Annotated in this window: 50 protein-coding genes (1 of these 50 running past the window's edge); 25 read left to right on the top strand and 25 right to left on the bottom strand. The window is 68.0% G+C overall.

The annotated features are described in order from the left end of the window. Positions 1–742 carry the 3' portion of an AraC family transcriptional regulator gene (locus F1599_RS00275; protein ID WP_150081622.1) on the top strand. The gene continues 182 nt to the left of window position 1, outside the view, so 742 of the gene's 924 nt are visible here — the last part of the coding sequence; its start codon lies beyond the left edge, outside the window; it ends in the stop codon at positions 740–742. 91 nt (positions 743–833) lie between these two features. Here the strand turns inward: F1599_RS00275 and F1599_RS00270 are convergent, their stop codons facing one another. From F1599_RS00270 to F1599_RS00260, 3 genes are all read right to left on the bottom strand, one after another. Beyond that, positions 834–1,337 carry a hypothetical protein gene (locus F1599_RS00270; RefSeq protein WP_150081552.1) on the bottom strand — a complete coding sequence of 168 codons (504 nt, stop codon included), beginning with the start codon at positions 1,335–1,337 and terminating at the stop codon, positions 834–836. 121 nt (positions 1,338–1,458) lie between these two features. Further along, on the bottom strand, positions 1,459–2,046 hold the full coding sequence (locus tag F1599_RS00265; RefSeq protein ID WP_150081550.1) for a TetR/AcrR family transcriptional regulator: 588 nt from the start codon (positions 2,044–2,046) through the stop codon (positions 1,459–1,461). A 171-nt stretch (positions 2,047–2,217) separates the two neighbouring features. Then, the gene (locus F1599_RS00260) at positions 2,218–3,159 is read right to left on the bottom strand and encodes a LysR family transcriptional regulator (RefSeq protein ID WP_150081547.1); all 942 of its coding nucleotides are present in this window, start codon (positions 3,157–3,159) and stop codon (positions 2,218–2,220) included. 111 nt (positions 3,160–3,270) lie between these two features. Here F1599_RS00260 and F1599_RS00255 point away from each other — a divergent pair, with 111 nt between their 5' ends. Continuing rightward, positions 3,271–3,591, top strand: coding sequence for a nuclear transport factor 2 family protein (locus F1599_RS00255; RefSeq protein ID WP_150081545.1), 321 nt, complete (start codon positions 3,271–3,273; stop codon positions 3,589–3,591). Here the strand turns inward: F1599_RS00255 and F1599_RS00250 are convergent. Then, positions 3,578–4,039 carry a winged helix-turn-helix transcriptional regulator gene (locus F1599_RS00250; protein WP_150081542.1) on the bottom strand — a complete coding sequence of 154 codons (462 nt, stop codon included), beginning with the start codon at positions 4,037–4,039 and terminating at the stop codon, positions 3,578–3,580. The two genes, F1599_RS00255 and F1599_RS00250, sit on opposite strands and share 14 nt — an antisense overlap. Positions 4,040–4,282: 243 nt before the next feature. Here F1599_RS00250 and F1599_RS00245 point away from each other — a divergent pair, with 243 nt between their 5' ends. Both F1599_RS00245 and F1599_RS00240 read left to right on the top strand, forming a co-directional pair. Next, positions 4,283–5,536, top strand: a complete 1,254-nt coding sequence (locus F1599_RS00245; protein WP_395894381.1) for an MFS transporter — start codon at positions 4,283–4,285, stop codon at positions 5,534–5,536. 110 nt (positions 5,537–5,646) lie between these two features. Next, positions 5,647–5,916 carry a hypothetical protein gene (locus F1599_RS00240; protein WP_150081537.1) on the top strand — a complete coding sequence of 90 codons (270 nt, stop codon included), beginning with the start codon at positions 5,647–5,649 and terminating at the stop codon, positions 5,914–5,916. 12 nt (positions 5,917–5,928) lie between these two features. Here F1599_RS00240 and F1599_RS00235 read toward each other — a convergent pair whose 3' ends face one another. The 5 genes from F1599_RS00235 to F1599_RS00215 form a co-directional block, all read right to left on the bottom strand. Next, positions 5,929–6,798, bottom strand: coding sequence for an alpha/beta fold hydrolase (locus F1599_RS00235; RefSeq protein ID WP_223819401.1), 870 nt, complete (start codon positions 6,796–6,798; stop codon positions 5,929–5,931). Next, positions 6,795–8,954: an acetate--CoA ligase family protein gene (locus F1599_RS00230; RefSeq protein WP_150081534.1), complete on the bottom strand. Its 2,160-nt coding sequence runs from the start codon at positions 8,952–8,954 to the stop codon at positions 6,795–6,797. The genes F1599_RS00235 and F1599_RS00230 overlap by 4 nt, the downstream gene beginning before the upstream one ends. A 50-nt stretch (positions 8,955–9,004) precedes the next feature. Beyond that, a complete protein-coding gene (locus F1599_RS00225; RefSeq protein WP_150081531.1) occupies positions 9,005–10,168 on the bottom strand; it encodes an acyl-CoA dehydrogenase family protein in 1,164 nt (387 codons plus the stop codon). Between the two features lie 155 nt (positions 10,169–10,323). After that, positions 10,324–11,238: a transcriptional regulator GcvA gene (gene gcvA / locus F1599_RS00220; protein WP_149318991.1), complete on the bottom strand. Its 915-nt coding sequence runs from the start codon at positions 11,236–11,238 to the stop codon at positions 10,324–10,326. A gap of 59 nt (positions 11,239–11,297) precedes the next feature. Then, positions 11,298–12,623 (bottom strand): MmgE/PrpD family protein, encoded by a 1,326-nt coding sequence (locus F1599_RS00215; RefSeq protein WP_150081528.1) that lies wholly within the window; start codon positions 12,621–12,623, stop codon positions 11,298–11,300. 329 nt (positions 12,624–12,952) lie between these two features. Here F1599_RS00215 and F1599_RS00210 point away from each other — a divergent pair, with 329 nt between their 5' ends. Both F1599_RS00210 and F1599_RS00205 read left to right on the top strand, forming a co-directional pair. Beyond that, positions 12,953–13,936 (top strand): tripartite tricarboxylate transporter substrate binding protein, encoded by a 984-nt coding sequence (locus F1599_RS00210; protein WP_223819400.1) that lies wholly within the window; start codon positions 12,953–12,955, stop codon positions 13,934–13,936. A 97-nt stretch (positions 13,937–14,033) separates the two neighbouring features. Beyond that, positions 14,034–14,468 (top strand): DUF6841 family protein, encoded by a 435-nt coding sequence (locus F1599_RS00205; protein WP_150081522.1) that lies wholly within the window; start codon positions 14,034–14,036, stop codon positions 14,466–14,468. Here the strand turns inward: F1599_RS00205 and F1599_RS00200 are convergent. The 6 genes from F1599_RS00200 to F1599_RS00175 form a co-directional block, all read right to left on the bottom strand. Further along, on the bottom strand, positions 14,463–15,161 hold the full coding sequence (locus F1599_RS00200) for an FMN-dependent NADH-azoreductase (protein WP_149318987.1): 699 nt from the start codon (positions 15,159–15,161) through the stop codon (positions 14,463–14,465). The genes F1599_RS00205 and F1599_RS00200 overlap by 6 nt on opposite strands. Before the next feature lie 28 nt (positions 15,162–15,189). Continuing rightward, complete coding sequence (locus F1599_RS00195) at positions 15,190–15,513, bottom strand: DMT family transporter (RefSeq protein WP_149318986.1); 324 nt, start codon at positions 15,511–15,513, stop codon at positions 15,190–15,192. A 3-nt stretch (positions 15,514–15,516) separates the two neighbouring features. After that, positions 15,517–16,197, bottom strand: a complete 681-nt coding sequence (locus F1599_RS00190; protein WP_053821696.1) for a glutathione S-transferase family protein — start codon at positions 16,195–16,197, stop codon at positions 15,517–15,519. A 306-nt stretch (positions 16,198–16,503) separates the two neighbouring features. After that, on the bottom strand, positions 16,504–16,965 hold the full coding sequence (locus F1599_RS00185) for a MarR family winged helix-turn-helix transcriptional regulator (RefSeq protein ID WP_149318984.1): 462 nt from the start codon (positions 16,963–16,965) through the stop codon (positions 16,504–16,506). Between the two features lie 98 nt (positions 16,966–17,063). Next, a complete protein-coding gene (locus F1599_RS00180; protein WP_150081519.1) occupies positions 17,064–19,292 on the bottom strand; it encodes a TonB-dependent receptor in 2,229 nt (742 codons plus the stop codon). A 123-nt stretch (positions 19,293–19,415) separates the two neighbouring features. After that, positions 19,416–20,327, bottom strand: coding sequence for a LysR family transcriptional regulator (locus F1599_RS00175; protein WP_150081516.1), 912 nt, complete (start codon positions 20,325–20,327; stop codon positions 19,416–19,418). A gap of 335 nt (positions 20,328–20,662) precedes the next feature. On the opposite strand from F1599_RS00175, the gene F1599_RS00170 reads away from it, so the two are divergent. Next, positions 20,663–22,126: an MFS transporter gene (locus F1599_RS00170; RefSeq protein WP_190286268.1), complete on the top strand. Its 1,464-nt coding sequence runs from the start codon at positions 20,663–20,665 to the stop codon at positions 22,124–22,126. Between the two features lie 76 nt (positions 22,127–22,202). On the opposite strand, the gene F1599_RS00165 is transcribed toward F1599_RS00170, so the two are convergent. Next, positions 22,203–22,874, bottom strand: a complete 672-nt coding sequence (locus F1599_RS00165) for a TetR/AcrR family transcriptional regulator (RefSeq protein WP_190286267.1) — start codon at positions 22,872–22,874, stop codon at positions 22,203–22,205. Positions 22,875–23,072: 198 nt separating this feature from the next. On the opposite strand from F1599_RS00165, the gene F1599_RS00160 reads away from it, so the two are divergent. The 6 genes from F1599_RS00160 (at position 23,073) to F1599_RS00135 (ending at position 29,572) form a co-directional block, all read left to right on the top strand. After that, positions 23,073–23,816 carry an SDR family NAD(P)-dependent oxidoreductase gene (locus tag F1599_RS00160; RefSeq protein ID WP_149318978.1) on the top strand — a complete coding sequence of 248 codons (744 nt, stop codon included), beginning with the start codon at positions 23,073–23,075 and terminating at the stop codon, positions 23,814–23,816. A 370-nt stretch (positions 23,817–24,186) separates the two neighbouring features. Then, entirely contained in the window at positions 24,187–25,089 is a 903-nt protein-coding gene (locus tag F1599_RS00155) for an amidohydrolase family protein (RefSeq protein WP_006578676.1), read from the top strand. 141 nt (positions 25,090–25,230) lie between these two features. Beyond that, positions 25,231–26,145: an amidohydrolase family protein gene (locus tag F1599_RS00150; protein WP_006578677.1), complete on the top strand. Its 915-nt coding sequence runs from the start codon at positions 25,231–25,233 to the stop codon at positions 26,143–26,145. An 84-nt stretch (positions 26,146–26,229) separates the two neighbouring features. After that, positions 26,230–27,702 carry a UbiD family decarboxylase gene (locus F1599_RS00145; protein WP_223819399.1) on the top strand — a complete coding sequence of 491 codons (1,473 nt, stop codon included), beginning with the start codon at positions 26,230–26,232 and terminating at the stop codon, positions 27,700–27,702. Then, positions 27,699–28,322: a UbiX family flavin prenyltransferase gene (locus F1599_RS00140; protein WP_150081511.1), complete on the top strand. Its 624-nt coding sequence runs from the start codon at positions 27,699–27,701 to the stop codon at positions 28,320–28,322. Before F1599_RS00145 ends, F1599_RS00140 begins: the two co-directional genes overlap by 4 nt. A gap of 119 nt (positions 28,323–28,441) precedes the next feature. Further along, positions 28,442–29,572 (top strand): CobW family GTP-binding protein, encoded by a 1,131-nt coding sequence (locus F1599_RS00135; RefSeq protein WP_150081610.1) that lies wholly within the window; start codon positions 28,442–28,444, stop codon positions 29,570–29,572. Between the two features lie 229 nt (positions 29,573–29,801). Here the strand turns inward: F1599_RS00135 and F1599_RS00130 are convergent, their stop codons facing one another. After that, positions 29,802–30,836 (bottom strand): AraC family transcriptional regulator, encoded by a 1,035-nt coding sequence (locus tag F1599_RS00130; RefSeq protein ID WP_150081509.1) that lies wholly within the window; start codon positions 30,834–30,836, stop codon positions 29,802–29,804. Between the two features lie 421 nt (positions 30,837–31,257). On the opposite strand from F1599_RS00130, the gene F1599_RS00125 reads away from it, so the two are divergent. Both F1599_RS00125 and F1599_RS00120 read left to right on the top strand, forming a co-directional pair. Then, positions 31,258–32,604, top strand: coding sequence for a nucleobase:cation symporter-2 family protein (locus F1599_RS00125; protein WP_149318975.1), 1,347 nt, complete (start codon positions 31,258–31,260; stop codon positions 32,602–32,604). Between the two features lie 2 nt (positions 32,605–32,606). Continuing rightward, positions 32,607–34,031, top strand: a complete 1,425-nt coding sequence (locus F1599_RS00120) for an amidohydrolase family protein (RefSeq protein WP_223819398.1) — start codon at positions 32,607–32,609, stop codon at positions 34,029–34,031. Between the two features lie 213 nt (positions 34,032–34,244). Here F1599_RS00120 and F1599_RS00115 read toward each other — a convergent pair whose 3' ends face one another. Next, positions 34,245–34,802, bottom strand: a complete 558-nt coding sequence (locus F1599_RS00115; RefSeq protein ID WP_150081507.1) for a hypothetical protein — start codon at positions 34,800–34,802, stop codon at positions 34,245–34,247. A gap of 360 nt (positions 34,803–35,162) precedes the next feature. Further along, entirely contained in the window at positions 35,163–36,368 is a 1,206-nt protein-coding gene (locus F1599_RS00110) for an MFS transporter (protein ID WP_150081505.1), read from the bottom strand. A gap of 219 nt (positions 36,369–36,587) precedes the next feature. On the opposite strand from F1599_RS00110, the gene F1599_RS00105 reads away from it, so the two are divergent. The 8 genes from F1599_RS00105 (at position 36,588) to F1599_RS00070 (ending at position 46,918) form a co-directional block, all read left to right on the top strand. Continuing rightward, the gene (locus F1599_RS00105; protein WP_150081504.1) at positions 36,588–37,526 is read left to right on the top strand and encodes a LysR family transcriptional regulator; all 939 of its coding nucleotides are present in this window, start codon (positions 36,588–36,590) and stop codon (positions 37,524–37,526) included. A 145-nt stretch (positions 37,527–37,671) separates the two neighbouring features. Then, positions 37,672–38,307, top strand: coding sequence for a 7-carboxy-7-deazaguanine synthase (gene queE, locus F1599_RS00100; RefSeq protein ID WP_150081503.1), 636 nt, complete (start codon positions 37,672–37,674; stop codon positions 38,305–38,307). 33 nt (positions 38,308–38,340) lie between these two features. Continuing rightward, complete coding sequence (queD, locus tag F1599_RS00095) at positions 38,341–38,817, top strand: 6-carboxytetrahydropterin synthase QueD (protein ID WP_149318970.1); 477 nt, start codon at positions 38,341–38,343, stop codon at positions 38,815–38,817. 156 nt (positions 38,818–38,973) lie between these two features. Further along, positions 38,974–39,672, top strand: a complete 699-nt coding sequence (gene tadA / locus F1599_RS00090) for a tRNA adenosine(34) deaminase TadA (protein ID WP_223819397.1) — start codon at positions 38,974–38,976, stop codon at positions 39,670–39,672. Further along, complete coding sequence (ldcA, locus tag F1599_RS00085; protein WP_150081501.1) at positions 39,669–40,610, top strand: muramoyltetrapeptide carboxypeptidase; 942 nt, start codon at positions 39,669–39,671, stop codon at positions 40,608–40,610. Before tadA ends, ldcA begins: the two co-directional genes overlap by 4 nt. Before the next feature lie 334 nt (positions 40,611–40,944). Beyond that, complete coding sequence (locus tag F1599_RS00080; RefSeq protein ID WP_150081499.1) at positions 40,945–42,567, top strand: ABC-F family ATPase; 1,623 nt, start codon at positions 40,945–40,947, stop codon at positions 42,565–42,567. A 319-nt stretch (positions 42,568–42,886) separates the two neighbouring features. Next, positions 42,887–44,320: an aldehyde dehydrogenase family protein gene (locus tag F1599_RS00075; RefSeq protein ID WP_150081497.1), complete on the top strand. Its 1,434-nt coding sequence runs from the start codon at positions 42,887–42,889 to the stop codon at positions 44,318–44,320. 108 nt (positions 44,321–44,428) lie between these two features. Next, positions 44,429–46,918, top strand: a complete 2,490-nt coding sequence (locus F1599_RS00070; RefSeq protein ID WP_150081495.1) for a penicillin acylase family protein — start codon at positions 44,429–44,431, stop codon at positions 46,916–46,918. 203 nt (positions 46,919–47,121) lie between these two features. On the opposite strand, the gene F1599_RS00060 is transcribed toward F1599_RS00070, so the two are convergent. Continuing rightward, on the bottom strand, positions 47,122–47,382 hold the full coding sequence (locus tag F1599_RS00060) for a DUF1289 domain-containing protein (protein ID WP_150081493.1): 261 nt from the start codon (positions 47,380–47,382) through the stop codon (positions 47,122–47,124). 274 nt (positions 47,383–47,656) lie between these two features. Between F1599_RS00060 and F1599_RS00055 the strand changes: the two genes are divergently transcribed. Next, positions 47,657–48,127, top strand: a complete 471-nt coding sequence (locus tag F1599_RS00055) for a PaaI family thioesterase (RefSeq protein WP_150081492.1) — start codon at positions 47,657–47,659, stop codon at positions 48,125–48,127. Between the two features lie 177 nt (positions 48,128–48,304). Here the strand turns inward: F1599_RS00055 and prpF are convergent, their stop codons facing one another. From prpF to prpB, 4 genes are all read right to left on the bottom strand, one after another. Further along, complete coding sequence (gene prpF / locus F1599_RS00050) at positions 48,305–49,504, bottom strand: 2-methylaconitate cis-trans isomerase PrpF (protein ID WP_150081491.1); 1,200 nt, start codon at positions 49,502–49,504, stop codon at positions 48,305–48,307. Positions 49,505–49,545: 41 nt separating this feature from the next. Further along, positions 49,546–52,167 carry a Fe/S-dependent 2-methylisocitrate dehydratase AcnD gene (gene acnD / locus F1599_RS00045; RefSeq protein ID WP_150081490.1) on the bottom strand — a complete coding sequence of 874 codons (2,622 nt, stop codon included), beginning with the start codon at positions 52,165–52,167 and terminating at the stop codon, positions 49,546–49,548. 115 nt (positions 52,168–52,282) lie between these two features. Beyond that, complete coding sequence (gene prpC / locus F1599_RS00040; protein WP_150081489.1) at positions 52,283–53,443, bottom strand: bifunctional 2-methylcitrate synthase/citrate synthase; 1,161 nt, start codon at positions 53,441–53,443, stop codon at positions 52,283–52,285. A 28-nt stretch (positions 53,444–53,471) separates the two neighbouring features. Continuing rightward, positions 53,472–54,380, bottom strand: coding sequence for a methylisocitrate lyase (gene prpB, locus F1599_RS00035; RefSeq protein ID WP_150081488.1), 909 nt, complete (start codon positions 54,378–54,380; stop codon positions 53,472–53,474). A 347-nt stretch (positions 54,381–54,727) separates the two neighbouring features. Between prpB and prpR the strand changes: the two genes are divergently transcribed. Beyond that, positions 54,728–56,689 (top strand): propionate catabolism operon regulatory protein PrpR, encoded by a 1,962-nt coding sequence (prpR, locus tag F1599_RS00030; protein ID WP_150081487.1) that lies wholly within the window; start codon positions 54,728–54,730, stop codon positions 56,687–56,689. A gap of 61 nt (positions 56,690–56,750) precedes the next feature. Here prpR and F1599_RS26080 read toward each other — a convergent pair. Beyond that, positions 56,751–56,993 (bottom strand): hypothetical protein (locus F1599_RS26080; protein WP_223819396.1); only part of this gene is annotated, 243 nt, incomplete at its 5' end.

The raw sequence follows: 56,993 nt of genomic DNA, 5'->3' as shown, positions 1-56,993 counted from the left end.
TCGGATTTACCTGTACGACGATCGGCATTACCTGGCCGTTTCGGTGCCGGTGCCATTCACCATGGAAACGGACGCCAGCGAAACCGAGCCGCTGCTGGCGATCTACATGCATCTCGATTTCAAGCTCGCCGCCGATTTGATGTTGCAGATCGACCAGCATGGCGGCATGGAACCGACCGAGCCCAGAGGCATGATGTCCAGCCCGATGGGCAGCCGGCTATGCGAATCGCTGGTTCGATTTCTTGAGGCGATGAGCCGGCCTCTGGAAGCCCAAATTCTTGGCCCGGCGCTGCTGCGCGAGATCTACTTCCATGTGTTGACCGGGGAGCAAGGGGCGTCGATGCGCGCCGCGCTGTCCATGCATGGACAGTTCGGCAAGATTGCGCGAGCGTTGCGCCGGATCCATGCGTCTTTCCATGTCGACGTCAGCGTCGAGCAGCTGGCGCGCGAAGCCGGGATGAGCGTTCCTGCCTTCCACGCTCACTTCAAGGCCGTCACCAGGACGTCTCCGGTGCAGTACCTGAAGTCGATACGGTTGCATCAGGCTCGCCTGCATATGGTCCGCAGTGGCATGACCGCGGCAGCCGCCAGTGCCGAAGTCGGCTATGACAGCCCCTCGCAATTCAGCAGGGAATTCAAGCGCCTGTTCGGGCGAAGTCCCGTCGAAGAGGTCAAGCGGATGAAGGCGGAATTCGCCGTGCCGCCCCCGCATGCTGGCTCGCCGTTCGTGTCATCGCACTGATGCTACTGATCGCGCTTGTTGCGAGTGGTCCGGCGCTTGGCGTGCAAGCATGCGGCGACGGCCGCGGCCTCCGAGAGGCCGCGTAGCCGGATCAGGCCAATGGCGCGCGCCGGCGTTGCGATCGCATCCACCAGGCCTGCAACACGGAGCCGATCACAAAGACGATCAACCACGCGGCCAGCGCGCCGCGCACCACAGGCGACTGCGGGCCATCGGCAAGAGGATGGGCGGCCGGCAGTCGCGTCAGCGTCTCGTTGATTCCGGGTACGAGCAGCAGGAAGAAGCTGAACGTGAGACCGAACTGGGACAGGTAGGGTTGGGCGCGGGTCAAGACCGGAATTCGGGGCAGCAACAGCGCGCCGGAGATGGCCAGCAGCGCCAGGATGCCCAGCGCATGGCCGGCGTTGAAGCCTCCGGTGCTGGACAGCCCGAATGACGTCAGCACCGATAGCACCAGCCCAACGAGGTAAGTCTTGCCGGCGTGTGTGGCGCTGTCGATCCTGAAGTGGCGCGCGAAGCTATAGAGGCCCGCGATGACGGGGACGATGCTGATCAGGGTGTGCCCGGACCCCAGGGCGGAAATCGGATGCGGCATAGGACGATGGCTCCTTCAAACCACGGGTTGAAACAACGGGATTCCACGCGCATGGCAACCAACTAGTTGGTCGGTAGCGCAGTGAAAAAATAGCCGGCTCGCGGCCGGTACAAAACAGCGGTCAATTCGCCCCGGTCAGCCGTCGGATCGCCGCTTGCGAGACGGAGGCGAATGCCTCGGGATTATCGAAAGCCCGTGCGGTCAACATGGCGCCGTGCACCGTGGACATGAACGTCTGTGCCTCGACAAGCGGGGTATCGCGCAGATGGAATTGTCCTTTCGCGGCACCGGCTTCAAGGACCGTTGCCAGCCATGCGGTCAGGTCCCCAAAATAGGCTCGCACCTGATGCGCGATCTCTTGCGGGATCATGGGCAATTCGGCGGCAAGCATCGCGCAAATACATATCGGCAAGGTGCCATCGCCTATGCACCGGGACCAGTAATCGATATAGGCCGTCAGCCGCGCCAGCGGGTCATCGATCTGTTGATCGAGCGCGGCCATCCCTTGCACTGCCTGCGCTCGGTGCAGCCCGACCACAGTCAGAACCAGGTCTGCCTTGCTCGGAAAATGATGATGGATGCTCGGCTTGCCGATATGCACACGCTCGGACAGATCCGCATAACTGAATCCGTGATAACCGCCGGCGGCGAGCAATTGCTTCGTATGCTCGGCGATTTCGCTCGCGCGGGGGGAAAGTTCCATATTCATCGGCAATAGGGCTGGATGGTGGAATACGCATGCAAGACATCGCTGATCCAGCTGCCGGGATGCTGCGCTTTGCATTCAACGTTTTGACCAATCTACTAGTTGGTCGGTTGTGTTGTCAAGGCTTTCCGCGCACGCGGCATGGGATGACGCTCGCGACAGCGGGAAGCCTATTCAGCGGCGTTGGCCGCCTCGCCGAGCTGGGGAGTGCCGGTTCCGCTCCCGATCCGCCACCTCGCGAGCCAACGCGAGGAATGCCTTCATGCCGGCGGAGTGATTGCGCCGGCCGGGGTAGTAGAGGCAAAGCCCCGGCAATGGCGGCGTCCAATCTGCCAGCACGCGAACCAGGCGTCCTGCCTCGATGTCGGCCAGCACGTCCTGCTCCATGAAAAAGCCCAGGCCGATACCCTCGATGACCGCGGCCCGCGCGAGGCTCGCTTCGTCGAGCGTGATCTGGCCGCGCACGTCCACCTGCACCGTCTCGCCGGCCTTCTCGAATCGCCACCGATACAGCGTCCCGTCGGGCAGCCGTACACGCACGCATTGGTGCTTCAGCAGATCGGGAGGGATGCGAGGCTTCCGATGATTCTCGAAGTACACGGGTGAACCCACGACGGCATAGCGTTGAGGCCGTCCGAGTGAAACGGCGATCATGTCGCTCGGCACGAGGTCGGCGACCCGCACGCCGAGATCGAAGCCTTCGGCGACGATATCCACCAATCGGCCTTCGGTGACCAGGTCGACGTTCATCTCCGGGTAGCGGCGGAGGAATTCCAACACCAGCGGGGAAATGATCTCCCGCGCTGCAAATGCGGCGGCATTGATCCGTAGCGTCCCGGCAGGCGTTTCGCGTTGCGAGCCCACGGCCGCCAACGCGCCCTGCATATCCTGCAGCACAGGCCCAACGTTGCCGACGAATTGCCGACCGGCATCCGTCAGCGAGACGCTGCGGGTAGTGCGATTGAACAGGCGAACGCCGAGATTCGCCTCGAGCTTGCCAATGGCATGGCTCAGCGCCGTCGTCGATATCCCGAGATCGATCGCGGCTGCGCGGAACGTTCCACGGCGCGCAATCGCGATGACGGCTTCCAGGTCTTGAAGGGAGGTCCGTTCCATTGTCCCGAATTTTTCATCATGGCATCCGGTTTTATCTTCTTTGTCTGCACAATGGTCAAGCCCTAAACTTCATCCCGAACTTTGCCAGCAAGCAGGAACAGGAGTGAAACGATGAATATTCCGGCCGTTGTGAACGCGTATTTCGAGGCGGACAGGGGCAACGATGCCGAGGCCATCGCACGGGCCTTCGCGACTGATGCGGTGCTTGAAGATGAGGGCACACGGCATCAGGGCGTCGGCGCGATACGCGCGTGGTGGCTGGCGGCCAAGGCGAAATATCGCCACGTCGCCGAGCCGATCGAGATGTCGCGCACGGGCGACGAGATCGCCGTCCGTGCGAGGGTGTCCGGCGAATTCCCGAACAGTCCGATTACGCTGGAATTTCTCTTTACCGTGGAGGGCGACAAGATCGTCGGGCTCACGATTCGATAATCGCCTTCGGCACCTTCACCACAGTCTCCCAAGCCCCCACCACCTCCCCATCCACCGACCGCGGCTCCATCGGAGCCAGCGGTTTTCCGGTGCGCTTGTCGACCAGCACCGAGCGCGCATCCCGCGATCCGAACAGATGCTGCTCGCCCCATTGGCGCAGGGCCACGATCACCGGAAATAGCCGCTCGCCCTTCGGGGTCAGCACATATTCCTGATACGACGTGCCGTCCGATGCCGGGCTGATCTCGAAGATGCCGGCTTCGACCAGCAGGCGCAGGCGATCGGCCAGGATGCTGCGTGCCACGCCGAGCCGTCGCTGGAATTCGCTGAAGCGGCGTACGCCATCGAAGGCGTCGCGCACGATCAGCAGGCACCAGCGATCGCCGACCAAATCGAGCGAGCGGGCAACCGGACAGCTTTCCGTCTGGTTGTCGCGACGTTTTGCCATGCGTACTCCTTCGGTAGGGGGCTGAGTCAGGTCATCTTTTCGTCTTGGTGGTTTCATTTTAAGACCAGTTTGCCTACAATCAAACCAGTCTTGATTTGAGACCAGCTTGAGCGCACGTGGGAGGCCACCTTCGAGGCCACCCTTCGTGGCCCCCTTCGAGGGCACCTTCGAGGCCCCTTCGAGGCCACGATTGAAGCCAGGCTGGAAACCAGGTTTGAACCCACCTCGACGAAAGGAGAAACCATGCCGGGCGAACCGCCGACAGGCCCTGTACCCACGCAACCAACGTCGTCCACGAGCCCGATGCCGAGCGCATTGGTGGCGCTGTTTGCCTGTGCCTGCGGGCTCAGCGTGGCCAACGTCTACTACGCGCAGCCCTTGCTCGACGCACTCGGCGCGCAGTTCGCGCTGGACCATGCCGCGGTGGGCGGCGTGATCACGGCCACGCAGGTCGGCTGTGCCCTGGCCTTGTTGCTGCTGGTGCCGCTGGGCGATCGCATGGATCGGCGGCGCTTGATGCTGGGGCAGGCCGCTGCACTGGTGGGTGCGCTGATCGCGGTGGCCGCGGCCGGATCTGCGCCGGCTTTGCTGGCCGGCATGCTGGCCGTGGGCTTGCTCGGTACCGCGATGACGCAGGGTTTGATCGCCTACGCCGCGACCGCCGGCGCGCCATCGGAGCGCGGAAGGGTAGTGGGGGCCGCGCAGGGGGGCGTCGTGATCGGCCTGTTGCTGGCGCGCGTGCTCGCCGGCCTGATCGCCGATGTGGCCGGATGGCGCGGCGTGTATCTGTTCTCGGCGCTGGCGATGCTGGCGCTGTCTCTGATCCTGTGGCGTCGTCTGCCGGCACAGACGCCCGCGACAACGCGGCTGAGCTATCCACGACTGATCCTGTCGATGCTGACCTTGCTGCGTCAGGACCGCGTGCTGCAGATCCGGGGCGCGATCGCGATGCTGATGTTCGCCGCGTTCAGCGTGTTCTGGAGCGCGCTGGTCTTGCCGCTGAGCGCGCCGCCTTATGCGCTGTCGCACACGGCGATCGGGGCGTTCGGACTGGTCGGCGTGGTGGGCGCGGTGGCGGCCGCGCGTGCCGGCCGTCTCGCCGACCGTGGCATGGGTCAGCAGGTCACCGGCGGCGCGCTGCTGGTGCTGCTGCTCTCATGGCTGCCGCTGTGGTGGTTCGATTCGCACGGCCTATGGTGGCTGGTGATCGGCATCGTTGCGCTAGACCTCGGCGGGCAGGCCATCCATGTCGCCAACCAGAGCATGATTTTCGCGGCGCAGCGCGACGCGCACAGCCGTCTCGTCGGCTGTTACATGCTGTTCTATTCGGTGGGCAGCGGGCTGGGCGCCATCGCATCGACATGGGTCTATGCGGCCGCGGGATGGCCGGCGGTCTGCCTGCTCGGCGGTGGGATCAGTGCCACGGCGCTGGCGTTCTGGGCGTTGACGCTGCGCCATATGCCACGGGCTTCGGCGGCCTGTGCGCAACCGGCCTAAGCTGAAAGTTTCGGAGAGGGCGCCGCAAAGGAAATCGCTACGCGTGGCGTCTTCTCCGGCCCACGGAAACGCAGCACACGCAGGACACGCACGCCACGCAGGAGGACGCCATGGACGACGACATCGAGACGATGAGCCGCGAGCAGCTGATCGAAGAAGTGAAGCGATTGCGAGCCGGCATCCGCCGCCATCGGGATGCCTCGGGCCACGACCTGTGCTGGCATCACCCCGACCTGTGGGCCTTGCTGCCCGATGCCGCCACGCATACGCCCGCGGTCCCGGACTGGCCGCAGTTCCTGCGCGGCTGCGTCAGGTACCGCGAGTCGCTGGACCGGCAGTGCCCGCAGGCGCCGCGCATCCAGCAGGAATTTGGCGAGTAGGCCGCAAGTCCGTCAGCACTGCGCCGATCCAAACCAGCGCATCAGCAGCGTATTGACCTCGCGATGGCGCTCGTACTGGACCCAGTGTCCCGCGCCCGGAACGAGGCACCAGTCACGATGCGTCGCGGTCCCGGCCAGCCGGCTGGCCGCATCGATCGGCGAGGCGGTGACATCGTGCTCGCCCCACATCAGCAGCGTGGGGCCATGGAACGCGTCCAGCGCGGATTCCAGCAGCGCCTGCCGCGAGATCGCCTTGCTGCGAAAGCGCGTCGCGCGGCAGGCAAGCTCGTGCACCAGCATGGCGGTCTCGTCGATGCCGCCTTCCTCATGCAGCATCAGCGCGAGCAGGTTATGCCGCAGCGCGACTCGCATGGCGTGCGGATCGTCCTTGCGCCAGTCCATCATCTCCATGCGCTGGCGCCGCGTGCCGCCGTGTCCGGCGGGCCCCAGCAGGGCGAGCCGCGCCGTGCCGCCGCGCCTGGCCGCGACTTGGGCGGCCACCAGTCCGCCGAAGGAAAAGCCGGCGAGCGAGACGATCGCATCCGCACCGACCAGGCGGTCCAGCGTCGCGATGACGGTGCCGACCAGGCGATCGAGCCGATCGGCGGCGTGGGGATCTCCCGGCAGCGCATCGGACTGGCCGAAGCCCGGCAGTTCGGGCACCCACAGCGTGTGGGTTGCCGACAAGGGCTCGATATTGCGGACCCAATGCATCCAGTTGCCATGGCCGCCATGGATCAGCACCAGCGGCGGCCCGCTGCCGAACTTGCGCCAGACCATCGCGCGGTCGGCATCGTGCACGACGCAGGTCTCGGCGCGTCGGTCCAGGCGGATCAGTTCGGCGTTCATCGCGGGGGCGAGGGGAAGGGCGGGGGAACTCACGATGTCAGCACGAGGGCATCGACGGCGAGCACACCTTGCCCCTCGGGCAGCACCATCATCGGGTTGACTTCGGCTTCGGCGATGCCGAGCTCCGGGCGCACCGCCAGCTGGGACAGCGCGCAGACGGCCCTGGCCAGCGCCTCGAGGTCGCCGCGGGCCTTGCCGCGCAGCCCCGACACCGTCTTCAGGGCCTTCACTTCGGCGACCATGTCGCGCGCGACCTCGACGGTCACCGGCGCCAGCCGGATGCTTCGATCGCGGGCCACCTCGGCCCAGATGCCGCCGGCGGCCAGCATGACGATCGGGCCGGCGTCCGGATCGATACGGTAGCCGACCAGCACCTCGGTCAGGCCCTTGGTCATCGGCTGCACCAGGACTTCATCGCATCGCACGGTCGGCGCGCGCTCGGCCACGTTGGTCTGCAGCGCCGCCAATGCGGTTTCCAGTTGACGGGCGTCCTGAATGCCGAGTACCACGCCGCCCACTTCGGTCTTGTGCGGAATCTCCGGCGAGCAGACCTTGACGACGACCGGATAGCCGAAGGGCAGCGCCGGCACGGGGCCGTCGATCGGCAGCGTGATCGCCGGCGCGTACGGCACGCCGAGCCGTTCCAGCACGGCGTAGGCCTGCGCTTCGCTGAGCGCGCGCGGCGGCCGATTGCGCTTCGGTTGCGCCGCGGGTTGAATGCCGGGAGCGCGTCGTGCCAGCACCGCGGCAATGGCATCGGCACACGGTTCGGGCGAACGGAAGCATGGCACGCCGGCGGCCGTCAGCGCGGCCAGCGCCTCGGGTGCGTCGGGCACCAGCATCGCGGCCAGCGGCTTGGCGCTGTCGGCGCTGTCGATGATCGGCTTGACCGCGAGCTGCGGCTGGAAGCGCGCCGAGGAGCCGACGACGGCCAGCACGATATCGAACTCCGGTGCCTCGAACATGATGTCGAGCGCCGTCTTCATGACCTTGTAGTTGGTGCCGGCCAGCGTCAGGTCGAGCACGCGTCCCGGCGAGACCGCGATACCGGCCGCGGCCAGCTTGTCGAGCGTCGCCGGGGAGGCCGGTTCCACCACGACATCGCGGATACCGAGCTGATCGACGACCATCGCCGCGCCGCCGCCCGTGGTGGTGACCACGCCCACGCGGCGCGGCTGCGGGCGTGGCGGGCTGTGTGGCGTGCTGCGTGGCTCGCTGTGTGGCTCGCTGTGTGACGGCGTACCCGGCTGCGCCAACGGAATGCGCCGTGCCAGCGGAAACGCTTCCAGCAGCGCTTCCAGCACGCCGACGCGCGCAATGCCGAGATCCTTCAGGAAGGCATCGGCGATGTCGTCCTCGCCGGCCAGCGCGCCGGTATGGGTCGCGGCCATTTCGGCGGCGGCGGGCGATCGCCCGAGCTTGTAGGCAATCACGGGTTTGCCGCGCCGGGCGGCCTCGATCGCGAAGGCACGCAGCTTGTCGCCGTGGCGCAGGCTCTCGAGAAACAGCAGGTAGCCGTCGATCGAAGGATCGTCCAGCGTGGCGGAGCAGATTTCGCCGATGCACAGGTCGGCCTCTCCGCCGACCGACACCAGTCCCGCAAAGCCGACGCCGCGCGCCTTGCCGCGCGAGACCAGCGAGCCGATCATGCTGCCGCTGTGCGAGGCGACGAACACCCGTCCCCGCGGCAGTTCCGGCTCGGCGAAGGCCGCATTGGCGGTCAGCACGACGCCGGCCCGCGGATGGATGACACCGAGGCTGCTGGGGCCGAGCACGCGGATGCCGGTCTGCCGGCTCAGGGCATGCAGTTCTGCTTCCCTGGCCGCGCCTTCGGGCCCCGACTCGGCAAAGCCGCTGGCGAGGATGGTCACCACCTTGACGCCGAGGCGGGCGCTCTCGCGCACCACATCGAGCACGGTTTCGGTCGGCGTCAGCACGAACACGTGGTCGGGCACCTGCGGCAGCGAAGCCAGGCTCGGGTAGGCGGTTTCGCCCTGCACCGTATCGCGATTCGGATTGATCGGATAGATCGTTCCGCGATAGCCGGCGGCACGCAGGAATTTCAACGGCCGTCCCGCGGTCTTGGCCGGGTCGTCGGAGGCGCCGAAGAGTGCCACGCTGCGCGGAGACAGCAGCGCCTGCGCGAGGGCGGAGTCGATGTGGCCGGATGCTGCAGAGGTCGAATTCATCGCAACTGGAAACGGGGTATGAGGAAAGTCGGAGCGGTCGGCTGGCCTGCTCAGTTTGTGGCCGGCCTGGGCGAGCGCTGCGGGAACGATCGGCCGAACACGCCCTCGGCGATGCGATTTTTCAGCATCTCGATCGAGCCGCCGGCGATCATCCATCCGCGGATGCGGCGCAGGCAATATTCGACGATCGATTCCTGGCTGTAGCCCATGCCGCCCATGATCTGCAGCGCCTCGTTGGCGACGTCCCAGCCTGCCTGGTTGCAGGCCAGCTTGGCCATTGCCGTGCTATGCGCCGACGGCAGGCCGTGCTCGCCCTCCATGGCCGCGCGATAGAGCAGCAGCTGGGCGGATTCGAGCTTCAAAGCCATCTCCGCGAACTTCCATTGAATCCCCTGGAATTCGCACAATTCGCGACCGAACTGCTTGCGCACCATCGCATGTTCGCGCGCGACGTTGAAGCAGTGGCGGCCGAGCGCGAGGGCGCGCGACGAGTTGCCCAGCCGCTCGACGTTGAAGCCGGCGATCTGGCGCTTGAAGCCGCCTTCGCCAAGCAGCAGGTTGTCAGCGGGAATGCGGCAGTCCTCGAAATAGAGCTGGCACCATTCCTCGCCGCTCATGAATTTCGACGGCTCGCCGACCTGGAAGCCCGGCGCGCCGCGTTCCACCAGCACCGAACCGATGCCGTTGACGCCGGGGCCGAAGCGTACGTAGATCAGGAACAGCTCGGCCTCGGGGCTGTGCGTGGAGAAGATCTTGCTGCCGTCGATCACGTAGTGGTCGCCGTCGCGGCGCGCCGTGGTGCGCAGCTCGGTGACGGCGGAGCCGGCCTCCGGCTCGGTCATGCCGAGCGCGATCAGTTTGCGGCCGGCGAGCAGATCGGGCAGGAAGCGCGCCTTCTGTTCGGGCGTCGCGTATTCGACGAAGGTGCGGATCGGCCCGAAATTGCCGGCCTGCACGATGTCCGCGCTCTTCGGGCAGACCAGCGCGATTTCCTGGATCGCGATGACCGCGTGCATCAGCGTGCCGCCCTGGCCGCCGTCCTCTTCGGGGAAGGCGATGCCGAGCAATCCCTGCTCGGCCAGCATGCGTGCCGCGTCCCACGGGTACTGGGCGGAATGCGCGCGCTGCAGCGCGCCGGGCGCGAGCTTGTCCTGGGCGAACCGGCGCACCGATTCCGCAAATGCCTGATGCTCTTCGCTGAGTTCAAAGTTCATGTCGATGTCTCGGGATGGGGCGGAAGCCAGGCATCAGCTTCCGCTATCCCGAGACGGTTGTGAACTTCGTGTTTGGAGGGCAGGTAGAACTTATCGTCATACCTGGAGCCGCGTGCGGCCGCGTCGGGCGATGCGCGGCGCGCGACGCGCGTCCTTCATTTCGCCGCACGCTGTTCGCGCGCCACGGTGTCGAGCAGCCAGTCCCGGAATGCCGTCACCTTGCGGGACTCGCGCTGCACGGCCGGCCGGACCAGATAGTAGGACTTGCTGCGCACCAGCGGCCGCGCGAATGGCCGGATCAGGCGGCCGGAGGCCAGCTCGGCCTGCAGCATGGCCGCCTGTCCGATCGCGATGCCAAGCCCATCGAGGGCGGCCTGCCAGGTCAGCACCGAACTGCCGAAGCTCATGCGTTCGGTGCGCTCGGCCATCTCGGTCAGGCCCGCGAACGCCAGCCAATCATCCCAGTCGTTGCGGCGATAGTGCGACACCAGCAGGCGGTGGCGCAGCAGCGCTTCGGGCTTGCCCCGGCTGCCGCCGCGATGCGTGCGCAGGTATTCGGGCGTGCAGACCGGTTCGATCTCGTCGTGGAACAGGAAGTCGGCGCTGACCCGGGGCCAGCGGCCGTCGCCGAACTGGATGGCAAGATCGGCGGGATCGCGATCGAAGTCGACATCGGGAATCGCGTTGTCGATGCGCACTTCAACGCTGGGATACTGGGCCTGGAAGTCCGGCAGCCGCGGGATCAGCCATTTCGCCGCGAAGGTCGTGTAGGTGCGCACGCGCAGTGCGCCCTGCGAGGTGTTCTTCAGCAGCCGCGCCGTCGCGGTGGCAATGGCATCGAAGGCCGGGACGACCTCCTCGGCATAGGCCTGGCCGACGCGCGTCAGCGAGACGCCGTGGCGTTCTCGCCGAAACAGCTCGACGCCCAGGTAGCCCTCGAGTACCGCGATCTGCCGGCTGACCGCCGACTGGGAAACGTGCAGTTCCTGCGCGGCAACGGTCAGGTTCTGACTGCGTGCCACGACTTCGAAGACCCGCAGCGGGTTCAAGGGGGGAATACGCCGAGCCATGTTGTCGCGTCCGAGCAATGACTTTTCATTATATCTATGCCATCGGACGCACCATCCCCTCAGGGCAACGAGACCGCGCTGTCGAGCGCCCACAGCTGCCGCAGCAGCGTGCGCGTTCGGGCCGGGCCCAGCACCGGCTCCACCAGCTCGACGAACTTGTCGTCGAGGTCGGCATCGCTCAGCGGCTCTTCGGGATCGCCCTTGCGGTTCGGCTGCAGATGGGTCAGTTCGCGCCCATCGCGCAGGCGTACCGTGACGCGCGCCGCGCGTTGTCCCGGGAAGGCGGCATCGAGCTCGCCGTCGACCGACAGTTCGATGCGCGACATCAGGGCGCGGATCGCCGGATCGGCCAGCCGTTCCGCGGAGAACGCGGCCAGCCGCACGCTGCCATGGATCAGCGCGGAGGCCACGACAAACGGCACGCTGAAGCGGGCCTCGGCCGCGGTGCGCGGGTCGGGGTTGCCGGCAACATCGAGGGCCGGGCGATAGGTGCCGATCCGCACCGCGGCGATATCGTCGACGGAGAACCCATGCGCGCGCTGCAAGGCCTGGGCGCCGTCGATCGCGGCGAAGGTATGGCCGCAGCACGCGTGGTTCTTGAAGGTGATCTGCGTGATATGGAAATCGCGGCCCAGTGTTGCGGCGGCCGCCTGCCAATCCGGCCCGTCGCTCATCGCGCGTCCCAGGCCCGCTTCGCCGTCGATCACGTCGAGCGAACCGGTGACCCCGGCCTCGGCCGCCATCGCGGCCAACAGTCCCGCCTCGGCGGCCCGGCCCGAATGCAGCGGCTTGGACATCGAGTCCATGCGAAACGCCTGCTGCAGGCCCGCGGCGAAGGTGGCGCTGGTGGCAAGCGAATGCGCAAAGCGCGCGGCATCGAGCTGGAACAGGGCAGCGGCGGCCGCGGCGGCGCCAAAGGTGCCGACGGTGCCGGTGTTGTGCCAGTAACGGTAATGCGTGCGGCCAAGCGCCGCGCCGATCCGCGTCGAGATCTCGTAGCCGATCACCACCGCGTGCAGGAATGCCGCGCCGCTTGCCCGGCGTTGCTGGGCGGCGGCAAGCGCGGCCGCGATCGTGGGCGCGCCCGGATGGTAGATCGCGTGCTTGTAGATGTCGTCGACCTCCACCGTATGCGCGGCGGTGCCGTTGATCAGCGCCGCGGTTCGCGCGGTGGCCGGGCGCCCCAGGGCCAGGCGGGCATCGCCGCGATCGAGATCGTCGGCGCAGGCGCGCTCCAGCAGCGTGCAAGGCGCGACGACCGCGCCCGGCAGTAATGCCGCATACCAGTCGATCACCGCACGCTTGGCGTGGTAGATCACTTCGCTGGAGCGCGCGCCGGGGCCGGGCTGCTGGGCGAAGGCGGAAAAGGTCTCGATGATGGTCATGGGGTCCGTTCACGTTGGCAGGCTGGCGCCGATGCTCGCGCAGGGCGGTGCGGATGGCAACTTCCAATTGATCGTGCAGGTATGACATACAGGAATGCCAGGGCGGTGCGGGACCAGTGGCGCTGTATTGAGTTTTTCTCATGGCAGCGGGCCGAATCGGAAGTTCTCAGGGGCGAGCGGTTCACACACCATGGCGATGGTGCGACCGGACACGTGCGGTATGTCGCGGTTGCCATGCGGAAAACGGCGGGCACCAGCCGGTCGTTGCCGACGAACAGAGCGCAGCCATGCGGCAATGCGCCATCCCTGATGCCATGACGGAGACATCCATGAAGACATTCGGTCCGGTCGCCGGCGCTCTCGCCGCCGGTGCGCTGATCCTTTCCTTTGCCACCGCGGCACATGCCACGCCGTCCGGCTATCCCACCAAGCCGATCCGCATCATCGTCGGCTACCAGGCCGGCGGTCCCACCGATCTGACGGCGCGCTTGCTGGCCGGCAAGCTGCAGGCGGGGCTGGGGCAGCCGGTCATCGTCGAGAACAAGGTGGGCGCGGGCTCCAACATCGCCTCCGACTATGTCGCGTCGGCGCCCCCGGATGGCTACACGCTGCTGCTGGCAGCGGCGCCGATCACGATGACCAAGTACCTTTACAAGGGGCTGAAGTTCGATGTGCTCAAGAGCTTCGAGCCGATCGCCAACGTGATGACGGCGCCGGCCGTCCTGGCGGTATCGACCAGGCTGCCGGCGCACGACCTGCGCTCGCTGATCGCACTGGCGAAGAAAATGCCGGGGACCTTGACCTTCGGCTCGACCGGCGCCGGCGGATCGCAGCACCTGGCCGGCGAACTGCTGAAGCAGCGCGCGGGCATCGACATGCTGCATGTTCCTTACAAGGGAGCGTCGGCCGCGCTGACGGACCTGATGGCAGGCACCGTCGACATGGTGTTCATGACGTCGATGTCGGCGTTGCCCACGTTGAAGTCCGGCAATCCGCGCGCGATCGCGGTGGCATCGAAGAAGCGCATGCCGCAGATGCCGCAGCTGCCGACGATGGAGGAGGCGGGGCTGCCCGGATTCGAGGCCGATTCGTGGAACGGCCTGCTGGCGCCGGCGGGAACGCCCAGGGAAGTGCTCGACCGCCTGAACGCCGAAGTCAACAAGGCGCTGGCCTCGCCCGACGTGCGCGACACGCTGGTATCGCAGGGGGCCATTGTCGTCGGCGGCTCGCGCGAGCAGTTCCGGCAGTACCTGGTCGAAGAGGTCGATCGCTGGGGCAAGGTATTCCAGACGGTGCACATCTCGCTGCAATGAACGCCGGCGGACTGCGATGGCCAGGCGGATTGATCGATGTTTGACTATCTTGTCCGAAGGGACCGGGGAGGGGAAACACCCATCGAGGAGCAGACCCATGCGGCAAGACATCGAGCAGCTATTCGAGCGATACCAGCAGTGCTTCGTGCAGGGCCTGCGCGGCGAGGCCGACCTGGAAACGGTCGCCGGATTTTTTGCCGAGAGCTTTATCACGGCGTGGCCCGGCGGCGTGATGACCGGCACCAACGACGAGCAACTACGCGGCGTGATGGGCAAGGGCTTCGATCACTACCGCGCGATGGGCATGCGCGATATGGCCGTCGACCATGTGGCGGTGCACCAGATCGACCCGATGCATGGCGTCGCCAGCGTGGCGTGGGCCTCCACCTTCGAGCGCCCCGGCGAGGCCCCTCGCGTGGTGCGGTTCAGCGTCCACTACCTGGTCCAGCTGCGCGAGGGCGATGCAAGGATCTTCGGCTGGATCGCCGGCGACGAGGAAGCGGAACTGCGCGCGCAGGGGATCACGTCATAGTGCTTCGCGGTTGAGCCGGTCTTGCCGCGGTGCCAACGCTGGCGCCTCGATAGGCGCCGACGAGCCGCGCGGTGGCGGAGACAGCGCCGCGATCTGCTGCGCGATCCACGCGTCGGCCAGGGCCTGCGCGCGCTCGAGACAGGCGGGTCCGCGCCGCAGATTGTCCAGCCGCAACACCGACAGGTCGTGCAGGCCGGCGGTGGCCAGCGCGTGACGCAGATACGGCGTCAGGAAATCCGGCTGCCCCTTGCCGTCATCGCCGAGCGGCCCGCCGCTGCCGACGATCAGATAGACCGGGCGGTCGGGCAGCATTCCCTTCTTGCCTTCCGGCGTGCGCGCGAAGGTGCGGCCGGGGCGCAGAATCTGATCGATCCAGGCCTTCAGCGTGGCGGGTACCGTGAAGTTGTGCATCGGCGTGGAGATCACGATGCGATCCGCGGCCCGCAATTCGGCGATCAGCGATGCCGAGAAGGCAAGCACGCCCGTATCGCTGACCGCATCGGTAAACTCCGCCGCGAGGCTGGCATGCGCGAATGCGCCATCGACCAGGGGCGGCGGACGACGCGCCAGGTCACGCTCGACCACGCGCAGCGTTTCCCGCTGCCGCATCCGCTCGATCAACGCGGCGCCTGTGGCGCGGCTGGTCGACGCCTCCCCATTGGGGCTGGCGCTGACATGAAGCACGGTTTTCATCGTGGCTCCCGATGGTTTATGCCGCAGGTCAGCTCACCGCCTCGGAGAACCGCAGCCCGATGATCCCCACCACCGTCAGCGTCAGGAACAGCAGCCGCTGCCATTGCATGCCCTCGCCGAAGCTGACGATGCCGATCGCGACCAGCCCCAGCGTGCCGATGCCGGTCCAGATCGCATAGGCGGTGCCCACAGGCAGATTGCGCAGCGCCTTGGCCAGCAGGAAGATGCTGGCCAGTCCAGCGGCAACGGCCACCACGCTCGGCAGCAGCCGTGTCCAGCCCTGGTTCAACTTCAGCGCGACGCCCATCACGATCTCCAGCGCGGCGGCGGCAAACAGAAAGGTCCACGCCATCGCTCACGCCTCCGCCCGATCCTGCGTCGCCGCCGCGGGCCGGCGCAACGCCGCGAGGCCGCGTTGTACCGCCGGCCGCTCGGCGATGCGCTCGAGCCAGCGGGCCACATGCCGGTATTGCCCGATGTCGAGCCGCAGTTCGTCATGGCTACGCAACCACGGAAAGGCGGCGATGTCGGCAATGGTGTAACGGTCCAGCGCCAGATAGTTCGATTCCGCCAGCCGTCGGTCCACCACCCCATAGAGCCGATGCGCTTCCTTCGTGTAGCGCTCGATCGCTTCGCGATTTCCGCTCTGCGAGCCATGCAGGAACCACCACAGCTGTCCCAGCATCGGTCCGATGCCGCCGACCTGGAAATGCAGCCATTGCTGGACCTGCCACTGCTCGTGGCGCTGCGTCGGATGCAGGGGGCCGTACTGGCTCGACAGATAGCCGAGGATCGCCCCGGACTCGAACACGGTGATGCCTTCGCCGTGATCGACCAGCGCCGGGATCTTGCCGTTCGGGTTGATCGCGAGATAGTCGGGGTGGCGCTGTTCGCCCTTGTCCAGGGCGACATCCACCTGCCGGTAGGGCAATCCGGCTTCCTGCAGATAGATGCTGACCTTCTGGCCATTGGGGGTGTTGGCAGTGTAGAAGGTCAGGTCTGGCGTGGTCAGCCTTGACGGGATGACGGATGACATGGTGGTTCCTCCGATGATGTCCTGCGATATGGCTATCAGTTGCATCTGCAATCGTTGCAGATGCAACTGTAGACGATGGAGGCGGCTTCGGCAAGCACGGCCATCGGTGGAGCGATCGGAGAGGGCGGTCGGCGGATTGCCGGCGGCACCGGCGTGCTGGCACGGCAGCGGTCGACGCGCGCGTGCCGTCGCCGGGCCGGCGACAGTCACGGCGTGGTGCGCGAGTGTGATGGTGGGAGGGCGGGTTGGTCCCGGTGGTGGGTCGTCAGCCGGTTCCCACCTGGGCCAGGGACCGGCGCAGCGGCGTCAGGAAGGGCGCGATGCGGCCGCGGCAGCGCGCACGGCCTGCGCGGCGCGCTCGAGCGCGTCGGCGAAGCGCCGCTCGTCGGTGGGATCGAATTGGGACAGGAACAGATCGGCGATCGTGGCCTGGTAGATCTTCCACATCTTCTTGCGCAGCGCGCGGCCTTCGCGCGTGATCGTGAGGAAGGCGGCGCGGCCGTCGTCGGCCGAGCGAGTGCGCGTGACCAGGCCCTCGCTCTCCAGCCGGTCGACCAGACGGGTCAGGTTGTAGCGCTCGATGACAAGCGCGTCGGCCAGCTCGTGCATGCGGCGCGTGCCGCCCGGACCGCTCTCCAGGCCCCACAGCACGTCGTACCAGGCATAGGTGGGCAGCCCGGCGTCGGCAAGGCGCCGTTCCACCTCACGGATGATCAGCCGGTGCGCCCGCACGAAGGAGAACCACAGGTCTGGCCCGTTTGTCGTCATGATGCTCTCCGGTATCGTTGCAGTTGCAATTATGCCGGCGATCGATGCCGCGGGCCAGAGCCGGGCAGGGGACCGATCCTGTCCCGGCTCGCCGTCGCTTACCAGCGGTGCTGATACATCGCCGTCAGCGTGATACCCGCCGCCGGCAGCCGGCTGGTATTGCTGCTGTTGCGCAGCAGCTGGCTGTACAAGGGGTAGTAGTCGCGATTGAGCAGGTTCTCGATGCCGATCGTGATGGTGTCCTTGCGCGTCAGCTGGTAGCGGCTGATCAGGTCGAGCGTCGTATAGCCGCCGGTATCGCGCCGCCCGAAGCTGTTCTGGCCATTGAGCCGATAGTCGCGCCCGGCGTAATAGCTGACCTGCAGCCGGTTCGTCCATTGGCTGATCGGCCGGTATTGCAGATAGCCGGTCAGCTTCAGCGGCGGAATGCGATAGCCGGTCATGTTCTGGAAGCTGCTGCTGCCTTGCGGCTGCTCGCGGCCGCGCATCCAGGTGAAGGTACCGCCGACACCCCACTTCTCGTCGTCGGTCAGATAGTCGGCCGCGGCCTCGACGCCGAAGATGCGCTCCTTGGTGCGGGTCAGGATCAGCCCGTTGTTGAAGCTCTGCACGTCCCCGAGCTTCGAGGTGGTGTAGAACACCGCCACGTTGGCCAGCGTGTTGCTGCCCAGCGCGCCGCGCCAGCCCAGTTCGTAGTTGTTGGTCTTGACCGGCTCCAGGCTCGACGAGTTGATGTCGAAGCCCGGACGCGCGTTGCGGATCTGCAGGCCGATGTCCGGCAGCTGGAAGCCCTGGCTGAATGCGCCATAGAACTCCTGGCCCTTGACCGGCGCAAAGGCGGCGCCGAGGTTGAACAGCCACGCGCCGTAGTCGACGGTGCCGCCCTTGACGCCGACCGGGTTGGCCACCTTCGATTGCGACAGCGGCACGAAGTCGTCGAAGCTGGCGCTGGCGCGCTCGTAGCGCACGCCGCCTTCCATCGACCAGCGCTCGTCGAACTTGTGCTGCAGTTGGCCGAACACACCGCCGCTGCGTGTGGTCAGCGGCGGCATATAGGTCAGCTCGCCGGTGCGCTGGAACACCAGGCCGCCGCTGGCGTCGTAGCGCGCGGCGTCGAAGACGTCGAGCGGCATGTCGCTGCGTTCCTGGTTGTAGTCCGCGCCCCACAGCAGCTTGGTCTGCTTGCTGGCGCCCAGCGGCGTGCCGACCGTCAGCCGGCCGCCGAATACGCTGCTGTTCTGGCTGATCTGGTCGACGTTGCCGCCGCGCGTGGCGACCGCGCGCGCGTCGAACGGGGGAAAGCGCGTGAAATAGTCGCGATAGTAGAACTGCGTCGACACCGTGCTGCCGAAGAAGTCCTGGTGCTGGTAGTCCAGGTTCAGTACCGTGTTGCGCAGCTCGTTCTGGTTTTCGAGCTGCAGGCCGCGAATCGCGCGCGCCGCCGCCGAGCCCGGAGGCAGGCGTCCGACCGAGGGATCCGAAGCGTAGTCGGTGTTCTGCTTGGCGTGATAACGGCTCAGGCTGAGCTGCACGCGCTGCTGGCCGTCGATGCGCCAGCCGAGCTTGCCGCTGACGTTGTAGACGTTGGAATCGAACAGATCGCCCTGGCTCGGTTCCGGTGCAATGCGATGGCCGTGCGCGTCGTAGGGGCTGCCGATGCGCTGCGCGCCGATGTGGAAGGCGTAGTCGATCGGTCCCTGGCTGCCCGAGAAGTGCTGCTGCACGTTGGCGCTGAGGCCTTCCTTGCTGAGCCGTGTCAGCGGCGTGCCCAGCGTCACGGTGGTGTCGGCGCTGGGCGGGCCGCCCGCGGTGCGGGTCGTGATCGAGATGATGCCGCCGCTAGCGCCGGCGCCGTAGAGCGCGCTGCTGCCGCGCAGCACCTCGATCCGCTCGATGTTGCTCGGATCGATCGTGGCGAGATTGCGGGCGGAATCGCGGTTGGTATTGAGCGGAATGCCGTCGACCAGCACCAGGGCGCTGCGTCCGCGCAGCGTCTGGCCGAAGTCCGTCACGGTGCGGCTCGAATCGGCCATGCCGGGAATCAGCTTGCTGAGCATCGTCGCCAGATTGGTGGAGCCGGTTTTCAGCTCCTCGATCTGCTCGCGCTCGATCACGGTGACCTGCCGCGTCGGATTGACCAGATCGCTCTTGATGCGGTCGACCCGTACCTCGACGGTGCTCAACTCATGCGCGGGTGCGGTGCCCGGGCTGTCGGACGGCGCCTGCTGCGCCAGCGTGGAAAGCGGGGCGCCGCCGGCGATGGCCGCGGCGATCAGGGCCGACGGCGTCAGCCGCGACGGTTGCAAACAGGCCAGTTTCTGTCTCATGGCGCGTGGGTCCGGGCTCTCTCGTAATCTACGGTTACAAAAAGCCGTCAATCATATTGATAACGATTCCTGTTTGCAACATATCTTGGAATCCAATCGGCACTCCACGACATAACTGGCCGGTCAGCCTTGCGCGGCGATGCGGCCCAGCGCTTCGCGGAACGCCTGTGCGGCCGGTCCGAGCGGCTGGTCGACGCGATGGGCCAGGTACGCTTCGTAGAGGACGCGGGCGTCGCGGCCCAGCGAGGTGGTGGCCACGCGCACCAGCCGCCCTTCGCGCAGATCGCGTTCGACCAGCCAGCGCGGCAGCCGGCCCCAGCCAAGGCCGGACAGGATCAGCGCGTATTTGGTGTCCTGCGTGTTGACGCGGCAGGTCTGCGGCGACAGCACGCCGAAGTCGCGGCCGGCGGACAGCGGGGTGGGATCGGACTGCACGATCTGCAGGTGATCGGCCAGATCGGCGAGGCCAAGCGGCGGGCCGCGCCGCCGCGCCGCCAGCGGGTGGTGCGCGGACACGACCGCCACCACCTCCGTCGAGGACAGCGCCTGCAGAGCGACGCGCGGATCGCGGAAGCCCTCGCCGACCATCACCGCCAGCGTGGCGCGCTGCTCCAGCAGGGCGGCCAGCGGCCCGCCGAGCGGTTCGACCGCGAGCCGGATCGCCACCGAGGGATAGCGGCTGCGCATCGCTTCCAGCGCGGCACTGATCTGCGCCAGCGGGAACAGCGTATCGACGACCACCGACAGTTCCAGCTCCAGTTGCTGGCCGAGGCCGCGGGCACGCGCCCGCATCGCATCGACGCGCAGCAGGATGTCGCGCGCGTTGACCAGCAGCGCCTGGCCCTCCGCGGTCAATACCGGCCGCCGCCGGCTGCGGTCGAACAGCGCGACGCCGAACTGCGCCTCCAGATTGGCGATCGCGTGGCTGACGGCCGATTGCACACGGCCGAGCTTTGCCGCTCCAGCGCGGAAACTGCCGGCCTCCGCGACGGTGGCGAAGGTGCGCAACTGGTCGAGGGTCAGGGCGTCGAGCATGGTGCGGAGCGGGTGGAGTCGGTGGCTCGGCTGGGCTTGATTGATCTATCTGATCGATCGTTTTGGATCGAACTTATATCACTTCCGTCGATGTGCCGCCGATGCAATGCTGTGCGACATCGCTAGGTTCGGTGCAGGGGAACGAGATGACGGATTGTGTGAACGATCGGGCGGAGGATCGTGCGGACGGAGGGCGGGCATGGGCCGCCGGCGAAGGGCGGGGCAAGGCGGTGCCGGTAGCCGCCGCGCCGTCCGGCAAGACGGGGCAGATAACGCCTGCGCCGTCAGGCAAGACGGCGCAGATAGCGCCAGCGCCGTCAGGCAAGGCAGCGCCGATGGCCGCCGCACCTTCCGGCGAGGCAGCGCCGATGGCCGCCGCGCCGTCCAGCCAGGCTGCGATGTGGCTGACCGTGGCGGTGGTGGTCGGCGCCGGGGTCGTGGCGGCGTTGCAGGTCGGCAAGGCCGCGATCGCGATGCCGATGCTGCAGGCTGACCTTGGCGCGACCCTGGCGCAGGCCGGCTGGCTGATGGCGATCGTCGCGGTGCTCGGCTCGCTGGGCGGGATTCCGGCCGGCGCGCTGGTGCCCGCCTTCGGCGACCGGCGGGTCTTGCTGGGCGGTCTGCTCGCGGTGGTGGTGGGCGCCTGCGCCGGCGCGCTGGCGCCGACGCTGCCGGCCCTGATGGCGTCGCGTTTCGTCGAAGGGCTGGGCTTCCTGCTGATCGCGGTGGCCGGGCCCGCGGTGCTGCAACGCGTGGTGCCGCTGCAGCGCCGCGATTTCGCTTTTGCGCTGTGGAGCTGCTTCATGCCGGCCGGCATGGCGCTGGCGATGCTCGCCGGTCCGCTGTTCGGCAACTGGCGCGGACTCTGGTGGGGGAGCGCGGCGCTGGCCGTCGTCGCGATGGCGGCGGCGCGGCTCGCGATACCCGCCTGCGCGCGGTGGCAGGCATTGACGCATCGATCATCGCCATCGCAATCGCAATGGTCACCGCAATCGCAATGGCAGTCGCAGTCGCCATTGCAATCGCAATCGCAGTCCCGGTCGCCGTCGCCGTCGCCGTCACAGTCGCAGTCGCAGTCGCAGTCGCAGTCGCAGTCGCAGTCGCGGTCGCAGTCGCAGTTGCCAACGCCAACGCCAACGCCAACGCCAACGCCAACGCCATCGCCATCGCCGTCGCCGTCGCCGTCGCGCGGCGTTGCCGGCATGCGCGCCGATATGGCGGCCGTGCTGCGCGCCTCGCAGCCGCTGCGGCTGGCCGCCTGCTTCGCGCTCTACAGCCTGATGTTCTTCGCGTTGTTCAGCTTCCTGCCGGTGCTGCTGATCGAGCGGATCGGCGCCTCGCACCGCATGGTGGGGCTGCTGACCGCGCTCGCGATCGGCGCCAACATGATCGGCAATCTGGCGGCCGGCTATCTGCTGGCGCGCGGCGTGTCGCGGCCCGTGCTGGTTGGCGGCACCTGCCTGACGATGGGGCTGGCCGCGCTCGGCATCTTCCTGCCGGTGTTCGGCGATGTGCCGACCTTCCTGCTGTGCCTGCTGTTCTCGGCGGTGGGCGGTCTGATTCCGGCCACCTTGCTGTCGAGCGCGCCCGTGGTGGCACCGACCGCCGCGCTGGTCCCGGTGGTGGTCGGCCTGCTGATGCAGGGCAGCAATCTGGGGCAGGTGGTCGGGCCCGTTACCGTGGGCGCGGCCATCGAGACCTGGGGCTGGCACGCCGCCGCAGCCGTGGTGGCGCTATCGGCGTTGGCCGCCATGCTGCTGGCGCGCGGCATGCGATTCCCACGCGATGCGGCGGGGTGATTCGGCGCGCTTCTGGTGTTGGCGCCCGGCAGATCCAGGACATCTGTGGAAAAGGCAGGGCGAGGGACCGGCAGCCTCACGGCGCGGCCGCTTTGCCGCGCCGCCGTGCCGGCGCGGGCGCCAGTGTGGGCGCTGAGGCGGGTTCCTGCTGCCCCGCTTGCAGGCCATCCCACACCCGCATCGCACAATCCACCACCCGATGCAGCCGCTGGCGTGACGCGCCGGTGCGGGCCTGGATCGACAGGCCCTGCAGCACCGTTTCGAAATACGCGGCAAGGGCGCCGACGTCGGTGTCGGCCGGCAGTTCGCCGGCCTCGACGCCTTGCTTCAGGCGCTGGCGTACCGACTCGCCGACCGTGCGCAGCTTGCTCGACAGCATGGTCTTCATCTCGCTGTCGTCGTCCGGGCAGGCGGCGGCCACCGATACCACCAGGCAGCCGCGCGGGGTCGTCGGGTCGCAATAGGCGTCGACGTTGTCGCGCAGCATCGCCTCGACCGCCGCGCGCGCGGTGGGGCGCGCCAGGGCCGGGGTGGTGAAGTTCATGGTGCGCTGGTACAGCGCCGTGGCCTCGCGGAACAGCTGCGCCTTGTCGCCGAAGGCGGCATAGAGGCTGGGGCGGTTGATCCCCATCGCGGCCGTCAGCTCGCTCAGCGACGCCTGTTCGTAGCCGCGCTCCCAGAACACGCGCATGGCGGCCTGCAGGGCGGTGTCGCGGTCGAAGGCGCGGGGTCTTCCTCGTTGGCTCATGGATGGAACGGTGAATTCTGTACTGACCGGATAGTAAATCCCTTGACCGTCGGCGACAACGTGCCAATAATTCGCTTTAAATTTGTACCGATAAGTACAGATTGTAGGTGGAACGCACGATGCCGGTCAGGCAGCCCGTCGGGCGACGGACCGGCGAACCGAAAGATCACGTTGAACACCACGTTCAAGGAGCAAGACATGGCATCCCTGCAAGGAAAAACGGCACTGGTTACCGGCGGCAGCCGGGGCATCGGCGCGGCGATCGCGCGACGCCTGGCGGCCGACGGCGCGGACGTTGCGCTGACCTACGCCAGCTCGGAGCAGCAGGCCGAACAGGTCGCCGCCCAGGTGCGCGCGCACGGACGGCAGGCGCTGGCAATCCGCGCCGACAACACCGATCCGAAGGCCGTGGCCGACGCGGTGGCGCGCGCGGCCGCCCAGTTCGGCAAGATCGATATCCTGGTGAACAACGCCGGCATCTTCCGCGCGGGCTCGCCGGCCGAACTGACCGTCGACGACTTCGACGCCACGATGGCCGTGAACGTGCGCGCCGCCTTCGTCGCGATCAAGGCGGCGGCGGAGGTGATGCCCGATGGCGGTCGCATCATCTCGATCGGCAGCAGCCTGGCGGTGCGCGTGCCGGGGCAGGGGATGTCGATCTACAGCGCCAGCAAGGCGGCGCTGGTCGGCATGACGCAGGGCCTCGCGCGCGATCTCGGTCCGCGCGGCATCACGGTCAATGTGGTGCACCCCGGTTCGACGGCCACCGACATGAACCCGCCCGATGGCCCGCATGCGGACTGGCAGCGCTCGCTGATGGCGGGGCAGCAGCGTTATGCCTCGCCCGATGAGGTCGCCGCGGTCGTGGCGCTGCTGGCCTCGCCGGAGGCGCAGGCCGTGACCGGCGCGGCCTGGACGATCGATAACGGCGCCAACGCCTGATCGATCGAACGACCGGACCGATCGAACGACAGATCGATCGATTGACCGACTCGATCGAGCGAGCGAGCGCGATCGAGCGGTCGGGGGAAGGTCGGGCGCGGCAACGTCGCGTCCACGCTTCCCGCTTGACATCCGAATTTCCGCGGCGGTATAAAGGCGCCGTGGGTAGAAGCGGTCGATTGAACAAGCAGCGGCGCAATGCCGCGATCGTTCAACTGGAGATTGCTCACTGACGGAGTACCGTCGGTGGCGCATTCTTCCAACGCTTCCCTCGACAGTGCTCCCGAACGCAACGCGCGCCCGGCCCGTCGGCAACGACCGGCCCGGTCCCGCATGCCTTCAACCTGCAGCATTGCGAGGAGACTCCCGCATGATCATCGACACCAGTTGCTATCCGACCAATCTGGTCGATCTGGCATGGCGGCACGATGGCGAGCCCTTCACCGGCGAGCGCCTGATCCAGATGATGGATGGCCCATTCCTGATCAACGGCAAGCCGCGCCGCATCGATCGCGCCTTCATCCAGCCGCCGCAAGGCAACACCATCTACACCTGGACCGACGGCACCAGGTCGGGCAGCGAATCGATCGACGCCTATATGGCCTACACGGTCGAGATGGTGCGCAAATATCCCGACCGCTTCATCGGCTGCTTCGTCTACAACCCGCGCTGCGGCGTCGAGAACGGCGTCAATGCGATCGACCATTACGTGCGCAAGCTCGGCTTCAAGATGGTCCAGTTCCAGGCCAATATGCACGCCTATCGGCCCGACCGCGCGCTCGACTGGCTGCGTCCTGCGCTGCAGAAATGCGCGGAACTGGGCGTGCTGGTCAAGCTGCATACCGGCGACGGTCCCTACAGCATCCCGACCGAATGGGTGCCGATGATCAAGGAATTCCCGACGGTCAATTTCATCATGGCCCACTTCGGCGTGCAGACCGGCGGCGTCTATTGCTTCGAGCCGTTCCAGATGGCGATGGACATGCCCAACGTCTATTGCGAATCGGGCTGGTGCCTGCAGTCGCGCATCGTCGAATTCGCCAAGGTGTTGCCCAGGCACAAGATCCTGTTCGGCTCCGATACGCCGCCGAACGAGCCGGGCATGTGGCTGCGCCTGCTGGAGGTGCTGTGTTTCGAGCCGCCGCAGGGGCTCAATCTGGACGAGGACACGCTCGAGGACTACCTCGGCAACAACGTCGCGCGGATGATCGGCCTCGAACCGACGCCGGTGCCGCGCACGGTCGAAGAGGCCCGCGCCAGGCTCGCCGCCTGATGACGACCTGATGGCGACCTGATGGCGCTCGGATGGCGCGACGATGGCGCACCGATGGCGGCCCGCATGCCGCTCTCATCGCCGCCCGATCCCCGCCCACGACCGCTTCCAGACCACGCAGCCCCGCACGGAGCCACTGCAATGATCATCGACACCCATCTGCATCCCACCAACCTCGTCGACGAGGCCTGGCGCCATACCGGCGAACCGTTTACCGGCGAGCGCCTGCTCAAGATGATGGACGGCCCCTACATCATCAACGGCAAGCCGCGCCGCATCGATATGGGCTTTATCCAGCCGCCGCCCGGCAATACCGGCTATCGCGACGGCAATCGCCGCGGCCGCGAAGGCGTGCGCGACTACATGGCCTATGTGGCCGAGCTGTGCCAGAAATATCCGGACCGCTTCATCGGCAATTTCACCTTCAATCCGCGCTGGGGCCCGGAAGAGGGCGCGCTCGAGCTCGAATACCACGTCAAGGAATACGGCTTCAAAATGATGAAGCTGCATGCCAACATGCACGGCTATCGTCCCGACCGCGCGCTCGATTGGCTGCGGCCCGCCTTGAAGATGTGTGCCAAGTACAACGTCGTGGTGCTGATCCATACCGGCGACGGGCCGTACACGATTCCGACGATGTTCTATCCGATCATCCGCGAATTCCCGATGGTCAACTTCATCATCGGCCATTTCGGCATCCAGACCGGCGGCAATTATTCGTTCGAGGCGTTCTGGATGGCGATGGACACGCCCAATGTCTATTGCGAATCGGGCTGGTGCTTCCAGTCGCGCATCGTCGAATTCGCCCGCCAATTGCCGCGCAACAAGATCGTGTTCGGCACCGACACGCCGCCGAACGAGCCCGGCATGTGGCTGCGCGAGCTGGAGATGCTGTGCGGCCCCGCGCCGCAGGGCATGGACCTGGACGAGGACGGGCTCGAGGACTACATGGGCAACAACATCGCCCGCCTGATCGGCCTGGAGACCACGCCGCCGCCGCGCACGATGGAGGAGGCGCAGGCCCGCCTGACCGACACCTACGCCGGTCTTCGCTGAACGGGCCGCTGATCGGGCCGACAACGCGTCCGGGCCGGGCAGCGCCAGCGTGCGCCGCCCGGCCGGCGTGACAAGGAGAGATCGATGACATCGCGGCTCAATTCGGGGCTCAATTCGGCGCTCAATTCGGGGCCCGGTTCCGGGCTCCATCCCGGGATCACTCCCGGGCTCACTCCCGGGCGCTATTCGTCCTCGCAGGACTTTCGCGACTTTCTGGCGGCCTATCGCGCCGCGCATCCCGACGATGTGCTGGTGATCGGCGAGGAGATCGGCGCGGACCAGGATGCGACCGCCGTGGTCTGGCAGCTGGCCGCGCAGGGACGCCATCCGATGCTGGTGTTCGAGCGCGTGCGCGGACTCGACGCGCCGCTGGTGACCAATGTGTTCGCCTCGCGCCAGCGCGTCGGCCGGCTGCTCGGCGTCGGTGCCGACGGCATCCATGCGGAATACCAGGCGCGCAGCCGCCGCCTGGTGCCGCCGCGCGAGGTCGACCGCGGACCGGTGCTGGAGGTCGTGCAGACCGACGGCATCGACCTGCGCACGATCCCGGCGATCCGGCATTTCGCCACCGACCGCGGTCCCTATATCACCAACGCGATCCTGATCGCGCAGGACCCCGAGACCGGCATCGGTAACGCCAGCTATCACCGCTCGATGGTGCATTCGGCCACCGGCATCGCCACCAGCCTGCATTCGCGCGGCCATCTGTGGCGCATGCAGCAGCAGGCCGCCGCGCGCGGCCAGCCCTTGCCGGTCGCGATGGTGATCGGCGCGCATCCGCTGTTCATGCTGGCTGGCGCGGCGCGCCTGCCGTACGGCGTGGACGAGCGCCACGTTGCCGGCGGCCTGTTCGGCGCGCCGCTGGAGGTCGTGCGCACGCCGCGCCATCGCATCGCGGTACCCGCCAGCGCCGAGATCGTGCTGGAGGGCGTGATCGATCCGGAGGCGCGCGTCGACGAGGGACCGTTCGGCGAGTTCACCGGCTATTCGTCGGACCGCTCGACCAACAACCTGCTGCGCGTCGAGACGATCCTGCGCCGGCGCGACGCGATGCTGATCGACGTGGTCGGCGGCAATTCGGCCGAGCACCTCAACCTCGGGCGGATTCCGCGCGAGTCCGAGATGGTCGAGAAGCTGAAGGAGCGTTTTCCCAGCGTCACCGCGGTGCACTACCCGAGCTCGGGCACGCATTTCCATGCCTATGTCGCGCTCAAGCCGATGCGCGCCGGCGAGGCGCGCCAGGTCATGCTGGGGCTGCTGGGCTGGGATCCGTACCTGAAGACGGTGATCGCGGTCGACGAGGATGTCGACATCACGCGCGACGAGGAGGTGCTGTGGGCGGTCGCCACGCATCTGCAGCCGCATCGGGACGTGGTGGTCGTCGACGGCCTGCCGGGCAGCGCGCTCGATCCTTCGGCCTCCGGCGCCGGCACCACCTCGCGCATGGGGCTCGATGCGACGCGCGGCCCGCAGTTCGACGGCATCCGCGCGCGCATCGGCGACGATGCGATGGCACGCGCGGCGCGGCTGCTCGGCAAAGCGATGGGGCGCCCATGAGCCGGCGTCTCGTGGTCGCCATCACCGGCGCAAGCGGCGCGATCTACGGCGTGCGCCTGCTGCAGTGGCTGGCGCAGCAGCCGGACTGGCGCACCGATCTGGTGGTGACGCCGTCGGGATGGCTGACGATCCAGCACGAGCTCGGTCTGCGCCGCGCCGAGGTCGAGGCGCTGGCCGACGTCGCGCACAACGTGCGCGATATCGGCGCCACCATCGCCAGCGGCTCGTACCGCTCCGCCGGCATGGTAGTGGCGCCGTGTTCGATGCGCACGCTCGCGGCGATCGCGCATGGCCTCGCGGACAACCTCGTCACGCGCGCCGCCGACGTGATGCTGAAGGAAAGGCGCCGGCTGGTGCTGCTGCCGCGCGAAACGCCGCTGCATCTGGGCCATCTGCGCAATCTGACCGCGGTGACCGAGATGGGCGCGATCGTGCTGCCGCCGGTGCCGGCGTTCTACCACCGGCCCAGCACCATCGACGATCTGGTCAACCATACCGTCGGGCGCACGCTCGACCTGTTCGATATCGACCATGCCGGTCTGGTCGCGCGTTGGCAGGGGATGCGTCCCGCGCCCGCCGACGCGATGCCAGCGGCAATGGCGCAGGAGGAGACACGATGAATGCCCTTACGTCCCTTGATTCCCTGACGTCCCTGACGTCCCTGACGTCCCTTGCATCGGAAGGGGTCCGCCCGGCCACCGCCGAGCAAGCCGCCGCACATCCTGCCGAGCGCGCGGCCGTGCCGGTGCCGGTGACGATCCTGACCGGCTTTCTCGGCGCGGGAAAGACTACGCTGCTGAACCATATCCTGACCGAGCGGCACGGCCACCGCATCGCGGTGATCGAGAACGAGTTCGGCGAGGTCGATGTCGATTCGGATCTGGTGCTCAGCTCGGACGAGGAGATCTACCAGATGACCAACGGCTGCATCTGCTGCGTGGTCGACGTGCGCACCGATTTGGTCCGCATCCTGCAGAAGCTGCTGGCGCAGCCCGAACGCTTCGACCACATCATCGTCGAGACCAGCGGCCTGGCCGACCCCACGCCGGTCGCGGCGACCTTTTTCATGGACCACGAAGTCGCGCGCGAGGTCGCGCTCGACGGGGTGGTGACGCTGGTGGACGCGCTGCATATCGAAAGCCATCTGGACGACCCGCGGCTGCGCGGCTTCGACAACCAGGCGGTCGACCAGATCGTCGCCGCGGACCGCATCGTCATCAACAAGACCGACCTGGCCGATCCGGCGGCGGTCGACGCGCTGGAGGCGCGCCTGCGCCGGCTCAACGAGGGCGCGCGGATCCTGCGTTCGAACTATGCGCGCGTCGATCTGCGGCAGATCCTGGGGATCGGCGGGTTTACGCCGGGGATGGCGGTGCTCGACGACAGCGAGGACGAGTACGGGCATGACCACGACCACGACCACGACCACGACCACGACCACGACCACGACCACGCCCCCCACGGTGCCGACCATGGCCACGTCTGCGACGAACATTGCGGCCATGACCATGGCGACGGCTACGATCATGACCAGGATCATGGCCACGCTCATGACCACGCGCACCGGCACGACCCCTCGGTGTCCTCGGTTTCGCTGGTGTTCGACCGGCCATTCGACGGAGACCGTCTCGCCAGCGCGATCCGCGCCTTGCTGGCGGCGCAAGGGGACGACCTGTTCCGCATCAAGGGCATCGTCGCCGTCGCCGGCAGCGAGCGGCGCCATGTCCTGCAGGCCGTGCACCGGCAGCTCGACCTGCATGCGGGCGAGCCGTGGCTGGACGCGCCGCGCGACAGCAAGCTGGTCTTCATCGGCCGCAACCTGGATCGCGGTCGGCTGCAGACGATGCTGGGGATCTGCCTGGCACGTTGAGGCGAGGGTGTAGCGGCGCATCGACGCCGTGGCGGCGGGCGTAGGGCGTAGGGCGTAGGGCGTAGGGCGTAGGGCGTAGGGCGGAGGGCGGAGGGCGGAGGGCGGAGGGCGGAGGGCGGAGGGCGGAGGGCGCCCTGGATCACCGTCATTTCGCTCCCCGCATAAGCGCCGCTATCCGCGCCGCTACCCGTCGCCCCGCCATTCTCCGCGCCGCTATTTCTCGGCGCCGCTATCCTTCGCGACACTGCGCCCGGCGCAAGGTATCCGACGGCAGCTCGCCAAATTCGCGCCGATATTCACGCGAGAACATGCTCAGATGCGCGAAGCCGTGCCGCAGCGCGATCGCGGTCACCGCGCCGGGCTGCTGCGGCGACCGCAGCAGGCTGTCGCGCGCGCCCTGCAGGCGCAGCAGCCGCAGATATTCCATCGGCGTCGCGTTCTTGCTGCGCCGAAAGCCCACCTGCAGCGAGCGCTCGGACACGCCGCAATGGTCGGCGAGTTCGCGCATCGTGATCGGGCGATCGAGATTGCGGCGCAGATACTGGATCGCGCGCCGGACATAGGCTGGCAGCGTCGGTTGGAAGCGCCGCGGTAGCGTCGCGCCGTCGCCGGAGAACTGGTCGAACAGCAGCGTCGACACCACCATATGTTCGATGCTGGCGTCGATGGTTGGATTGGCGGCGCCAGCCCGGCGCGTGCGCATCTCCGCGCGCAAATATCCGACCAGCGCCTGCCAGCGCTCGGCCAGGCCATTCCCTCCATTGCCATTCAGTCCATCATCGCTGGCCAGTCGCGGCGCGAACGCGATCGGCGCCGGCGGCTCGAAGCCGAAATGCTCGCGGAACGCATGCTCGATCGCGCGCCGGCGCAGCACCACGCAGAAGCGTTCGCAATCCTCATCGAGCAGCAGCCGCGTGCGCAGCGTCGGCGAGGCGACCAGCGTACTGCCGTGCGGATAATGCTGCGACTGGCCGTCGGTGAGCGCCTCGCAATGGCCCGCCAGCGTGGTCTGAATCACGTACTCATCCTTGCCGGGCTGCGGCTCGATCTCCATCGCCGTGCTGTAGCGGATATCGACCAGCCACAGCTGCCCGATATGGCATTGCTCGGCGTCGACATGCAGCGGCGCGCGCGCGTCGAGCGGCCGCACCCGCGTGGGTCCGAACAGCCGCGCGCACAGCGCTTCCACATGCGGCAGTTCGCTGGCATGGAATCGATGGACGGCGCCAAGGCCGGGCGCGGAAACGTCGGAAGGCGGCTGCATGGAAGGGCGGAGCAGAGGATGCGATGACAGGCACCCGCAACGGCGGTGCGCGCTATCGTAAGGGCCGCCCTTGCCGACGGCAAAGCCGGGACAAACCCGCAGCGCTCGGCGGCATCGCGGTCGTCTTCGGGCAGCCATCGCATGTCCATCGCACCGCCATCGCACCACCACCGCATCACCGTCGCTCCACCCGCACCAGCATTACCCGCACCAGCACTACCCGCACCAGCGCTACCCGCACCAGCACCACCCGCACCAGCACCACCCGCACCAGCACCGCACGCACCAGCACCGCGTGCCTCACATCGCTGCGCTTTGCGCCTATCGCCTTCGCAATTGCGCTATGACCGCCCACCTGCGGCCGCTACTGTGGCTGCAGGCGCCGCTTCGAGCGCCTTCAGCCACCACCAAGGAGACGACAATGGCTTCGCCCCAACACCCGGTCGACGCGGTGCTGCCGCCGCGCGCCATGCTCACGCTGGGCTTCCAGCACATGCTGGTCAGTTATCTTGGCGCGATCACGGTGCCGATGATCGTTGCCGCCGCTTTGAAGATGACGCCGGCGCAGACCACGCTGCTGATCAGCACCGCGCTGTTCACCTCGGGCATCGCCACGCTGCTGCAGACCGTGGGCTTCTGGAAGTTCGGCGTGCGGCTGCCGATCATGCAGGGCGTGGCCTTCAGCTCGGTCGGACCCGTGATCGCGATCGGCACCGATCCTTCGCTGGGCTTCCAGGGCGTCTGCGGCGCCATCATCGGCGCGGGCGTCATCACGCTGCTGCTGGCGCCGGTGATCGGGCGGCTGCGGCAGTTCTTTCCGCCGGTGGTGACGGGGTGCATCGTCACCGCGATCGGGCTGTCGCTGTTTCCCGTCGCCTATCAATGGCTGGGCGGCGGGCGCGGTGCGCCGCAGTTCGGCGCGCCGGTGTTCTTCGCGGTGGCGATCGGCGTGGTCGCGCTGATCCTGGCCATCAATCGCTACGGCAGCGAGTTCCTGCGCAATCTGTCGGTGCTGATTGGCCTGCTGGCCGGCGCGGCGGTGGCCACGGCGCTCGGCATGGGCGACTTCGCCGAGGTGCGGCGCGCGCCGTGGTTCACGATGGTGCAGCCGTTCGCCTTCGGCCTGCCGGTGTTCGATATCGGCGCGATCGTCACGATGACCATCGTGATGCTGGTGCAGATGGTCGAGTCGATGGGGCTGTTCATCGCGATCGGGGACCTGGTCAAGCGCCCGGTCAGCGAACGCGAGGCGACCAACGGCCTGCGCGCCAACGGGCTGGCCAGCGCCATCGGCGGCATGTTCGCGGCCTTTCCGTATATCGCGTTCATGGAGAACGTGGGGCTGGTGATCGTGACCGGCGTGCGCAGCCGCTGGGTCGTCGCCACCTGCGGCGTGCTGCTGTGCGCGGTCGCGCTGGTGCCGAAGATCGGCGCGCTGTTCGCGTCGATTCCGGCCGCCGCATTGGGCGGCGCCGCGCTGGTGATGTTCGGCGTGGTCGGCGCGGCGGGCATCAAGACGCTGGGTCAGGTCGACTACGAGAACAACCGCTCGAACCTGACCATCGTCGCCATCACGCTGGCCTGCGCGCTGATGCCGGTGATCATGCCGTCGGTGCTCGAGAAGCTGCCCGAAGCGCTGCAGCCGTTCGTGCACAGCAGCGTGATCATCGCCTGCGTGGTGTCCGTCTTCCTGAACCTGCTGCTCAACGGCCTGCCCGGCCGTGACGCACCGCTGGCCCATGCCGGCGAACATGCCCCGGAGATCTGATCTTGACTGAAGTCCAATGCATCAACGAAAACCCGTGCGAGAACCTGCTCGACAACCTGCTGATCCGCGGCGCCGCTGCGGTGATGACCGGCCAGGCGGGCCCGGCCGCGCGCGCCGGCGCGGCCGATATCCGCATCCGCGACGGCCGCATCGCCGAGATCGCTGCCGGGCTCGCGCCGCTGCCGGGCGAACGCGTGCTCGATGCCACGGGCTGCGTGGTCTATCCGGGCTGGATCAATACGCACCACCATCTGTTCCAGAACCTGCTCAAGGCCGTGCCCGCCGGCATCAATGCCGATCTGCAGGCCTGGCTGGCGGCGGTGCCGTATCCGCGTCTGGCGGCCTTCACGCCCGAGGTGCTGCGTGCCGCGGTGCGGCTCGGCATGGCCGAGCTGCTGCTGTCGGGCACCACCACCTGCGCCGATCATCATTACCTCTATCACCACGGCCATGGCGCCGAGACCGGCGACCTGCTGTTCGACGTGGCCGAGGAAATGGGGCTGCGGCTGGTGCTGTGCCGCGGCGGCGCGATCCAGTCGGCCGCCGATCATCCCGGCATGTCGAAGACCGCGCTGGTGCCGGAGACGCTCGACGAGATGGTGGCCGATATCGAGCGGCTGAAGGCGCGTTATCACGACCCCGCCGGCGATGCGATGCGGCGCGTCGCGGTGGCGCCGACCACGCCGACGTTCTCGCTGCCGCCGGCGATGCTGCGCGAGCTGGCCGAGTTCGGCCGCGGGCTCGGCCTGCGCCTGCACACGCATCTGTCGGAGACCGACAACTACGTGCGTTTCTGCCGCGAGAAATATCGCTGCACGCCGGTGGAATTCGTCGGCGAGCATGGCTGGCTCGGCCCCGACGTCTGGTTCGCGCATCTGGTCACGCTCTCGCCCGACGAGATCCGCATGCTGGCCGCGACCGATACCGGCATGGCGCACTGTCCGGTCAGCAACGCACGGCTGGGCAGCGGCGTGGCGCCGGTGCGCGCGCTGGCCGACGCCGGCGTGCGGATCTCGCTCGGGGTGGACGGCGTCGCCTCCAATGAATCGGGCAGCATGGTCAACGAGGCCAACTTCGCCTGGCTGGTGCACCGCGCGGTCGGCGGCGCCGCGCAGACCACGGTGGAGGAGGTGATTCACTGGGGCACCGCCGGCGGCGCCGCGGTGCTGGACCTGCCGCGGATCGGCACGCTGGCGCCGGGGCAGTCGGCCGACCTGGCGATCTACGACCTCAAAGGCCTGCGCTTTCACGGCTTTCACGATCTCGCCGCCGCGCCGGTGGCGGCAGGCGAGCCGACGCCGGTGCGCCACGTGTTCGTGCGCGGACGCCAGGTCGTGCAGGATGGCGCGATCGTGGGACTGGATCTGGAGCAACTGCGCCGCGAGGCGTACGACGCGATGCAGGTGCTGCAGCGGATCGCGGCTTGAATGTCGGGCGTGCGTGCGGCCCGAGCAGGGACCGGGCAGAGCGCAAGTGTGGGGCGCGTGTGGAGCGCGGGTAGGGTCCGAGCAGGGTCGGAGCAAGGCCCGGGCAGAGTCCGAGTCAGGCGTCAGGAGGGCGTGAGCAGGGCGCGAAGTACCACCCGAGTACCGCCTCGGTATGGCTGCAGGCGCGCCGTCGCCGGCGCGCTTCCGCCCGGCTTAGCGACCGCTGGAGCCGCCGGCCCCGCCCGAACCGCCGGAGCCGCCACTGGTCCCGCCCGAGCCACCGGCGCCGCCGGAACCCATGCCCCCGGTACCGAGGCCGCCGGATCCCGTTCCGGTGCCGCCCGAGCCAGAGGTGCCCGTGCTGCCCGAACTGCCGGGGCTTCCGGGGCTTCCGGGGCTGCCAGAGCCGGTGCCGGTCGAACCGCTGCCGGAGCTGCTGGTGCCGCCGCTGCCCGATGTCCCGCCGGTGCCGCTGCCGGAAGTGCCACCGCTGCCGCTGCCCGAGCGCCCGCGCGGAGCGCTGGCGCCGCTCTTGCTGCCCGAGCCGCCGGACTGATAGCCGGAGGTGCCACCGCTGCCGCTGGTGCTGCCACTGCCGGAACCGGTCGCACTGGTGCCGCTGCCCGTTCCCGTGCCGGCGCTGCCGCCACCGCTGCTGCTCCCGCTACCGGTCCCGCCGCCGCTGCCGCTGCCGCCGCTTTGCGCCAGCGCCGCACCGGCGGCCAGCGCCAGGCAGGAGGCGAGCGCCGCTGCCAAGGTCGTTGCTTTCATGCTGTCTCTCCGAGATGTGTGATGTCGCCGGGCGTCGCCCGGCGTTCTGTCTTTGCGCGCAGACGGGCTAGCGGAACGCAAGTTGCATGCCGTGGTGGCATGGATCACATGCGCGGGGCGGGATGGAGACAGGCTTGAAGCCTTGGTCGGCAAGCCCGGGAAGCGGTGCAGATTTCGCGCGTGGCGGCGGGCTTGCCGGCGCCGCCACGCACTGCGGGATGACGGATCGGCCCGGATGCGCGATCGGCTCGGATCGCCGATCCGCTCGGATGGCGATCGGCTCGGATGGCGATCGGCCCAGATGGGCAATCAGTGAGGATCGCTGACCAGCTCGGATGACTGACCGGCTCCGATGGCCGATCAGTGCGACATCGCGCCGGCGGTGCCGCCACCGCGATGGACCACGCCGTCGGCGCGATCGAGGCGGCCGCTCCAGACCGTCAGCGCCAGCGCGACCAGCACCACCGCCGCGCCGATCCACGGCGTATGCATCAGGCCAAGGTGCGTCACGATCAGGCCACCCGCCCACGCGGCCCCGGCGATGCCGAGATTGAACGCCGCGATATTCAGGCCGGAGGCGACGTCGACCGCCTGCGGCGTGAAACGCTCGGCCTGCTTGACGACATAGACCTGCAGGCCCGGCACGTTGCCGAAGGCGACCGCGCCCCAGGCCAGCACCGTCGCCACCACCAGCCAACGATGCGGCGCGGTGAAGTTCAGCACCAGCAGCACCGCGGCCAGCAGCACGAACATCGTCTTCAGCGCCGGGATCGGGCCGTGGCGGTCGGCCAGGCGGCCGCCCCAGATATTGCCCGCGGCGACCGACAGGCCGTACACCAGCATCACCAGGCTGACGGCGCCGGCGTCGAAGCCCGACACGTCCTGCAGGATCGGCGCGAGGAAGGTGAAGGGGATGAACGAGCCGCCGTAGCCGATCGCGGTCTTGGCATAGACCAGCAGCAGGCGCGGTTCGGCCAGCACGCGGGCCTGCTGCATCAGCGAGGCGGGCGGCGTATGGCGGATCCCCGACGGGACGAACAGCAGGCTGCCGACGAAGGCGATCACACCCAGCGCCGAGACGGCCAGGAAGGTCTCGCGCCAGCCGAAATGCTGGCCGATGAAGGTGCCCAGCGGCACGCCGGTCACCAGCGCGACGGTCAGGCCGGTGAACATGATGGCGATCGCGCTGGCCGCCTTCTCGCGCGGCACCAGCCCGGTCGCGATCGTCGAACCGATCGAGAAGAACACGCCATGGGCGAGGCCGGTCAGCACGCGGGCCAGCACCAGCGAGCCGTAGCCGGGCGCCTGCCAGGCCAGCAGGTTGCCGAGCGTAAACAGCGCCATCAGCGACAGCAGCAGGGTCTTGCGCGGCAGCCGGCCGGTCAGCGCCGTCAGCAGCGGGGCGCCGACGGCGACGCCGAGCGCGTACAGGCTGACCAGCAGGCCGGCCGAGGGGAGCGACACGTTCAGATCGGCCGCGACGGTGGGAATCAGGCCGACGATGACGAACTCCGTCGTGCCGATGGCGAATGCGCTGATCGTCAGCGCGAGTAAGGCGAGGGGCATGATGGCCTCCAGGTTTCAAGTAGCGGAATGGCACGCATTGTGATCCTGGCCGGCTTGCCGATTAATCCGTTAATATGCAGAAAATATTTGATCCACAGTCAACAATCTCGCATCCCGCCTCGCTATGCCGGGTCGCCCGGCTCCCCGCCTGGAGCCTCGGCCGGCCGGAGCGGGCGCGATCGGCACCGCAGGAAACCCCGCACCGCAGGAAAACCCGCCATGAAAATGACCCTGGAAGAATTGCTGGCCTTCGTCACCGTGGTCGACAGCGGCTCGATCACCGCCGCGGCCGACCAGCTGGGCCAGACCGTGTCCGGCGTCAGCCGGGCGCTGGCGCGGCTCGAGGACAAGCTCGCCACCGCGCTGCTGCGGCGGACCACGCGCCGGCTCGAGCTGACCGAGGAGGGCGCCGCGCTGCTGGCGCACGCCCGCGCGATCCTGGGCGCAGTCGACCAGGCCGAGGACCAGATCGCGCTGCGGCGGCAGAAGCCGGCCGGCAAGCTGCGCATCAACGCGGCTTCGCCGTTCATGCTCCATGTGGTGGTGCCGCTGGTCGACGACTTTCGCCGCGCCTATCCCGAGATCGAGCTGGAGCTGCACAGCAGCGACCAGATCATCGATCTGCTGGAGCACCGCACCGATGTCGCGATCCGCATCGGCGCGCTGCGCGATTCGACGCTGCATGCCCGGCCGCTGTGCCACAGTCGCCTGCGCGTGCTGGCCAGCCCCGCCTACCTGAAGGCGCACGGGCGGCCGCGCTCGGTCGGGGAGCTGGCCCGTCACAGCCTGCTGGGCTTCACGCAGCCCGACAGCCTGAACCGGTGGCCGCTGCGCGACGAGGCCGGCAACGAGTTCGAGATCACGCCGGCGGTGTCCGCCTCCAGCGGCGAGACGCTGCGCCAGCTGGCGCTGGCGGGCCAGGGCGTGGTGTGCCTGGCCGACTTCATGACCGCGCAGGACCGCGCCCGCGGCGACCTGGTGCAGCTGTTTCCCCGCGAGACGCTCGACGTGCGCCAGCCCATCCACGCGGTCTACTATCTGAATACCCAGCTGTCGGCGCGGATTGCCTGCTTTCTGGACTTCCTGGCGGCGCGGATGCAGGACGACGCCCCGGGCCAGGTCGCGGAACGGCCGCCGGCCATGCGCCTGCGGCATTAAGGCGTCTTTGGTATACTGTCGCGTTTCCCCGCGCAACCGGGAATGCCCCCGCCAGGGCCAGCCGCACGGCATTCGCCCCCTGCCCGGCAGGGACAGCCAGGGCACCATCCCGTCGCCAATCTTCCAGGTCGAACCGACCGCAAGCATGACTTACGCCGTCAAGGAAATCTTCTACACGCTGCAGGGCGAGGGCGCCAACGCGGGCCGCGCCGCCGTGTTCTGCCGCTTCGCGGGCTGCAATCTGTGGACCGGCCGCGAGCAGGATCGCGAGCAGGCGATCTGCCGCTTCTGCGATACGGATTTCGTCGGCACCGACGGCACGCTGGGCGGCAAGTACCGCAGCGCCGAGGAACTGGCCGCGCAGGTGGCCTCGCAATGGCCGCAAGGCGCGGGCGGCCGCCCGCTGGTGGTCTGCACCGGCGGCGAGCCGCTGCTGCAGCTCGATGCGCCGCTGATCGACGCGCTGCACGCGCAGGGCTTCGAGATCGCGATCGAGACCAATGGCACGATCGCGGTGCCGGACGGCATCGACTGGGTTTGCGTCAGCCCGAAGATGGGCGCCGAACTGGTGGTCGCGCGCGGCGACGAGCTCAAGGTCGTGATCCCGCAGCCCGGCCAGGACTTCGCGGCATACGAGGCGCTGGATTTCCGCTATTTCCTCGTGCAGCCGATGGACGGCCCGCTGGCGCGCGAGAATACGGCCCTCGCCGTCGATTTCTGCCAGCGCCATCCGCGCTGGCGCCTTTCGCTGCAAACCCACAAGCTGCTGGGCATCCGCTAGGCGTCTGCCGCACGGGTCCCGGCACCGGTCTTCATGAACAAGCAAGTCTCGATCACGCGCCGTCTCGAATTCGACGCCGGCCACCGCATCCCCAACCATGGCGGCCAATGCCGCAATATCCATGGCCACCGATATCGGCTCGACCTGACGCTGTCGGGCGAGGTGCTGCATCGCGAGGGCGCGGCGGACGAGGGCATGATCCTGGACTTTGGCGACATCAAGGCGCTGGCGAACCGGCATCTGGTCGACAAGTGGGACCACGCCTTCCTGATCCATCGCGGCGACACCGCGCTGCTCGAATTCCTGCGCGGCATGGAGGGGCACAAGACGGTGGTGCTCGACGCGATTCCGACCGTCGAGAACCTGGCGCAGATCGCCTTCGACATGCTGGCGCCGGTGTTCAAGGACTGCTTCGGGCATCATCTGCAGCTGACCCGGCTGGTGCTGTTCGAGACGCCGAACTGCTGGGCCGAGGTGACCGCGCCCGCCGTGGCGCCGGCGCAGGACTGAGGGCGTTCCGGCGTCTCGCGGAATTGATTGACGCAAACTCGCCGCAAACTCTCCGCAAACTTGCCGCCAGTCAGCACCAAATCAACGCCGATTCAACGCCGATTCAACGCCGACCCGCTGCCTCAACTCACCACCAAATTCGCCACCGACGCGCCGATGACCGACACGCCGCCGCCATCGTCCACCGCCGCCGCCACGCCGCCCTTCGAAGGACCGCAGGCCGACGAGCGCGACCAGCGCTTCATGCGCGCCGCGCTGGAGGAGGCCCGGTTGGCGGAAGCCGCGGGCGAGGTGCCGGTGGGCGCGGTGGTGGTCTGGAACGACGCGATCATCGCGCGCGGCCACAATCTGCCGATCCGCTCGCGCGATCCGTCGGCGCATGCCGAAATGCAGGCGCTGCGCGCGGCCGCGCAGGTGGTCGGCAACTACCGCATGCCCGAGTGCGAGCTGTACGTGACGCTGGAACCGTGCGCGATGTGCAGCGGGGCGATGCTGCACGCGCGGCTGCGCCACGTGGTATTCGGCGCGACCGATCCCAAGACCGGCGCCGCCGGCAGCGTGCTGGACCTGTTCGCCGAGGTGCGGCTCAATCACCAGACCACGATACGCGGCGGCGTGCTGGCCGACGAATGCGGCCAGCTGCTGCGCGACTTCTTCCGGGCGCGGCGACGCGCGCAGAAGGCGGACCGTGCCACCGCGCCGCTGGGCATCGAGCGTGGCGTTGGCCCCGGCGCCGAGCCCAGCATCGCGCCCACCAGCATCGAGCCCACCAGCACCGAGTTCATCAGCGCTGAGCCCAGCGCCGCGCCCGGCGCCGAACCGTCATCCGATTCGCAGGGAAAGACCGACGCATGAACGCGCCCATCGAAGTCCGCCTGATCGCTCCCTCCGGCTATCCGCACGACATGGCCGTCGCCACCCGCGGTTGCGACTGGCTGCGGGCGCACGGCTACCACGTTGCCAACCCGGAGGTGCTGGACCGCCGCCATCAGCGCTTCGGCGGCACCGACGACGAGCGGCTGGCCGACCTGCATGGCATCGGCATGGGCGCGCCAGGCGCGCTGACGCTGGCGGTGCGCGGCGGCTACGGCATGGCCCGTCTGCTGCCGCGCATCGACTTCGACCGCATCGCCGCGCAGGCCCGCCGCGCGGCCACGCCGATCGTCGGCCACAGCGATTTCACGGCCTTCCAGCTGGCGTACCTGGCCAGGGCGGGCGGCATCAGCCTGGCCGGCCCGATGCTGCTGGCCGACTTCGGCGCCGAGCCGGTGGACCCCTATATGTGGCGGCATTTCGAAGGGCTGCTGCGCGCCTCGTCCTATACCGTCGACATCGACGCGCCGCAGGAAGGCGGCCAGCCGTTCTCTGGCGAGGTGGCGGGCACGCTGTGGGGCGGCAATCTGGCGATGCTGTGCAGCCTGCTGGGCACGCCGTACCTGCCGCAGGTCGACGGCGGCATCCTGTTCCTCGAGGACGTCAACGAGCCGCCTTACCGCGTCGAGCGCATGCTGCTGCAACTCGAGCAGGCCGGCGTGCTGGGCGCCCAGCGCGCCATCCTGCTGGGCGACTTCTCCAGCTACCGCGTCAGCGACTATGACAACGGCTACGATCTGCCGGCCGTGGTGGCCTATCTGCGCGAGCGCCTGCCGGTGCCGATCCTCACCGGGCTGCCGTTCGGCCACTGCACGCACAAGCTGACGCTGCCGGTGGGCGGGCAGGGCGTGCTGCGCGCCTCGGCGGACGGCTTCACGCTGACGATGTCGGGGCATCCGCTGCTTGTCGGGGCGGCCTGAGCGCGCGGTGTGGGCGCCCCGCTGAGGGCCCGGCCCGGATCGCAGCATCCGATTGAAGGATCCGCCGCAGGATCCCACCGCAGGATCCGATCGCAGGCCGGCATCCCGACCCGCCGCCATCCTCGCGCCCGATTGCGCCAGGAATGGTAAAATCTCCGATTCTTCGCGAGGTGAAGGGCTCAGGCCTGTCCGGCCACGTGCCACGGTCGCTCCGTTGGCCCAGCCCGCCGCGCCATGCGGCACGCCTTCGGCGGCTTCGCCGATCTGTCGCGTCCACCGGGCCCCTTCACCGGCCGCCATCACCGCTACACCGCATTCCAAAAGGTTCTTCGACGTGCTATCTACCGCAAACATCACCATGCAGTTCGGCCCCAAGCCCTTGTTCGAGAATATCTCGGTCAAGTTCGGCGAGGGCAACCGCTACGGCCTGATCGGCGCGAACGGCTGCGGCAAGTCCACCTTCATGAAGATCCTCGGCGGCGACCTGGAGCCGAGCGCCGGCAACGTGGTGCTGGAACCGGGCGTGCGCCTGGGCAAGCTGCGTCAGGACCAGTTCGCCTATGAGGACATGCGCGTGCTCGACGTGGTGATGATGGGCCATACCGAGATGTGGGCGGCGGCGCAGGAGCGCGACGCGATCTACGCGAACCCGGAAGCGACCGACGAAGACTACATGAAGGCCGCGGAGCTCGAGGCCAAGTACGCCGAGTACGACGGCTACACCGCCGAGGCGCGCGCCGGCGAGCTGCTGCTGGGGGTGGGCATCCCGACCGACCAGCATCAGGGCACGATGAGCAATATCGCGCCGGGCTGGAAGCTGCGCGTGCTGCTGGCGCAGGCGCTGTTCTCGAATCCGGACGTGCTGCTGCTGGACGAGCCGACCAACAACCTGGACATCAACACGATCCGCTGGCTGGAACATGTGCTCAACGAGCGCAATTCCACCATGATCATCATTTCGCACGATCGCCACTTCCTGAACTCGGTCTGTACGCACATGGCCGACATGGACTACGGCACGCTGAAGGTCTACCCGGGCAACTACGACGACTACATGGAAGCGTCGATGCAGGCCCGCGAGCGCCAGATGGCCGCCAACGCGCGCGCCAAGGAGCGGATCACCGAACTGCAGGACTTCGTGCGCCGCTTCTCGGCCAACAAGTCCAAGGCCCGCCAGGCCACCTCGCGACTGAAGCAGATCGACAAGATCAAGGTCGAGGACATCAAGCCGTCGTCGCGCCAGAACCCGTTCATCCGCTTCGAGTTCGAGAAGAAGCTGCACAACCTGGCGGTGACCGCCGAGAACATCAGCAAGGCCTACGACCGCCAGATCCTGAACAACCTGTCGCTGTCGATCCAGGCCGGCGAGCGTGTCGCCATCATCGGCGAGAACGGCGCGGGCAAGACCACGCTGCTGCGCTGCCTGCTGGACGGCGCGGTGCAGACGGGCGTGCAGCGCGGCATCGAGGTCGATCACGGCACCGTCAAGTGGGCCGAGAACGCCAACGTCGGCTACATGCCCCAGGACACCTACGAGGAGTTCCCGGAAGAGACCAACCTGATGGACTGGATGACCCAGTGGACGCAGGCCGGCGACGACGACCAGTCGCTGCGCGGCACGCTGGGCCGGCTGCTGTTCTCGGCCGACGACATCAAGAAGTCCGTCAAGGTGCTGTCCGGCGGCGAGAAGGGCCGCATGATCTGGGGCAAGCTGATGCTGGGCCGCCATAATGTGCTGGCGCTGGACGAGCCGACCAACCACATGGACATGGAATCGATCGAGTCGCTGCAGATCGCGCTCGACAAGTTCACCGGCACGCTGATCTTCGTCTCGCACGACCGCGAATTCGTCAGCGCGCTGGCCACGCGGATCATCGAAATCCGCACCGACGGCACGGTGACCGATTATCTGGGCACCTACGACGAATATCTGGAGTCGCAGGGTATCGCCGGCTGACGGTTTCTGTCACGCCTGCTGCTCACCGCCCGCCACCGCGGGCAGGCTGGCGAACGAAAGGCCGCAAGAAGGCCGCAACGCATCGACGCGTTGCGGCCTTTTTTCATGGCCGGCGAGCGGTACCGCGCGCGATTATCGGCGGGATATTGGCGAGCGGCGGCCGTGTGCCGGGCGGCGAAGCGATATCGCCGGACAAAATCGGCTCTACAATGTCGGCACAGAAAAGATTGATAACAACGGCAAACGCCCTGAAACACCTGAATCAGGTTGGAAACGCCGAAGGGTTTCACGCCTGACGGCTCACCGAGGAATTGTGGCTATGCAACAGCGAGACAAACTCTTTATCAATGGCAAATGGGTCGCCCCGCACGGCACCGGCCAGATCGACGTCATCCATTCCACCACCGAGGAGGTGATGGGGCGGATTCCCGAGGGCCATGCCCGCGACGCCGAGGACGCCATCCAGGCGGCCCGCGCCGCCTTCGACGGCTGGGCCGCCACGCCGTCGCAGCAGCGCGCCGACTATATCCGCAAGATCGCCGAGGGCCTGAAGGCGCGCACCGAGGAGCTGGCGCAGCTGATCGCCGCCGAGGTGGGCATGCCGATCAAGCTGGCCCGCGCGATCCAGGTCGGCGGCCCGGTCTTCAACTGGAGCCAGGCGGCCAAGCTGGTCGAGTCCTTCACCTTCGAGGAAGAGGTCGGCAATTCGCTGGTGGTGCGCGAACCGGTCGGCGTGGTCGCCGCCATCACGCCGTGGAACTACCCGCTGAACCAGATCACGCTGAAGGTTGCGCCCGCGCTGGCCGCGGGCTGCACGGTGGTGCTCAAGCCGTCCGAGGTGGCGCCGCTGAACGCCTTCGTGCTGGCCGAGGTGATCGAGGCCGCAGGACTGCCGCCGGGCGTGTTCAACCTGGTGACGGGCTATGGTCCGGTGGTCGGCGAGGTGCTGGCCAGCCACCGCGAGGTCGACATGGTGTCGTTCACTGGCTCGACCCGCGCCGGCAAGCGCGTCTCCGAGCTGGCCGCGCAGACCGTCAAGCGCGTCGCGCTGGAACTGGGCGGCAAGTCCGCCTCGGTGATCCTGGACGACGCCGACCTGCCGGCGGCGGTCAAGGGCACCATCAACGCCTGCTTCCTGAACTCCGGCCAGACCTGCTCGGCGCATACGCGGATGCTGGTGCCGCGCGCCCGTTATGACGAGGTCAAGGAGATCGTCAGGAAGGTGGTGGCGGGCTTCACCGTCGGCGATCCGCTGCAGGAGACCACCAAGCTGGGACCGCTGATCTCGGCTGCGCAGAAGGACCGCGTGACGGGGTACATCCAGCGCGGGCTCAACGAGGGCGCCGAACTGGTGGCGGGCGGTACCGAGCCGCCGGCCGGCCTGGACAAGGGCTTCTTCGTGCAGCCGACCGTGCTGGGCAACGTCGATCCCAAGGCCACCGTTGCGCAGGAAGAAATCTTCGGCCCGGTGCTGTCGATCATCTGCTACGACACCGAGGAAGACGCGGTGCGCATCGCCAACGACAGCGTCTACGGCCTGGGCGGCGGCGTGTGGTCGGGCGACGAGGCGCGCGCGATTCGCGTGGCGCGCCGCATCCGTACCGGCCAGGTCGATATCAATGGCGGCCCCTTCAACATGATGGCGCCGTTCGGCGGCTACAAGCAGTCGGGCAATGGACGCGAGGCCGGCAAGTACGGCCTGGAGGAGTTCCTCGAGTACAAGGCGCTGCAGCTGAAGAAGCCCGCGGCCTGAGCGCCGACCGATTGGAAGATGCCCGGCCTGTCCGGGCATTTTTACGTCGGCGATAATCGACAACGACACGACACCGCAACGAACGGTTGGACGGGGGAGGGGAAGGCGATGCATTGGCTCAAGCGGCTGGCATGGCTGACGGTGATCCTGGCGGGGCTGGCGCTGGCCGCGGCCATCGGCGGCTATGCCTGGTATCGGCAGGCGTCGCAGCCGACGGTGGCGGGCACCGTCGCGCTGGCGGGTTTGCACGGGCGCGTCACCATCGTGCGCGACCGCCATGCGATTCCGCGCATCGAGGCCGGCGATCCGCTCGATGCGTATTTTGGGCTGGGCTTCGTCCATGCGCAGGACCGGCTCTGGCAGATGCAGATGAACAAGCGCATCGCCTCCGGCCGGCTGGCCGAAATCCTCGGACCGAGCGCGCTGCCGACCGATCGCTTCCTGCGCACCATCGGCGTGCGCCGCAATGCCGAGGCCGCCTTCGCCGCCAGCACGCCCGAGACGCGCGCCGCGCTGCAGGCCTATGCCGACGGCGTCAATGCCGGCATCGACAGCCACCAGGGCCCGTTGCCGCCCGAATTCGCGATCCTGCGCACCGTGCCCGAACGCTGGGAGCCGGCCGATACGCTGGCTTGGCAGACCATGATGGCCTGGGACCTGAGCGCCAACTGGAGCCGCGAGGTGCTGCGCATGCGGCTGGCGCAGACGCTGCCGCTGTCGCGCATCAACGAGCTGCTGGCGCCGTATCCGGGCGAGCAGCCGCTGCGCACCACCGACTATCCCGCGCTGTACCGCCAGCTGGCCCCGCTGACCACGGCGATGGCCAGCGTCGAGGCCGCGGCGCCGCGGGGGCTGGTCGAAGGCATGGGCTCGAACAACTGGGTCGTATCGGGCGCCCATACGCGCTCGGGCAAGCCGCTGCTGGCCAACGATCTGCATCTGGGCCTGCAGGCGCCGGCGCTGTGGTACTTCGCCACGCTGCGCGCGCCGGGGCTGGACGTGACCGGCGCCACCTTGCCGGGCATGCCGGTGGTCGTGATCGGCCATACGCCGCGCATCGCCTGGGGCTTTACCAATACCGCGCCGGATCTGCAGGACCTCTATATCGAGCGGCTTCGTCCCGGCCGGCCCGAGCAGTACCAGACGCCGAACGGCTGGGCCGATTTCGCGGTGCGCGAGGAGACCATCCGGGTCAAGGACCTGCCCGACGTGACGATCCGGGTCCGCTCGACCCGCCACGGGCCGGTGATCTCCGATGTCGCCGACCCGCTCGCGGCCGCCGTCGCGCCGCTGGGCGCCCAGTATGTGGTGGCCTTTCAATGGGTCGCGCTGCGGCCGGACGACCGCACCGTGCAGGCCGGCCTGAAGCTGAACCGCGCGCACGACTGGACCAGTTTCACAGAGGCGTTGCGCGACTTCCACACGCCCCAGCAGAGCGCGGTCTATGCCGATGTCGACGGCAACATCGGCTTCATCGCGCCGGGCCGCGTGCCGCTGCGCCACGCCGCCAACGATCTGAAGGGCCTGGCTCCGGCGCCCGGCTGGGACGCGCGCTACGATTGGAACGGCTTCATTCCGTTCGAACGGCTGCCGCGCAGCTTCAATCCGCCCGGCGGCATGGTGGTGACCGCGAACCAGAAGATCGTGCCGGACGACTATCCGTACTTCCTGACCAGCGAATGGACCGTGCCGTATCGGCACGACCGCATCCGGGCCTTGCTTGGCGCGCGGCGGCAGCACACGCTCGATACGTTCGCGGCGATCCAGAAGGACGAGCTGTCGCTGGCGGTCAAGGACGCCTTGCCGCTGCTGCTCGGTGCGTCGATTGCCGCCGACGAAACGCGTCCGGCGCGCGAGCGCGAGCTGTTCGCCGCGCTGGCGCGCTGGGACGGCACGATGTCGGCGGACCGCGCGGAGCCGCTGGTCGCCACCGCCTGGCTGCGCGAGCTGTCGCGCGGCATGTTCGAGGGCAAGGTCGGCGATGGCGTGTTCGCACGCATGTGGGAGCAGCGCAATGTGCAACAGGCGATGCTGAACGTGCTGCGCAGCTCCCGCGGCCTGGGGCGCTTCTGGTGCGACGATCCCAAGACGCCGGCTCCGGAGGACTGCAACGACGCGATGGGCGCCGCGTGGATACGGGCCATCGCCGATCTGCAGCAGCGCTACGGCGACGATCCGCGGCGCTGGCGCTGGGGCCAGGCCCATGCCGCCCGCGCCGAACACCGGCCGTTCGCCAAGGTGCCGTCGCTGGCCGGGTTCTTCAACGTCAAGGTGCCGACCGGCGGCGACACCTATACCGTCAATGCCGGCCGCCACAACCTGGGCGACGAACAGGCGCCGTTCGAGAACGTGCATGGCGCCAGCGTGCGGGCGATCTACGACCTGGCCGATCTGTCGGCCTCGCGCTTCATCACGCCGACGGGGCAATCAGGCAACGTGTTGTCGCCGCACTATCGCGACTGGACCGAGCAATGGGCGCGCGGCGAGTACGTGACGATCCAGGGGGCCGGGCATCCGGCGGGGGCGAAGGCGTTCGAGACGCTGGTGCTGACGCCGGCGGCGCGCGATGGCGGCCGGACGAGCGGGGCGAGCCGGTGAGGGCTTGTCGGACCAGGGCTCTGCGGATCAGTGGACTCTGCTGATCAGGGCGCTCTGCTGATCAGGGCGCTCTGGATCAAGGCTCTCCGGATCAGAGGGGCCAGAGGGGCCAGAGGGGCCAGAGGGGCCAGAGGGGCCAGAGGGGCCAGAGGGGCGAGAGGGGCGAGAGCGGCCAGAGCGGCCAGAGCGGCCAGAGGGGAGCCCTAGTCGCGCTGGAAACGGCGCGCGGTGGCTTCGCGCGTGATGCGTTCCCACACCGCCTGCTTTTCCGCGTCGCTCATGAAGACCCAGTTGCTGACCTCCATCGCGGTGCGGCCGCAACCCTGGCAGACCTCGTCGAACAGCGTCGAGCAGATGCCGACGCAGGGGCTGTCGGGACGGTCGAACAGGCTGTCGTCGGTGGTCTCGGCGGAGTCGGGCAGGGCGAGCGGGTCTGGCGCGGAATCGGGGCGGGTTTGCGGCATGGCGGCTGGGTGTGGCAAAGGCGGCCATTATAAGCGGCGGGGTGGGGCGGTGCCGTAGCGCGGTGTGGCGCCGATCGGCAATATTTCCGCTCAGCGCGTCGACCACTGCATCGTCCACCGGCGTTGTCCACCGGCGTTGTCCACCGGCGTCGGCTACCGGCGTCGGCTGCCGCGTCGTCGATCGGATTACCTGCCGGGTAATTGAGCGTCGGCCGCGCCGGCAGCCATCATGGACTCACCACGACAGACCCTTCAGCCTACTTCAGGAGCCCGCATGATGTCTTCCCTGACCCCACTCTCCGCCACCGGCACCTATGCCGAGGTCGCGCCCCGCATTCGCGCGATGGTCGAGGAAATCCTGATCGGCTCGCCGGTGGCCCGCACGCTCGGCGTCGCGCTCGACGTGCTGGCGCCCGAGCATGTCGAGCTGGTGCTGCCGTTCAGTCCCGGCAATGTCACGGTCGGCAAGACGGTGCACGGGGGCGTGATTGCGACGCTGATCGATATCGCCGGCGCGGCGGCGGCGGCGTCCGGCGCGGACCCGGACAAGGTGCGCGGCGGCGCGACCAGCGCGCTGTCGATCCAGTATGTGGCGCCGGCCGAGGCGGCCGCGCTGCGCGCCGTGGCGACGGTGGTGCGCCGCGGCCAGCGGCAGATCGCCACGGAGATCACGGTCTATGCCGAACGGCCGGAGGCCGGCACCGTGGTGGCGAAGGCGCTGATGAACAGCGTGTTGTTTGGTTGAGGGCCAAGGAGGCCCGGGCGCTGCCGAGACGGGCCGAGACGGGCCGAGACGGGACTGTCCGCCGCTGTGCGGTGACCGTCGTCCCGTTGGACATTGCATTGAAACGCAATTAACCGCGAGATTTCCCGCCCACCGCCATGACATGCCGGGCCGACAAGCGGCCCGGCATCCCTGCCATCAGGCAACCGGGTTCCAGTCGCCCGGCACCCGCACCCAGCCTTCCATCAGGATCCGGGCGCTGCGGCTCATGATGGCCTTCTTCACTACCCATTCGCCGTCCACCTGCTCCGCCTCGGCGCCGACGCGCAGCGTGCCGGACGGATGGCCGAAGCGCACGGCCTGGCGATTGCCGCCGCCGGCGGCGAGATTGACCAGGGTGCCGGGAATGGCCGCCGCGGTGCCGATCGCCACCGCCGCCGTGCCCATCATCGCGTGGTGCAGCTTGCCCATCGACAGCGCGCGCACCAGCAGGTCGATGTCTTCCGCCCGCACCGGCTTGCCGCTCGACGCGGTATAGCTGGCCGGCGGGGCGACGAAGGCCACCTTGGGCGTGTGCTGGCGCCGCGCGGCCTCGTCCACGTTCTGGATCAGGCCCATGCGCACGGCCCCGTAGGCGCGGATGGTCTCGAACATCGCCAGCGCCTTGGGATCGCCATTGATCGCCTCCTGCAGCTCGGTGCCGGTGTAGCCGATCACGTCGGCGTTGACGAAGATGGTCGGAATGCCGGCATTGATCATCGTCGCCTGCAGCGTGCCGACGCCGGGCACTTCGAGGTCGTCGACCAGGTTGCCGGTCGGGAACATCGCGCCGCCGCCGCCTTCCTCCTCGGCCGCCGGGTCCATGAACTCGAGCATGATCTCGGCGGCGGGGAAGGTCACGCCGTCCAGCTCGAAGTCGCCGGTCTCCTTGACCATGCCGTCGACGATCGGCACATGCGAGACGATCGTCTTGCCGATATTGGCCTGCCAGATGCGCACGGTGGCGACGCCCTCGCGCGGGATGCGCGCCGGATCGATCAGCCCGGCGGAGATCGCGAACGGGCCCACCGCGGCGGACAGGTTGCCGCAGTTGCCGCTCCAGTCGACGAAGGGCTGGTCGATCGCGACCTGGCCGAACAGGTAGTCGACGTCGTGGCCCGGCCGGCTGCTGCGCGACACGATCACCGTCTTGCTGGTGCTCGACGTCGCCGCGCCCATGCCGTCGATCTGCTTGCCGTACGGGTCGGGGCTGCCGATCACGCGCATCAGCAGCGCATCGCGGGCGGGGCCCGGCGACTGCGCCGCCTCGGGCAGGTCCTGCAGGCGGAAGAACACGCCCTTGCTGGTGCCGCCACGCATATAGGTGGCGGGGATGCGGATCTGGGGAAGGGAAACCATGGATGCCTCGTGCTGATTCAGGGTGGAGCGCCGCGCCCGGTTCATGCGGCCGATGCGGCCGAGGCCGCCCGCGCCGCCTTGGTCGAATCGAGGAAGTCCTGCGCGAAGCGCTGCAGCACGCCGCCGGCTTCGTAGATCGACACTTCCTCGGCGGTATCGAGCCGGCAGGTCACCGCGGTCTCGACGCGCTCGCCGTTCCTGCGGTGGATCACCAGCGTCAGGTCCGCGCGCGGCTTGCGCTCGCCGATTACGTCGAAGGTCTCGGTGCCGTCGATCTGCAGCGTCAGGCGGTTGGTGCCCGGCTTGAACTCCAGCGGTAGCACGCCCATGCCGATCAGATTGGTGCGGTGGATCCGCTCGAAGCCTTCGGCGACGATCGCCTCCACGCCGGCCAGCCGCACGCCCTTGGCTGCCCAGTCGCGCGACGAGCCCTGGCCGTAGTCGGCGCCGGCGATGATGATCAGCGGCTGCTTGCGCTCCATGTAGGTCTCGATCGCTTCCCACATGCGCACGACCTTGCCCTCCGGCTCGATGCGCGCCAGCGAACCCTTCCTGACCTTGCCGTCGACCACCGCCATTTCATTGACCAAGGTCGGGTTGGCGAAGGTCGCGCGCTGCGCGGTCAGGTGGTCGCCGCGGTGGGTCGCGTACGAATTGAAGTCTTCCTCGGGCAGGCCCATCTTCGCCAGGTATTCGCCGGCGGCGCTGTCGGGCAGGATCGCGTTGGACGGCGACAGGTGGTCGGTGGTGATGTTGTCGCCGAGCACCGCCAGCGGACGCAGGCCCTTGAGCGTGCGCTCCCCGGCCAGCGCGCCTTCCCAGTACGGCGGGCGGCGGATATAGGTGCTCTGCGGCCGCCAGTCGTACAGCGGGCTGATGGTCTCGGCGTTGGCCGCCTGTACCGCGAACATCGGCTCGTAGACCTTGCGGAACTGCTCGGGCTTGACGCTTTGCGCGACGATCGCATCGATCTCCTCGTCGCTCGGCCAGATGTCCTTCAGCGTCACCGGCTGGCCGTTCGCGTCGTGGCCCAGCACGTCGCGCTCGATGTCGAAGCGGATGGTGCCGGCGATCGCGTAGGCGACCACCAGCGGCGGCGAGGCCAGGAAGGCCTGCTTCGCGTAGGGATGGATGCGGCCGTCGAAATTGCGGTTGCCCGACAGCACCGCGGTCGCATACAGGTCGCGCTCGACGATCTCCTGCTGGATCGCCGGATCGAGCGCGCCCGACATGCCGTTGCAGGTGGTGCAGGCGAACGCGACGATGCCGAAGCCCAGCCGTTCGAGCTCGGGCAGCAGTCCGGCTTCCTCCAGATACAGCTGCACGACCTTGGAGCCCGGCGCGAGCGAGGACTTGACCCAGGGCTTGCGCGTCAGGCCGCGCGCGTTGGCGTTGCGCGCCAGCAGGCCGGCGGCGATCACGTTGCGCGGATTGCTGGTGTTGGTGCAGCTGGTGATGGCGGCGATGATCACGGCGCCGTCCGGCATCTGTCCCGGCACTTCCTGCCATTGGCCGGCGATGCCCCGTTCCGCCAGCGCGGTGGTCGGCAGGCGCTTGTGCGGGTTCGACGGGCCGGCCATGTTGCGGACCACGGTCGACAGGTCGAACTCGAGCACGCGCTCGTATTCGGCGTCCTCCAGCGTATCGGCCCACAGGCCCGCCGTCTTCGCGTAGGTCTCGACCAGACGCACCTGCTCGTCGCTGCGGCCGGTCAGGCGCAGATAGTCGATGGTCTGGCCGTCGATGAAGAACATCGCCGCGGTGGCGCCGTATTCGGGGGCCATGTTGGAGATGGTCGCGCGATCGCCCAGCGTCAGGCTGGCCGCGCCTTCGCCGCGGAATTCGAGATAGGCGCCCACCACGCGCTGGCTGCGCAGGAATTCGGTCAGCGCCAGCACGATGTCGGTCGCGGTGATGCCCGACTGCGGCTTGCCGCGCAGCTCGACGCCGACGATGTCCGGCAGCCGCATCCACGACGCGCGGCCCAGCATCACGTTCTCGGCCTCGAGGCCGCCCACGCCGATGGCGATCACGCCCAGCGCGTCGACATGGGGCGTATGGCTGTCGGTGCCGACCAGCGTGTCGGGGTAGGCGACGCCGTCGACGGCATGGATCACCGGCGACATCCGCTCCAGATTGATCTGATGCATGATGCCGTTGCCCGGCGGGATCACGTCGACGTTCTTGAACGCCTTGCGGGTCCACTCGATGAAGTGGAAGCGATCCTCGTTGCGGCGCTCCTCGATCGCGCGGTTCTTGGCGAAGGCATCCTTGTCGAAACCGCCGTGCTCGACCGCCAGCGAATGGTCGACGATCAGCTGGACCGGCACCACCGGATTGACCTGGGCCGGATCGCCGCCCTGGTCGGCGATCGCATCGCGCAGGCCGGCGAGGTCCACCAGCGCGGTCTGGCCGAGGATGTCGTGGCAGACCACGCGCGCAGGGAACCACGGGAAGTCCAGCTCGCGCTTGCGTTCGATCAGCTGGGTCAGCGCCGCGTTCAGCAGCGACGGGTCGCAGCGGCGCACCAGGTTTTCGGCGAGCACGCGCGAGGTGTAGGGCAGCTTGTCATAGGCGCCGGGCTGGATTGCATCGACCGCGGCGCGTGCGTCGAAATAGTCCAGGCCCGTGCCGGGCAGCGGTTTGCGGTAGGCAGTATTCATGGGGAGGGGATCAATACGGGTCGTGCTCGGCGCGCCGTGGTGTGTCGTGGGGACATGCGGACTGCGGGCGGAAGCGGAGCGCGTGGCGCGGCCGCTCCCGCCCGGATCTGCCGCATCAGCGGCGCTTCTCGATCGGCACGAACTTCAGGTTGTCCGGGCCGATGTAGTTGGCGCTCGGGCGGATGATCTTGTTGTCGATGCGTTGCTCGATGATGTGCGCGGCCCAGCCGGAGGTCCGCGCGATCACGAACAGCGGCGTGAACATCGCGGTCGGCACGCCCATCATGTGGTAACTGACGGCGCTGAACCAGTCGAGATTGGGGAACATCTTCTTGATGTCCCACATCGTGGTCTCCAGGCGCTCGGCGATGTCGAACATCTTCATCGAGCCGGCGTCCTTCGACAGGCGGCGCGCGACTTCCTTGATCACCTGGTTGCGCGGATCGCCGGTCGTGTAGACCGGATGGCCGAAGCCGATCACGACTTCCTTGTTCTCGACGCGGCGGGTGATGTCGGCCTGGGCCTCGTCGGGCGTGTCGTAGCGCTTCTGAATCTCGAACGCGACCTCGTTGGCGCCGCCGTGCTTGGGGCCGCGCAGCGCGCCGATCGCGCCGCAGATCGCCGAATACATGTCGGAGCCCGTGCCGGCGATCACGCGGCCGGTGAAGGTCGACGCGTTGAATTCGTGCTCGGCGTACAGGTTCAGCGAGGTGTGCATCGCGCGTTCCCACAGCTCGCTGGGCTTGCGGCCGTGCAGCAGATGCAGGAAGTGGCCGCCGATCGAATCGTCGTCGGTCTCGACCTCGATGCGCCGGCCGTTATGGCTGTAGTGGTACCAGTACAGCAGCATCGAGCCGAGCGAGGCCATCAGGCGGTCGGCGATGTCGCGCGCGCCCGGCAGATTGTGGTCTTCCTTCTCGGGCAGCACCGTGCCGAGCACCGACACGCCGGTGCGCATCACGTCCATCGGATGGGCCGAGGCCGGAACCCATTCCAGCGCGGCCTTGACGTTGGCGGGCAGGCCGCGCAGCGCGCGCAGCTTGGCCTTGTAGCCGTTCAGCTCGGCCTGGGTCGGCAGCTTGCCGTGCACCAGCAGATAGGCGATCTCTTCGAATTCGCAGGTCTCGGCAACGTCGAGGATGTCGTAGCCGCGATAGTGCAGGTCGTTGCCGCTGCGGCCGACCGTACACAGCGCGGTATTGCCGGCGACGACGCCGGACAGCGCGACGGATTTCTTGGGCTTCGGGGTGGCTTGCGCCGGAGTGGCTTCGGACATGTCGTCTCCTTGCTTCGCTCTGTTCTGATTACTTGGCCTTGGCTTGCGCGAACAGCGCATCCAGCTTCTGTTCGTATGCATGGTAGCCGATGCTCTCGTAGAGCTCGGCGCGCGTCTGCATGGTGTCCAGCACGTTCTGCTGGGTGCCGTCGCGGCGGATCGCCGCGTAGACGTTCTCGGCGGCCTTGTTCATCGCGCGGAACGCCGACAGCGGGTAGAGGACCATCGCGACGCCGGCGCCGGCCAGCTCGTCGCGCGTAAACAGCGGCGTGGCGCCGAACTCGGTGATGTTGGCCAGCACGGGCACCTTCACCGCGTCGACGAACTTGCGGTACATCGACAGGTCGGTCATCGCCTCCGGGAAGATCGCATCGGCGCCGGCCTCGACGCAGGCCACCGCGCGTTCGATCGCCTTGTCCAGGCCCTCGACCGCCAGCGCGTCGGTGCGCGCCATGATGACGAAATGCTCGTCGGTGCGCGCGTCGACCGCGGCCTTGATGCGGTCGACCATCTCGTCCTGCGAGACGATCTCCTTGTTCGGCCGGTGGCCGCAGCGCTTGGCGCCGACCTGGTCCTCGATGTGCATTGCGGCGGCGCCGAACTTGATCAGCGAGCGCGTGGTGCGCGCCACGTTGAAGGCCGAGGCGCCGAAGCCGGTGTCGACGTCGACCAGCAGCGGCACGTCGCAGACATCGGTGATGCGGCGGATGTCGGTCAGCACGTCGTCGAGGTTCGAGATGCCGAGATCGGGCAGGCCCAGCGAGCCGGCCGCGACGCCGCCGCCGGACAGGTAGATCGCGCGGTAGCCGGCGCGCTTGGCCAGCAGGGCGTGGTTGGCGTTGATGGTGCCGACGACCTGCAGCGGCTGCTCGTCGGCCAGGGCCTGGCGGAAACGGGCGCCGGCCGAGCGGGCCAGGTCTTGGGAGGTCAGGGTCATGATGGCGTCCTGGGTGAGCGGAATGCCGGCAGAGCGCAAGCGGCGTGCCAACGGCGTGGCGGTGTGCGAGGCCGCTTGGTTTGGCCAGTCCGGGCAAGGGCTAGCGGGTGTTTTCGCCGCCTCAGGTGGCGTGTCCGACGCTTGAGTTGCATTTCAAGTTTGAATTCCATCTCCGTGAGTTGAAATGCAGCGCCGGTGGGCGCAGAATGCGGCGGCGGTGCGTAACGTGCTGGCGTCAACGTCCTATTGTGGCCGGTTTTGTTCGTCCGCTGACTGCGGTTTGCAGCGTTCGCCGCCTTGTTTCGCGTTGGCCGTGGCTTGCGGCGTTCGCCATTTTCCTTCGATCCATGACTCCCGCTACCCCGATTCCTCCTGGCCGGCCTCGCATCTGGGCGGTCGGCATCAGCCGGCTGTCGCGTGCCTTCGCCGATCTGATTCCTTCCTATGCCGCCCAGGCGGACTTCCGGCTCGTCGGCAAGGGCTACGAGGCGGCCGCCAGTGCGATCGCCCGGGAGGCCAGGGAAGGGCGGCTCGATGCGGTGGTCGCGGCCGGCTCGAACGGCGCCTATCTGCGCCAGCATGTGGACGTGCCGGTCACGCTGGTCAAGGTAACGGGGTTCGACGTGCTCAGCGCGCTCGCTACCGCGCGGCGCATCTCGCCGCGGGTCGCGCTGGTGACCCACGCCGCCACGTATCCCGAAGTCGACGAGTTTGCGAGGGAGTTCGGCCTGCCGATTCCGTCGTATACGTATTTGACCGAGGACGACGCCACGGTGCGCGTCAAGGCGCTGCGGCAGGAGGGCATCGAGGTCGTGGTCGGACCCGGGCTCGTGACGGAACTCGCGGATCGGCTCGGGCTGACGGGGGTGTTCCTGTACTCGGGGCAGTCGGTCAAGCTCGCGCTCGAGGACGCGATCGAGGCGGCGCGGCTGCGGCGCATCGAGTCTAGCCGGCGCGAATACGTCAATACGATCCTGGCGCATCTGAACGAGGGCGTCGCGGCCGTCGATGCCGACGGGCGGATCCAGTCGTTCAATCCGGCGATGGAGCGCTTCCTCGGCACGCCAGCCGCCGATGCAGTCGGCCGCAAGCTGCAGGGCCTGGCTCCCGATCTGTCGCTCGACAGCGTGATGCGGACCGGCGCCAAGGAACTCGAGGCGATCCACAAGCTGGGCGACCGCATGGTGGTGGTCAATCGGATTCCGATTCTGATGGAAGGCAGTCCCGCGGGCGCGGTGTTGACGATTCAGGATGCCAATGCGATCCAGCGGGTCGACCGTCATCTGCGCCGGCGCGCCGGCGCGCGCACGACCGGGGTTCGCTATCGGCTCGACGATCTTGCGGGGGAATCGCCGGCAATGCGCCAGCTGCGCGAACTGGCGCGGCGCTATGCGGCCGTCGATTCCACCGTGCTGATCAGCGGCGAGAGCGGCACCGGCAAGGAGGTGCTGGCGCAGGGCATGCACGATGCCAGTCCGCGCCGCGCGTTTCCCTTCGTGGCGATCAATTGCGCGGCGTTTCCCGAGGCGCTGCTCGAGAGCGAGCTGTTCGGCTACGAGGAGGGCGCATTCACCGGCGCCCGACGCGGCGGCAAGGCGGGGCTGTTCGAGTCCGCGCATAACGGCACCCTGTTCCTGGATGAGGTCGGCGACATGCCGCCGGCCCTGCAGACGAGGCTGTTGCGCGTGCTGCAGGAAAAGCAGGTGCTGCCGATCGGCGGCGTGGACGCGGTACCGGTCAACGTGCGCGTGATCGCCGCCACCCATCGGGATCTGGCCGCGCTCGTACGCGACGGGGCGTTTCGCCAGGATCTCTATTACCGGCTGAATATCCTGCGGATCGCCATGCCGCCGCTGCGCGAACGGAAGGCGGACCTGCCGGAACTGGCCGAGTTGCTGTACCGCCGCGCGCAGCAACGGCTCGGATTGCCTCGACCGGACAGCCTGCCGGAAGCGGCGCGCAGCCGGCTGACGGCGTATGGCTGGCCGGGGAACATCCGCGAGCTGGAGAACGTGGTGGAGCGGATTGCCGTGTTGTTGGCGGGGAGGGCGCTCGGCGAGGAAGCGCTGCTGCGCGAGTTGCGTGCGACGGTGCCCGAGCTGTTCGGTGGCGAAGGGATGGAGGCGGCGCCGCCGGCAGTGGGGAGTGCGCGATCAGGCAGCTATTCGCTTGCGGGAGTGGCGCGTTCATCCCAGGCGGAACATATCCGCCGTGTGCTGGACGAATGCGGTGGGGATCGCGCCGCGGCGTGCCACCTGTTGGGCATCAGTCCGACCACCTTGTGGCGGCGGCTCAAGGAGGCAGCTTGAGGCCACTTACGGCACGTCGACGGTCGCACGAAAAAGCGCTTGCAATGGCTGTCACGCTCCCTTAATATTCGCCCCCTCGCAGCCGAACGGCGGCGGGGTTGGCGGGGAAGGTGAAGGTGCTGCGGTGCTGGAGCCGCAGCAAAAAAGTGCTGGCAACCTGTTGACGAGAAGCGAAATGTTCTGCATAATCTCGTTTCTCTGCTGCTGACAACGCAGCGACGCGAACGGCAAAGCCGGCGCGTGAGTTCTTTAACAAACGAACAACCGATAAGTGTGGGCGCTCGATAGCGGCAGTCACAGCCGA

It is taken from the genome of Cupriavidus cauae (genome assembly GCF_008632125.1).
GTDB lineage: Bacteria > Pseudomonadota > Gammaproteobacteria > Burkholderiales > Burkholderiaceae > Cupriavidus > Cupriavidus cauae.
The sequence above is the reverse complement of the archived record's forward strand: the minus strand, read 5'-3'. Positions and strand labels throughout refer to the sequence as shown.

What these genes read in the sequence shown, in the direction of transcription:
- prpC (WP_150081489.1), bottom strand. Translation starts at nt 53,443, where the DNA reads ATGTCCGAAGCCACTCCGGCGCAAGCCACCCCGAAGCCCAAGAAATCC.
- F1599_RS00270 (WP_150081552.1), bottom strand. Translation starts at nt 1,337, where the DNA reads ATGCCGCATCCGATTTCCGCCCTGGGGTCCGGGCACACCCTGATCAGC.
- F1599_RS00145 (WP_223819399.1), top strand. Translation starts at nt 26,230, where the DNA reads ATGACATCGCGGCTCAATTCGGGGCTCAATTCGGCGCTCAATTCGGGG.
- gcvA (WP_149318991.1), bottom strand. Translation starts at nt 11,238, where the DNA reads ATGGCTCGGCGTATTCCCCCCTTGAACCCGCTGCGGGTCTTCGAAGTC.
- F1599_RS00175 (WP_150081516.1), bottom strand. Translation starts at nt 20,327, where the DNA reads ATGCTCGACGCCCTGACCCTCGACCAGTTGCGCACCTTCGCCACCGTC.
- F1599_RS00265 (WP_150081550.1), bottom strand. Translation starts at nt 2,046, where the DNA reads ATGAATATGGAACTTTCCCCCCGCGCGAGCGAAATCGCCGAGCATACG.
- F1599_RS00055 (WP_150081492.1), top strand. Translation starts at nt 47,657, where the DNA reads ATGATGTCTTCCCTGACCCCACTCTCCGCCACCGGCACCTATGCCGAG.
- prpR (WP_150081487.1), top strand. Translation starts at nt 54,728, where the DNA reads ATGACTCCCGCTACCCCGATTCCTCCTGGCCGGCCTCGCATCTGGGCG.
- F1599_RS00260 (WP_150081547.1), bottom strand. Translation starts at nt 3,159, where the DNA reads ATGGAACGGACCTCCCTTCAAGACCTGGAAGCCGTCATCGCGATTGCG.
- F1599_RS00110 (WP_150081505.1), bottom strand. Translation starts at nt 36,368, where the DNA reads ATGCCCCTCGCCTTACTCGCGCTGACGATCAGCGCATTCGCCATCGGC.
- F1599_RS00075 (WP_150081497.1), top strand. Translation starts at nt 42,887, where the DNA reads ATGCAACAGCGAGACAAACTCTTTATCAATGGCAAATGGGTCGCCCCG.
- queE (WP_150081503.1), top strand. Translation starts at nt 37,672, where the DNA reads ATGACTTACGCCGTCAAGGAAATCTTCTACACGCTGCAGGGCGAGGGC.
- F1599_RS00160 (WP_149318978.1), top strand. Translation starts at nt 23,073, where the DNA reads ATGGCATCCCTGCAAGGAAAAACGGCACTGGTTACCGGCGGCAGCCGG.
- F1599_RS00185 (WP_149318984.1), bottom strand. Translation starts at nt 16,965, where the DNA reads ATGACGACAAACGGGCCAGACCTGTGGTTCTCCTTCGTGCGGGCGCAC.
- F1599_RS00165 (WP_190286267.1), bottom strand. Translation starts at nt 22,874, where the DNA reads ATGAGCCAACGAGGAAGACCCCGCGCCTTCGACCGCGACACCGCCCTG.
- F1599_RS00180 (WP_150081519.1), bottom strand. Translation starts at nt 19,292, where the DNA reads ATGAGACAGAAACTGGCCTGTTTGCAACCGTCGCGGCTGACGCCGTCG.
- tadA (WP_223819397.1), top strand. Translation starts at nt 38,974, where the DNA reads ATGACCGACACGCCGCCGCCATCGTCCACCGCCGCCGCCACGCCGCCC.
- F1599_RS00215 (WP_150081528.1), bottom strand. Translation starts at nt 12,623, where the DNA reads ATGACCATCATCGAGACCTTTTCCGCCTTCGCCCAGCAGCCCGGCCCC.
- F1599_RS00250 (WP_150081542.1), bottom strand. Translation starts at nt 4,039, where the DNA reads ATGGCAAAACGTCGCGACAACCAGACGGAAAGCTGTCCGGTTGCCCGC.
- F1599_RS00115 (WP_150081507.1), bottom strand. Translation starts at nt 34,802, where the DNA reads ATGAAAGCAACGACCTTGGCAGCGGCGCTCGCCTCCTGCCTGGCGCTG.
- F1599_RS00105 (WP_150081504.1), top strand. Translation starts at nt 36,588, where the DNA reads ATGAAAATGACCCTGGAAGAATTGCTGGCCTTCGTCACCGTGGTCGAC.
- prpF (WP_150081491.1), bottom strand. Translation starts at nt 49,504, where the DNA reads ATGGTTTCCCTTCCCCAGATCCGCATCCCCGCCACCTATATGCGTGGC.
- ldcA (WP_150081501.1), top strand. Translation starts at nt 39,669, where the DNA reads ATGAACGCGCCCATCGAAGTCCGCCTGATCGCTCCCTCCGGCTATCCG.
- F1599_RS00245 (WP_395894381.1), top strand. Translation starts at nt 4,283, where the DNA reads ATGCCGGGCGAACCGCCGACAGGCCCTGTACCCACGCAACCAACGTCG.
- F1599_RS00195 (WP_149318986.1), bottom strand. Translation starts at nt 15,513, where the DNA reads ATGGCGTGGACCTTTCTGTTTGCCGCCGCCGCGCTGGAGATCGTGATG.
- F1599_RS00155 (WP_006578676.1), top strand. Translation starts at nt 24,187, where the DNA reads ATGATCATCGACACCAGTTGCTATCCGACCAATCTGGTCGATCTGGCA.
- F1599_RS00200 (WP_149318987.1), bottom strand. Translation starts at nt 15,161, where the DNA reads ATGAAAACCGTGCTTCATGTCAGCGCCAGCCCCAATGGGGAGGCGTCG.
- queD (WP_149318970.1), top strand. Translation starts at nt 38,341, where the DNA reads ATGAACAAGCAAGTCTCGATCACGCGCCGTCTCGAATTCGACGCCGGC.
- F1599_RS00150 (WP_006578677.1), top strand. Translation starts at nt 25,231, where the DNA reads ATGATCATCGACACCCATCTGCATCCCACCAACCTCGTCGACGAGGCC.
- F1599_RS00060 (WP_150081493.1), bottom strand. Translation starts at nt 47,382, where the DNA reads ATGCCGCAAACCCGCCCCGATTCCGCGCCAGACCCGCTCGCCCTGCCC.
- F1599_RS00225 (WP_150081531.1), bottom strand. Translation starts at nt 10,168, where the DNA reads ATGAACTTTGAACTCAGCGAAGAGCATCAGGCATTTGCGGAATCGGTG.
- F1599_RS00170 (WP_190286268.1), top strand. Translation starts at nt 20,663, where the DNA reads ATGGCCGCCGCACCTTCCGGCGAGGCAGCGCCGATGGCCGCCGCGCCG.
- F1599_RS00140 (WP_150081511.1), top strand. Translation starts at nt 27,699, where the DNA reads ATGAGCCGGCGTCTCGTGGTCGCCATCACCGGCGCAAGCGGCGCGATC.
- acnD (WP_150081490.1), bottom strand. Translation starts at nt 52,167, where the DNA reads ATGAATACTGCCTACCGCAAACCGCTGCCCGGCACGGGCCTGGACTAT.
- F1599_RS00240 (WP_150081537.1), top strand. Translation starts at nt 5,647, where the DNA reads ATGGACGACGACATCGAGACGATGAGCCGCGAGCAGCTGATCGAAGAA.
- F1599_RS00125 (WP_149318975.1), top strand. Translation starts at nt 31,258, where the DNA reads ATGGCTTCGCCCCAACACCCGGTCGACGCGGTGCTGCCGCCGCGCGCC.
- F1599_RS00210 (WP_223819400.1), top strand. Translation starts at nt 12,953, where the DNA reads ATGAAGACATTCGGTCCGGTCGCCGGCGCTCTCGCCGCCGGTGCGCTG.
- F1599_RS00255 (WP_150081545.1), top strand. Translation starts at nt 3,271, where the DNA reads ATGAATATTCCGGCCGTTGTGAACGCGTATTTCGAGGCGGACAGGGGC.
- F1599_RS00230 (WP_150081534.1), bottom strand. Translation starts at nt 8,954, where the DNA reads ATGAATTCGACCTCTGCAGCATCCGGCCACATCGACTCCGCCCTCGCG.
- F1599_RS00205 (WP_150081522.1), top strand. Translation starts at nt 14,034, where the DNA reads ATGCGGCAAGACATCGAGCAGCTATTCGAGCGATACCAGCAGTGCTTC.
- F1599_RS00190 (WP_053821696.1), bottom strand. Translation starts at nt 16,197, where the DNA reads ATGTCATCCGTCATCCCGTCAAGGCTGACCACGCCAGACCTGACCTTC.
- prpB (WP_150081488.1), bottom strand. Translation starts at nt 54,380, where the DNA reads ATGACCCTGACCTCCCAAGACCTGGCCCGCTCGGCCGGCGCCCGTTTC.
- F1599_RS00130 (WP_150081509.1), bottom strand. Translation starts at nt 30,836, where the DNA reads ATGCAGCCGCCTTCCGACGTTTCCGCGCCCGGCCTTGGCGCCGTCCAT.
- F1599_RS00070 (WP_150081495.1), top strand. Translation starts at nt 44,429, where the DNA reads ATGCATTGGCTCAAGCGGCTGGCATGGCTGACGGTGATCCTGGCGGGG.